Source organism: Actinomycetospora sp. TBRC 11914, from assembly GCF_012933465.1.
Taxonomy (GTDB): Bacteria; Actinomycetota; Actinomycetes; order Mycobacteriales; family Pseudonocardiaceae; genus Actinomycetospora.
On sequence record NZ_JABBND010000007.1, the window covers coordinates 56,987 to 114,657 of the forward strand.

Sequence of the window (57,671 nt, forward strand, 5' to 3'; positions counted from 1 at the left end):
CCCGGCTGCTGCTCTGCGCGGGCAAGCTCTACTACGAGCTCGTGGCCGCGCGAGAGAAGGCCGGGAAGACCGACGACATCGCGATCGTGCGGCTCGAGCAGCTCTACCCGATCTCGCCCGACGAGCTCTCGGCGATCGTCGGCCGCTACTCCACCGTCGACGACGTCGCCTGGGTCCAGGAGGAGCCGGCCAACCAGGGCGCCTGGCCGTTCCTCGGGCTGATGCTGCCCGAGAAGGTCCCGGCGCTGCGGGGCCTGCGCCGCATCTCCCGCCGCCGCATGGCCGCGCCCGCGGCCGGCGTCGCGAAGGTGCACGAGGTCGAGCAGAAGGCGATCATCGCCGAGGCGATCGAGTCGTGATCCGGGCGCAGGGGTAGGTCGGGTGTACTTCACCGACCGGGGCATCGAGGAGCTCGAGGACCGGCGCGGCGAGGAGGAGGTCTCCCTGGCCTGGCTCGCCGACCGGCTCCGGGCGTTCGTCGACGCCCACCCCGAGCACGCCGGCGCGGCCGACCGGTTCGCGACCTTCCTGGCCCGGGACGACAGCGACAGCATGTGAACACTTTCGGTCGCTGGGACGACCAAAAGCGTTCACATGGCCTCCGGCCTACCCGATCCCGGCCGAGGTGAGCCAGTCGCGGGCGACCTGCGCGGGGTCGGGCTTGTCCGGGCCGTCGAGGCGCCGGTTGAGGTCGGTCAGCGTCGCGGTGTCGAGCTTCTCCGAGACCGCGTCGAGCACGCCGGCGACCGCCGGGTTGGCGAGCTTCGACGCGTTGATCAGCGGCACCACCTGCTGGGCGGCGAAGTTCGACCGCGGGTCGTCGAGGATGACGAAGTCGTTGGTCGGGATCGAGGCGTCGGTGGTGAACAGGTCCGCGGCCTGCACCGTGCCGTCCCGCAGCGCCGCGACCGTGAGGGGGCCGGCGGCGTCGAGCGCCCGGAACTGCTTCGGGGTGCAGCCGTAGTTCCTCGCCAGGCCCGGGAGCCCGTACGGGCGGGTCTGGAACTCGGGCGGGCCGCCGAAGGTCAGCGTCGGGCAGAGCCGGGCGAGGTCGGCGATCGAGCGCAGGTCGTTCTGCGCCGCGTAGGCCCGGGTGACGACGACGGCGTCCTTGTCCTCGGCCGTGCTGGGCTGCAGGACCTCGAGCGTCGGCGGCAGCTTCCGGGCGACCTGGGCGTACACGTCGGCCGGGGCGGTCGCCGTCGCCTGGGGGTCGAGGTAGGTCAGCAGGTTGCCGGTGTAGTCCGGGACGAGGTCGATCGACGCGTCGCGCAGGCCCGGGAAGTAGGTCTCGCGGCTGCCGATGCCGAACTGGCGCTCCACCTTCACGCCCTTGATCGACAGCGCGGTCGCGTAGATCTCCGCGAGCAGCCGGTTCTCGCTGAAGTTCGCCGAGCCGACGCGGACGGTGTCCTCGGGGGTGGGCTGCGCGGGCGAGGTGGCGAGCGGATCGGTGTCCCGGCCGGTGCCGCAGGCGGTGAGCGCCAGCGCGAGGACGGCGGACAGGCCGGTGAGGAGGAGCGGCAGACGGCGGCGGGACGTCACCCCGGAAGTCTCTCCCGACTCCGCGCCCCGCGGCTCACGACGCGTCGGCGACCTCGGTGACGATGGGACCGCGCGCCAGGAGCTCGGCGAGCGCTGCCGACGGCATGGCGCGGGCGAACAGCCAGCCCTGGTAGGCGTCGACGCCGAGGTCGCGCAGCACCGCGAACTGGTCGGCGTCCTCCACTCCCTCGGCCACGCAGGTCTGGCCGATGGCGGCGGCGAGCTCGACCACCGCGCGGGCCACCGCCCGGTCCGACTCGCCGGTCGCGACGCCGCGCACGAAGCCGCGGTCGAGCTTGACGATCTGGGCAGGCAGGCCGGTCAGCCGGGACAGGGACGAGTAGCCGGTGCCGAAGTCGTCGACGGCGAACCGCACGCCCGCGGCGATCAGCTCGTTCATCTCGCGCAGCGTGGCGGGCGGCAGGTCGGCCAGGCAGGTCTCGACGAGCTCGAGCACGAGCCGGTCCCACGGCAGGCCCGCGTCGGTGACGGCCTCGTGCACCGTCGCGAGGAAGTCGGGGTCACCGGGCAGCAGGCCGGCGAGGTTCACCGCGACCGACGCGACCGGGTGGCCGCCGTGGGTGGGCCAGGTCGCCGCCTCGCGCACCGCGGTGCGGAGCACCCAGCGGTCCAGCTCCCCGAGCAGGTCCGCGGCCTCGGCGATCGGGAGGAACTTGTCCGGGAAGATCAGCCCGTGCTCGGGGTGCTGCCAGCGCACCAGCGCCTCGGCGGTCTGCACCCGCCCGTCCGGCGCGACGACGGGCTGGAAGTGCAGCACCAGCTCGTCGTTGACCATGGCCTGGCGCAGCTGGGACTCCATCCGCAGCGCCTCGTCGGCGCCCCGCATGATCGCCTCGTCGGCGAGCGCGACCCGGTTCGAGCCGCTCTTCGCCTCGAACAGCGCCGCGTCGGCGAACCGGACCAGGTCCGCCGTCGCCGGGTGGTCGGGCGCGTCGAGCGAGGTGGTGGCGAGCACCTGCTCCACCGGGTCACCGGTCAGGTCGATGTCCGGCTCGCCGGGCGTGGCCGGCAGGCCGAGCGCGGCGCCGACGGCCGCCCCGATCGTGGCCGAGACCCGCACCAGCTGGCCGTGGACCGGCACCGCGGTGCGCAGGATCCGCCCGACGACGGCGGTGAGCTCGTCGAGGCCGCCGTGCGCGTCGACGTCGGCGCACACCACCACGAACTCGTCGCCGGAGTGCCGGGTGGCGCTGCACCCGGCTGGCAGGCCCTCGCGGAGCTTCTCGGCCAGCACGACGAGCAGCTCGTCGCCCGCGTCGTGGCCCAGGGAGTCGTTGACCCGCTTGAAGTTGTCGAGGTCGCAGAACAGCACGGCGGTACGCCGCGCGCTGGGCCCGGCGAGCAGGTGCGACACCGCCCGGGAGAGCGCCCGGCGGTTCGGCAGGCCGGTCAGCTCGTCGTGCATCGCCTGGTGGCGCAGCGACGCCTCGACGCGGCGGTTCTCGGTGACGTCGGTGAAGACGACGAGGTGGGTGGCACGGCCGAGGTCGTCGGCCGACACCGACACGTGCAGCTCGCACCACACGGGCTCGGTCTCGGCGCCCCGCGCGCCCCGCTCGCGGCGCCGCAGGGCGCGGGCCGCGCAGGACCACGAGATCGACCCGGCCGAGCCCGCGGGCCGGGCCAGCAGCGGGGTCGCGCCGGTCGGGGCGACGCCGGGCGCGAGGGCCTCCCGCTCGGCGTGCAGGTCGAGCAGCTCGTCGGCCCGGCGCCCGCGCAGCGTGTCCTGGCCCTCGCCGAGCAGCCGGCACAGCGACTGGTTGGCCTGCACGAGCCGTTCGTGGTCGTCGAAGAGCGCGACCCCGACCGGTGCCACCGCGAGCAGGTCGGTGAACCGCTGGGTGGAGGCCCGCATCCGGGTCTCCATCGCGCGGCGCTCGGTGACGTCCTCGACGGCGCCGGCGACGATCACCCGCTCCCCCACCGTGGTGCGGGCGGCGCGCACGTGGAGCACGCGCGTGGGGTCGTGGGCGGGCCGCACCTCGAGGTCGAGCGGGGTGCCCTCCTCGAGCATCGCGCGCCAGCGGGCCCCGACGACCGGGCGGTCGACCGGGTGCACGGCCTCCCCGACGTGGGCCCGGCCCAGGGTGCCGAACGGCGGGAGCCCGAGCAGGGTCCGGGCCACCGAGTTGATGACCCAGGAATCCCGGGAGCGGTCGTTCTCGAAGGAGCCGATCCCGGCGAGGCGGCTGAGCTCCTCGAGCCGGCGCCGCTCGTCGGCGACCGCTGCGTCGGTCGACCCCGGCGCGGGCGTCTCCCCCTCGTCGCTCACGTCGACGACGAGGAGGGCCTCGTGGGCCGTCCCGGGGACCTGCCGCCACCGGATCAGCCGGACGGGGAGGGGGTTCTGCCCGTGGCGCAGCAGCTCCCCGTGCCCCGGGGCGGCCGGACGGGTGGCGACGACCGCGTCGACCGGCATCCCGACGAGGTCCTCGGTCGCCACCCCGACGAGGCGCGCGAGCTCGGGAGACACGGTCACGACGCGGCCCTGGGCGTCGTGGAGGACGACGGGTCCGTCCGGCATCGGCCCCGGGACGCCGACCGGGGTGTCGGCGGGGACCACCACGGTCCCGGCGGCCAGGGCCGCCCCGGCGTCCCGGCGCCGGCGGACCGTCGGCGAGGGCCGCTCCGGGGGCGTGACGACGACCTCCGCAGCGGGCCCGTCGGTCGCGGCGGGCGGCAGGGCCGGGAGTGTCCGCGCGGGACGCGGCCCCTCCTGCTCGGGCACCGCGGCCGGGGCCTCCGGCCGGGCGGGGCGGCACCGGGGCACGGTGGGCAGCGTCTCGGCGTCGTACCCCGGGTCGACGGCGGGCGCGGGCTCGTCGCGGTCCCGCTCCACGGGGAGGGCGAACGCGCCCGACGCCTCCGGGCGGGCCGGCGAGGGCAGGGCGGGGGGCTCGGCGACGACGCGGGCGCGGTCCGGCCCGGACGCGTCGGCGTCCGGCAACCGGACGACGGCGAGCCGTGGCGTCCGCCCCGCTCCGTTCACCTGTTCGCTCCTTCACCGGCGGTCTCCGGGACCAACCCCGATCGGGTCGTCTCAGCCGCACTGATCACCGCAACGAAGGAGACCTCGGTGAGGTCCGGGCACATCACCCCGTCGAGTGCCCTGTGGCGCCGACCGTCCTTTCTCGCGCGGTCGGATGGCATCAAGTCGAGGGTTCTGTCTCAACCCGGACGATGAACGGTCTGAGAACTCGCTGTGGACGCGACGAACGGCACACCCTCCAGGGCGTGTCGCTCACGCGCGACTGCGTTCACCCAGACGCGTTCCGGAACGGCACGGTCCGTACGAGAGGTGCCACGTCAGCGGTCCCCGACGAGCCGCGACCGGCACCCCCTCCCCGAACGGTTCACAGGTGATCACTCGATCGTTCGTGCCGTTCACCGATCCTCGTGGGCCGCCACCTCGGCGACGTGACGCCGGACGACGCCGTCCGACCCGGCCGCCTCGGCGACGGCGGCGGCCACCGCGGGGGCCACGCGGGGGTCGAGCGCGCTCGGCACGATGTGGTCGACACCGAGATCCTCGGAGGCGATCCGGAAGATCGCGTCGGCCGCGGCGAGCTTCATGTGCTCGGTGATCCGCCGCGCCGACGCGTCGAGCGCCCCGGCGAAGACGCCGGGGAACGCCAGCACGTTGTTGATCTGGTTCGGGTAGTCGCTGCGCCCGGTCGCCACCACCGCGGCGTGCTTGCGCGCGACGTCCGGGTCGATCTCCGGGTCCGGGTTCGACAGCGCGAACACGATGGCGTCGTCGGCCATCGTCTCGATGACCGACTCCGGCACCGTCGAGCCGGAGAGGCCCAGGAACACGTCGGCGTCGGCCAGGGCCGTCGTCAGGTCCCCGCGCAGGCCGCGCGGGTTCGTCTGCTCGGCCAGCGCGTACTTGGCGACGTTCATGTTCTCGCGCCCGGTGTGGATCACCCCGCGCGAGTCGAGCACGGTGACGTCCTCGACGCCGGCCTCCAGCAGGATCTTCGCGCAGGCCACGCCGGACGCACCGGCTCCGGACACGACGACCTTCAGCGGCGCCAGGTCCCGGTCGAGCGCGGCCGCGGCGCCACGCAGGGCGGCGAGCACGACGATCGCCGTGCCGTGCTGGTCGTCGTGCATCACCGGGCAGTCCAGCGCCTCGACGAGCCGGCGCTCGAGCTCGAAGCAGCGGGGCGCCGCGATGTCCTCGAGGTTCACCGCCCCGAACGACGGGCGCAGGTGGGTGAGGGTCTCGACGATCTCGTCGACGTCGGTGGTGTCGAGCACCAGCGGGATCGAGTCGAGCCCCGCGAACGCCTTGAACAGCGCCGACTTCCCCTCCATCACCGGCAGCGACGCGCGGGGGCCGATGTCGCCGAGCCCGAGGACGGCGGTGCCGTCGCTGACGACGGCCACCAGGCGGTGGGTCCAGGTGTAGCGGGCGGTCAGCGCGGGGTCGTCGGCGATCGCCCGGCTCACCTTCGCCACCCCGGGGGTGTAGGCGATCGAGAGGTCGCGACGGCCCGACAGCGCCACGGTGGGCGCGACGGAGAGCTTCCCCGACTCGTGCGAGGCGAAGATCTCGTCCTCGGTGAGGTCGCGGCCGTCCATGTGGGGCGGGCTGGTGTCGGCGTGCGTGCTGCTCACGCGGTCCTCCTGGCTGGTGGGTCGCGGTGGGTGGGGGGACGGGGTACCTCGCCGGCGGCCGCGCGGACGCGGGGCGGGTGGACGCCCGTCGGGGACGGAGGGGGCTCGGGCGGGGCGGGATCGGGGTGGCGATCCCGGGGTGCCCGGCGCGGTCCGGACGGGCAGGTGGGCCCGGACCGGTCGATCCTGACGGCTCACCGCGCCGCTGTCTGCGACACGGAGGCGTCGGACTGGTCACGTCGGTGACGACCCCGGCCATTAGGGTGCGTCGGCGTGGAGGCCGAGGAACTGGCGGTACCCGGTGCGTGGGTGTTCACCCCGCCGGTGTTCCCCGACGCGCGCGGGGCGTTCGCCGCGCCCTTCCAGGCGGAGGTGTTCGCCGGAACCGTCGGGCACCCGCTGCATGTGGCGCAGGCCAACACGAGCGTATCCCGTCGCGGAGTGGTGCGCGGCGTCCACTACGCCGACGTCCCGCCCGGCCAGGCGAAGTACGTGCAGTGCTCGGCCGGCGCCCTCCTCGACGTCGTCGTCGACCTCCGGGTGGGCTCCCCCACCTTCGGGAAGTGGGACGCCGTACGGCTCGACGCCGAGGGCCTGCGCGCGGTCTACCTCTCCGAGGGGCTGGGCCACGCGTTCCTGGCGCTCGCCGACGGCACCGTCGCCACCTATCTCTGCTCGACGGCCTACAACCCGGGCGCCGAGCACGGGGTGGACCCCCTCGACCCCGAGCTCGCCCTCCCGTGGACCGAGCACGTGCCGGCCGACGAGCTCGTGCTCTCGGCGAAGGACACGGACGCCCCGTCGCTGGCGCAGGCCCGCGACGCGGGGGCGCTTCCCGACGCCGAGGCCTGCCGGGCCCGCGTGGCGGCGCTGACGGTCGGGGGTTCCTGAGTCCCGGCGTCCCGGCGGGGCGGCGACGGACCTGCGCTGACACCTGACGTCAGGATGGAGGCGTCCTGACGCGGGGCCGGGCTCCCTCGGGGCGGCGCCGAGGTCAGCCGGACGGCCAGGACGCGGCGAGCGCGGTCAGGACGGCCGCCGCCCGGTCCGGCGTGAGGCCGCTCGTGACGGGCACGGTGAGGACCGTCCGGCCGCCCGCGAGGGTCCGGCTGACACCGGTCGGGGGCGTCGGTGGGGTCGGGGTGCCGGTGACCGCGACGAGGACCGGCCCGCGCGGACCGCGGACCGTGCAGGTCGTCCGCCCCGTGCCCGGGCCGGCGGTGCTCACGGCGGTCAGCTGACCGGCCGCGAGCCCGGACGCCTCCGCGACCGCCGGGACGAGGGCGGCGCACCGGGTCGCTGCTGTGGTGGTGGGCGTCGTGGTGCTCGACGGCGGGTGCGTGGTGGAGGACGACGTGGTGGAGGACGCGGTCGTGCCCGACGGGGGCGGCGTCGCGGCGGACGCCGGGTGCGGCGGCCGGGGCGGCGGGGAGACGGCGCTCGAGGACGGAGTGCTCGCCGGCGCCGGGGCGACGGCGCCGGGCTTCGGAGCGCTCGCGGCGGGCGGCGCGGTCGACGAGCCGGCGGTCGACGAGCCGGCGGTCGACGAGCCGGTGGTCGACGAGGTGGTCGACGAGCCGGTGGTCGACGAGCCGGTGGTCAACGAGCCGGTGGTCGACGAGCCGGTGGTCGACGAGCTGGTGGTCGAGGACGGCAGGCCGGCGGGCGGGGCGAGCGCCGCGTGCGGAGCACCGACCGCGGTACCGGTCGTCGGGGTGGTCGAGGCGCTCAACGGGGTCGGCGCGGGGACCGGGCGCGGGGCGCCCGGCGCCGCGACGAGCGGCGGCGCCGCCGGCACCGGAGCGGGAGCCGCGACGGCGGCCGGGGCACCCGCCGTCGTCGGGACCCGAGGCGACGGCAGGGCCGCCAGCGTCACCGCGTCGTCACTGCTCGGGACCCCGCCCGACGCACCGCCCGAGCCCGGGCCCGGGGAGTCGGGCACCGGCAGCGCGCCCGAGGCGTAGGCGTCGGCCCAGCGGAGCACCGTCGCGACGTAGCCCTCGGAGTGGTTGTAGCGGAACACCGCGTCGTGGCGGGCGGCCGCCTGCGCGAGGTCGCCGCCGCCGGAGCAGAGGTGGCGGGCCGTGGCGAGGCCGGCGTCGTAGACGTTGTCGGGGTCCGCGCGGCCGTCCCCGTTGCCGTCGGCGCCGTAGACCCGCCAGCTCGACGGGATGAACTGGGTGGGGCCGACGGCGCGATCCCAGGTGGCGTCGTGGTCGAGGGCGCCGCCGTCGGTGTCGCGGATCGCCGCGTTGCCGCCGGTGCCGGTGAGCTGCGGGCCGAGGATCGGCCGGCGGGTGGTGCCGTCGGCGTCCACGGCCCCGCCGGAGGCGTGCCCGGACTCGACCTTGCCGATCCCGGCGACGAGCGGCCAGGTGAGCCGGCAGCCGGGGGCGTCGCGGTCCGTCGTCGTCGCCGCCGCGCGGTAGGCCGCGAGCACGGTCTCCGGGATGCCGAGACCCGAGCCCGTCGCGGTCCCCGGGAGCGGGGCGTCCTGGAGGCCGGCGTCGGGAAGGCCCGGGAGGGGCGCGACGCCCGCGTCCGGCAGCCGCCCGGTGGCTCCCGTGGGGCTCGTGTCGGGCGGCGGGAGGGCGGTCGCGGCGGTCACGGGCGCCGGGGGCCCGGCGGCGCCCAGGCCGGCCAGTAGCACCAGCACGCCGAGCGCGCACACGACGAGCGGCACCCGGCGACGGCGGGGCGGCCGGGGCGCGACGCGGTGGGCGGCCGGCCGCGGCGCACCCGGCCGGGCGGCCGTCGGCCCCGTCCACGCCGACCCGCGTGGCGGCTGGCGGTCCTCGTCGGGCACGGCGTCGTCTCCCCCACCTACGTCGCCCGGACGCATCCCCCGCGGCCCGGTTCCCGGGGATCGTCGTGCGCCGGGGCCGGGGCGCTACCCGGCGTCACCCGACCGGGGACCTCCGTGGCGAAGTCGTGACCTCGCCGTCGCCGGGGCGTGGCTCAGCGACGCGGGAGGCGGCCGGGGCGGGGCCACAGCCGGTGGGTGACGACGGCGAGGGCGACGGCCGGGCCGAGGGTGCGCGAGTCGGTGGAGGCGGTGGGGGCGTCGCCGACGGCGAACCAGTGAGCGGCAGCGTCGTCGGCAGCGTCGTCGTCGTCGGGGAAGCGCAGCGCGAGCCGCTTCACCGAGAGCTGGTCGGGCCGCGCCGGCCAGCGCACGAGGGCCACCGCCCCGTCGCGCGGGCGCAGGCCCGGCACGGCGAGCACGACGTCGCCGTCGTGCAGCGTCGGGACCATGGAGCCGCCCCGCACGACGACCCGCCGCGGTACCCGGCCCAGCCCGTGCGGAAACCCGGCCCGCCGCCGTCCGAGGCGCATCGCACGACCCTCCCACCTGCACGAACGGTCACCCAGGTCCGGCTGCCCGGCGGGCCGCACCGGAGTAGGTTGGGCCGCGGTCGGAACGATCACCGTGATCCCCCGAGGGGGAGTTGGGAGGCGACATGGGACTGCTCACGAGCATCCTCCGTCCGCGCCTGGAGGCCACCGCGCACTGCGACCTCCCCTGTGGCGTGTACGACCCGGCCCAGGCCCGGATCGAGGCCGAGTCGGTCAAGGCGATCCAGGAGAAGTACCAGGGCTCCGACGACCCGGAGTTCAAGGAGCGCGCCATCCAGATCAAGGAGGAGCGCTCCGACCTCGTCAAGCACCACCTGTGGGTGCTGTGGACGGACTACTTCAAGCCGCCGCACTTCGAGAAGTACCCGCAGCTCCACGAGCTGTTCAACAAGGCCACCAAGGCCGCGGGCGCCACCGGCACCAAGGGGTCGACCGACCCGAAGACCGGTGACGAGCTGCTGGGCTACATCGGCGAGATCTCGGACATCTTCTGGGAGACCAAGAAGGGCTGACGCCCGACGCACCCTCCGGCGCGCCCGTCCCGGTCCCGGGGCGGGCGCGTCGTGGTGTCGGGGCCCTTCCGGGAGGCGAGGAGCCATGGCGAGCGAGAGTCCGCTCGGGCGCATCTACCTGCTGCGCCACGGGGAGACGGAGTGGTCGCGCTCCGGGCAGCACACCGGTCGCACCGACATCCCGCTGACCGAGCACGGCGAGGAGCAGGCCCGGGTGGCGGGCGACCTGCTGCGCATCCTGCGGGGCGCCGACGCACCGCCACCGGTCGTGTGGTGCAGCCCCCGGCGCCGGGCGCGCGACACCGCCGCGCTCGCCGGGCTCACCCCGGACGCGGTCCGCGAGGACCTCGCCGAGTGGGACTACGGCGACTACGAGGGCCGCACGACGCCCGACATCCGCACCGAGGAGCCGGGCTGGACGATCTGGACGCACCCGGTGCCCCACGGCGAGTCCGGCGACGAGATCGCGAAGCGGATCGACGAGGTCATCGCCGACGCCGACCGCGAACTGGCCCGCCACGACGTGGTGCTCATCGGCCACGGGCACGCGAGCCGCGTCCTCGTCGCCCGGTACCTGGGCCTCCCGCCCGCGGCGGGCGTGGGGTTCGCCTTCGACCCGGCCTCGGTGACCGTGCTCGGCCACGAGCGCGGCGCCCACCGCATCGACCTGCTCAACGCGCCCGGCGGGCTCGTGGAGCCGCCGCCCCCGCCGGCGGACCGCTAGGTGGCCTCCGGCCTCGTGAGCAGAAAGTGTCGGTATAGCGACAGTTAGTGCTCACGGGGCCGGAGGCCACCTAGCTCTCGGCCCAGTCCCGCCCCGCCCGCGTCAGGATGCCGGCGAGCACGGCCACGCAGACCACGGCGATCGGCACCCCCCACTCGGGACGCCCGCTCGTGACGCCCGCGTAGAAGGCGACGCCGAGACCCAGCAGCTGCACGACGACGACGGGTCCGCGCGCCCCCCGGGCGCCGCGCGCCAGCGCGAGGCCCGCGGCGGCGACACCCAGCCCGAGCAGCACGACGAACGCCCACACCTGCGGCGTCCCCTCCAGCACCAGCAGGACGACGCCGCCGACCACCAGCGCCAGGCCCTCCAGCGCCGTCACGAGCGCGGCCACCACCAGGGGGCGCGGGGGCGCGTCGGTCCCCGGAGCGGGTGGAGTACCGGACACGCTCCCCAGGGTAGGTGGGACCGTGTCGCGGGACAGCTGCCCCACGCCCGGCCCAGCGGCCGACGGCCCGGGGCTACGGTGAGTGCCGTGCGCGCCCTGCTCGTGGCCAATCCGTCGGCCACCACCACCACGGCAGCAGGCCGCGACGTCATCGCCCACGCCCTCGCCAGCGAGGTGAAGCTCGAGGTGGTGGCCACCCGGTACCGGGGCCACGCCGCCGAGCTGGCCGCGCGGGCCGCGTCCGAGGGCGTGGACCTCGTCGTCGTCCTCGGCGGCGACGGCACCGTCAACGAGGCGCTCAACGGCCTGCTCGTCGACGGCCCGTCGGAGCGGGTGCCCGCGCTGGGCGTGGTGCCCGGGGGCTCCGCCAACGTGTTCGCCCGCGCCCTCGGTGCCCCGCGCGACCCGCTGGAGGCCACCCACCAGCTCCTCGAGGCCCTCGCCGCCGGCCGCAGCCGCACCGTCGGCCTCGGGCGTGCCGACGAGCGCTGGTTCAGCTTCAACGCCGGCCTCGGGTGGGACGCCGACGTCATCGCGGCCATGGAGCACGCCCGGGACCGGGGCCGCGAGGCGACGCCGACCCGCTACGTCGCGACCTCCATCCGCCGGTGGACCACCGCGCGGGCCCGGCCGCCGTCGCTGCGCGTGGAGATCCCCGGCCGCGAGCCGGTCGAGGACGTCAAGCTCGCGCTGGTCTCCAACACCGACCCGTGGACCTACCTCGGCGGGCGCGCCGTCCGCACGAACCCCGGGTGCTCCTTCGCGAGCGGTCTGGGCCTGTTCGCGCTCCGCCGGCTGGGGCTGCCCACCATCGGGCGCATCGTCTCGCAAATCCTCTCCGAGGACGGGTTCTCCGAGCTCGGGTCGGTCCTGCGCGACGACGACGTGCCCGCGCTGCGGGTCGTGTCCGAGGAGCCGGTCAACCTGCAGGTCGACGGCGACCACCTGGGGCGCCGCAGCGACGTCGAGTTCCTCGCGGTGCCGGAGGCCCTGCGCGTCGTCGTCTGAGCCGCTCGGCGTCGACGGGTCGACGTCCAGTGCTCGTGACCGGCGTCACTCCCGGGCGGTGGACGAGCCGCCGGATGTCACCCGCGGGCCGACGAACGGGCCTGCAGTCCGGCCATCGGGGGACCCGACGGGCCACTTCACGGGCGCACAGCGTGGCTTCGGGCATCGTAGCGACCGCTCATCGTCGTCCGGCGGCCGGGTCGACGCCTCGTCGTGCGGCGTTTTCCGCTCGTCGCAGTGACCGCGCCGTCACGGTGCGCCGATATCCACTCACCGACCGCCCATGCCCGTCGAGCCGTCTGGGACTCGATCCAGACGCGATCCTCCTGCAGATTCTTGGTCATCCCCCGCGAGAGCCGGGCAGGAATGCACCACGCAGAACTGCTCGGCCGGGTCCCCGGGAACCGGAGAGATTCTCTCCGGAGACCGGAGGGCAGGGAGGCGGACACGCCGGTGTCCGGTCCTCCCGACAGAACGACACAGCACGAGAACGGCACGACGGGTGATTCCGCCCCGAAGGAATCGCCGATGACCACCCCAACCGGTGCGCACCCCGAGGCGCACCCAGCGAGGAGACCAGCACGATGGACTGGCGGAACGACGCTGCTTGCCGCGACGAGGACCCGGAACTGTTCTTCCCGGTCGGCACCAGCGGCCCGGCGCTCTCGCAGATCGCGCAGGCCAAGGCCGTGTGCCGCCGCTGCCCGGCGATGTCCGAGTGCCTGACGTGGGCCCTCGAGTCCGGTCAGGACGCGGGCGTCTGGGGCGGCGCGAGCGAGGACGAGCGCCGCGCCATGAAGCGCTACGGCGTCCGGGTCGACGCGCAGGCCTGACCCCGGCCGCGCGACCGTCGCGGCGGCGGACGCTCGCTCCCCACGCGTTCCCCCTCCGGTCGCGCACGCACCACCGACGAACGGCGAAGGGCCCCCTCGGTCGATCGAGGGGGCCCTTCGTGCGTCCGGGGTCAGTGGTGCGACAGCGGCAGCGTCAGCTCGGCGCGGGTGCCGCCCTCGGCGGCGGGACGCAGGCTCAGCGTGCCGCCCAGCTCGGAGTCGACCAGGGTCCGCACGATCTGCAGACCGAGCCCGTTCGCCCGCTCGAGGGAGAACGTGTCGGGCAGGCCGCGGCCGTCGTCGACGATCTCGACGGAGAGCCGGCTCGCGGTGCGGGTCGCGACGATCCGCACGGTCCCGCTCGCGCCCTCGCCGAAGCCGTGCTCCAGGGCGTTGGAGACGAGCTCGGTGACGACCATGACCAGCGGTGTCGCCATCACCGCCGGCAGCACCCCGGCGCGCCCCTCCCGCCGCATCTCGACGCCGGAGCCCGGCCGCACGACGTCGTTGAGCATCGGCACGACCCCGGCGAGCACGTCGTCGATGTCCACCCGCTCGTCCACCGACGCGGCGAGCGCCTCGTGCACCAGCGCGATCGACGCCACGCGGCGCATCGACTCGGTCAGCGCCGAGCGGGCCTCGTCGTGACGGGTCCGCCGGGCCTGCAGCCGCAGCAGCGCCGCCACCGTCTGGAGGTTGTTCTTCACCCGGTGGTGGATCTCGCGGATGGTGGCGTCCTTGCTCATCAGGGCGCGGTCCCGACGGCGGACCTCGGTCACGTCCCGCACGAGCACCAGGGCGCCGCTGGGCACCCCGCGAGGCCGCAGCGGCAGCGCCCGGACGACCGCGGTGGCACCGCGGCTCTCCACCTCGGCCCGCGGCGAGGGCGTGCCGGCGAGGGCGTCGCGCAGCAGCGTGACCACCTCGGCGCCCTCGAACGGGTCCGCCGAGACCTTGCGGGCGACCGACGGCAGGTCGGCGCCCACCAGCTCGTCGCTCCACCCGAGCCGGTGGAAGGCCGAGGCGGCGTTCGGGCTGGCGTAGAGCACCGTGCCGGCCGCGCTGACCCGGACGAGCCCGTCCCCCACCCGCGGCGTCGAGCGGCCCTCGTCGGCGGTCTCGGCGGTCGGGAAGGTGCCGTCGGCGATCATCTGGCACAGATCACCCGCGACGGCGAGGTAGGAGATCTCGAGGGTGGACGGCACGCGGGGCGCGGCGAGGTTGGTGTCGCGCCCGAGCACGGCGATCACGCGGCCCTCGTAGCCGACCGGCACCACCTCCCGGCGGATGGAGCGCCCGCGGTGCCAGCGCGGCTGCTCCTCGCGCCGCATGGTGGTGTCGCCGAGGGCCCGCAGCAGCTGCGGGTGCTGGGCCGCGGTGGCGGTGCCGCCGACCATGTCGTCGGGGTGGGCCGTGGGCGCCGTCGTCGGGCGCGAGTGGGCGACGCAGAGGAAGGTCGGGCTCTCGGGAGCGGCCGGGGCCGTCGTGCCGTTCGAGCCGCCCGCATCCGGCGGCGGTGTGGTGACCGGCACCCAGAGCAGGAAGTCGGCGAACGAGAGGTCGGACAGGAGCTGCCACTCCGACGCGACCCGCTGCAGGTGCGCGACCTCGTCGCCGGAGAGCGCGGTGTGCCTCGCGAGCAGGAAGCTCAGCGTCGACATGGGCGGGGTCTACTCCTCGCCCTCGGGTGCTCGCTCGACGACGGCGATGAGGTCGCCGCCCTGCACGACGTCGCCCTCCTTGACCGCCACCGAGACCACCGTGCCCCCGTGCTCGGTGAGCACGGGGATCTCCATCTTCATCGACTCGAGGAGCACGACGGTGTCGCCGTCGCCCACCCGGGTGCCCTCGCGGGCGACGACCTCGAGGACGTTCGCGACCATCTCCGCGCGGATCTCGTCAGCCACGACGGCCATCAAACCATCGACCGGGGCGGATACACCCTCGTGGGAGGATGAGGTCATGTCGAAGCGCGCACGTCAGAAGCGGGACCGCAAGAAGAAGAGCTCGAACCACGGCAAGCGGCCGAACAGCTGAGGCGGGTGGCCGTGGACGCACGAGAGGCCCGGAGACGTCGTCTTCGGGCCTCTCGCGTCAGCGCTTCCAGGTCTCGACGCGGGTCTGGTTGACCTCGACGACGGTGCCCGACGGCGTCCGCTCGACGCTGACCTGTGCCTGCTCCAGCACCGTCGCGCGGATCCGCTCGCGGAGCTTCTGGTGCAGCTCGTCCGGGGCGCGGTCGCCACCGCACGTCCGGGCCAGCAGCGTCTTCACCTTCTCCTCGAGGCCGTAGCGCGCCAGGCACGGCCCGCACTCCTCGAGGTGGCGGCGCAGCTGGGCGTCGCGCTCCTCGCCGCACTCGTGGTCGAGCAGGAGCCAGACCTCGGCGAGGACCTCGTCGCAGTCCGTCTCGTGGGGCTCTCCGCAGCTCACGACTGCACCCCCTGGTCTGTCTGGTCACGGATGAAGCCGCGGTCGCGCGCGGTGTCGGTCAGGGCGTCCCGCAGCTGCCGGCGGCCGCGGTGCAGCCGCGACATCACCGTCCCGATCGGCGTGCCCATGATCTCGGCGATCTCCTTGTAGGCGAACCCCTCGACGTCGGCGAGGTAGACCGCCATCCGGAAGTCGTCGGGCAGGGCCTGCAGGGCGTCGCGGATGTCGTTGTCGGGCAGCCGGTCGAGCGCCTCGACCTCCGCCGACGGCAGGCCCGACGAGCTGTGCTCGGCCGACTGCGAGAGCTGGTAGTCGGTGAACTCGTCGGTCGGGCTCTGCTGCGGCTGTCGCTGCCGCTTGCGGTACGTGTTGATGTACGAGTTGGTCAGGATGCGGTACAGCCAGGCCTTGAGGTTCGTGCCCGGCCGGAAGGACGTGAACGACGAGTACGCCTTCAGCACCGTCTCCTGGACCAGGTCCTCGGCGTCCTGCGGGTTGCGGGTCATCCGCATCGCGGCCGCGTAGAGCTGGTCGACCATCGGCATGACGTCGCGCTCGAAGCGCTCCGCCCGCTCGGCGACGGTCTCGGTCTCGAGGTCGGCGGGGCTCGATCCGCCCTGCTGGACGGCCTCGGTGGGCTCCGCACCGTCCTGCTGGGCGGGCACCGTGACGCCGTCCGTGGTCACGTCGCGGTCCGCGCGCACGGCTTCGGCCACCGGACTCCCTTCGCGCCGCGCGTCGGACGCGGCGTCGGAACGCCGGGAGATTACCCCTGCGGGCGTGCGCGCACCCTCATCCTGTGAGCGGTCCGGGTCCATGTCCGGGAGCAGGATCACGACCCCGTCGGCCACGTGCCGGGTGTCGGCCCCGGTCCGCGTGCCGCGCTCCATCGTCATCGCTGGCATCGTCACCTTCCCTCGGCCGCGGTGCCAGGACCGCGGCTCCTGCAGGGATGTGAACGTCCCGGCCGCCGCACGGATTCCCCGCTAGCCTCCGCCGGCGTGGCGCGACGCACCGGCAGCGGGACCCCCGCCCTGACGGCCCTGGAACGTGCCGGTGTGGCCCACCGCACCCACCCGTACGAGGCACCGTCGGGCCCCGACGGGCACCGCTCCTACGGCACCGACGCCGCCGCCGCGCTGGGGCTCGACCCGCACCGCGTGTTCAAGACCCTGGTCGCCGAGGTCGACGGCGCCCCCGTGCTCGCGATGGTGCCGGTGGCCGGCACGCTCGACCTCAAGGCCCTCGCGGCGGCCCGCGGCGCCAAGAAGGCGGTCATGGCCGACCCGGCGGCCGCCGAGCGGCTCACCGGCTACGTGACGGGCGGGATCAGCCCGCTGGGGACGAAGCGGCGCCTGCCGGTGGTCGTCGACGCGTCGGCGCTCGGGCACGCGACGATCTTCTGCAGCGCGGGCAGGCGCGGGCTGCAGATCGAGCTGGCGCCCGCCGACCTGGTGGCCGCGGCGTCGGCGACGACGGCGGCCGTCGCCGGCCCCTGACGGGCGCTCAGTAGGAGCGGTCCAGGCCCAGGACGGACTGGGCGAGGTGGTTGAGCACCATCGCCTGGGGCAGCGGCGCGAGGCGCTGCAGCCGGGCCTCGCGGAAGTACCGCTCCACGTGGAACTCCTGGGCGTAGCCGAAGCCGCCGTGGGTCTGCACCGCGGTGTCGGCGGCGAAGAAGCCGGCCTCGGCCGCGAGGAACTTCGCGGTGTTGGCCGCCTCGCCGGCCGGCAGGCCCCGGTCGAGGCACCAGGCCGCCTGGCGGATCACGAGCTCGGCGGCGTTCAGCCGGGCGTGCGCCTCGGCGAGCGGGTGGGCCACGGCCTGGTTGGCCCCGATCGCGCGGCCGAACACCCGCCGCTGCTTCGCGTAGTCGACGGCGCGGCGCAGGGCCGCCCGGCCGATGCCGAGGGCCTCGGCGGCGATGAGCACCCGTTCGGCGTTGAGCCCGTCGAGGAGCTGGCGGAAGCCCCGGCCCTCCTCGCCGACGAGGTCCGCGGCGTCGACCTCGAGCCCGTCGTAGGTGACCTCGCAGGACGCCACGGCGTTGCGGCCCATCTTGGGGATGGGGGTGATCGTGACGGCGGGGTCGCGGAGGTCGGCCAGCAGCAGGCTCAGCCCGTCGGTGCGCGTGGCGCACTCCTCGGCGGGGGTGGTGCGCACCAGCAGCAGCACCCGTTCGGACTCCAGCGCCTTCGACGTCCACACCTTGCGGCCCCGCACGCGGTACACGTCGCCGTCGCGCACGGCCCGCGTGGTGATCGCGGTGGTGTCGAGGCCGGCGTCGGGCTCGGTGACCCCGAACGCCACGTGGAGGTCGCCCGTGGCGATGCGGGGCAGGGTGCGCCGCTTCAGGTCCTCGCTGCCGTACAGCACGACCGGGTGCATCCCGAAGATCGACATGTGCACGGCGCTGGCGCCGTTCATCCCGGCACCGGACGCGGCGACCTCCTCGAGCACGATCGACGCGGCGTCGATGCCCTGGCCGCCCCCGCCGTACTCCTCGGGGATCGCGATCCCGACCCAGCCGCCCGCGGCCATCGCGTCGTAGAACGCCCACGGGAAGGCGTGCGTGCGGTCGCACTCGGCCCAGTAGTCGTCGTCGAAGCGCCGGCAGAGGTCGCGCACCGCCTCGCGGATCGCCCGGTCGTCCTGGGACTCGCTGAAGTCCATGGGCGCCATCAGACACCCGGGGAGCTCGGCGCGCGGTGCGGCCGACGACCACCAGGACGTCATCGCTCCCGGAGCCGCCCAGGGAGGACCACCACGTCCCGGTGATCCGATCGGGCCGGGCCGGTCAACCGGCGAGGAGCTTCTCCAGCCACGGCGCCACGGCGTCGCGGATCGGGCCCTGCGCGCGCAGCGAGTGGTCGCCGCGCACCGTCACCACCTCGCGGTGCGCCGCCGGGGAAGGGACGCCGAACCGGTCGCGGTCCCCCGACACCGCCAGCACCGGGATGCCGGCCGCGTCCACCCCGTCGATCTCGGGCGTGCGGTCCCCCCGGGTGCCGTCCTTCCTGGGCGGCGCGAGCAGCGGGAACGCCAGCGCCAGCACGCCGACCGGCGCCGGGTCGGCCACCACCGCGCCGCGGCAGGCCACCCGCGCCCCCGACGACCGCCCGCCGTGCACCTGCGGCACCCCCGGGAAGCGGCGCGTCAGGTCGGCCAGCACCGCCGCCCACGCCTCGTCGAGCTGCGCCGCCGGCGCCGGTCCACGCCGGCCGGCCACCCGGTAGGGCTGGAGCACCCGCGCGACGGCGACCGTGGGCCCGGCGGCCGCGGCGGCGGCCCGGAGGTCCGGCGCCTCGATCCCGCCGCCGGCGCCGTGGCCGAGCACCAGCAGGCCGGCGGCCCCCTCTGGAGCCTCCAGCGTCACCCGGGCCGGACCGTGCGGCGTCGGGATCTCCAGCTCACTCACGACGGGTTGACGGCCTCGAGGTCGAGCCCCTGCTGCTCGGGCTGCTCGTGCGCCTCCTCGACGAGCTCGGCCCCGTGGTTGCGCACGTTGTTGACCTTCGACGACACCTGGCGCATCTCGATCGCGGCGAGCACCTCGTCGGCCGGGACGAGCAGGCCCGAGGGGTCGTCGTGGTCCGGGTCGAGCCACTCGGCCCAGCGCTCCCGCGGCAGCACCAGCGGCATCCGGTCGTGGATCTCGGTGAGCGGGCCCGCGGCGGCGACCGTGACCACCGTGGTCGACACCAGCGGCGCCGTGCCCTTCTCCGCGGACCGGGGCCGCCACGTCTCCCACAGCCCGGCGAGCGCGAGCGGATGCCCGGCGAGACCCGAGGACTGCGAGTACGTCATGAAGTACGGGATCTTGTGCGACCCGTCGCGCAGCCACTCGTACCAGCCGTCGGCGGGCAGCAGGCAGCGCCGCGACGCCGCCGCGCGCCGGAACGCGGGCTTCTCGGTGAGCGACTCGGCGCGGGCGTTGATCAGCCGGTTGCCGACCGACTCGTCCTTCGCCCACGACGGCACCAGCCCCCAGCGCATCGCCCGCAGCGACCGCTCGGTGGTCGACGGGTCGGGCGTGCCCTCCTCGTCGCGCGGATGCCGGTCGACGACGCCGGGGATCGTCAAGGTGGGCGCGACGTTGTACTCGGGCGTGTCGAGATGGGGCGTGTCGACCCCGCCGTCGGTGGCGTCGCGCGCGTCGAACTCCTCGGCCAGGTCGGCCGGGTCCTTGGCCAGGGCGTAACGACCGCACATACCCCCGATCCTGCCACCGAGGTCCGACGACGACGCGGGAGAATGACCCGGTGAGCACCTGGAGCGCGCCCCTCGCGGAGGGCCCCGTCCGCGGCACCGTCGCGGTCCCCGGCTCGAAGTCGATCACCAACCGGGCCCTGCTGCTGGCCGCGCTCGCGGCCGACGGCGCCACCCGCACGGTGGCGGGCGCCGCTCGCTCGCGCGACACCGCGCTCATGGCCGACGGCCTGGCCGTCCTCGGGGCGCACACCGCGGTGACCCCGGGCCGCGACGGCACCCTCGACGTCGCCGTCACCGCCCCCGCCCACCTGCGCGGCGGCCGCGTGGACTGCGGGCTGGCGGGCACCGTCATGCGCTTCCTGCCGCCCGCCGCGGCGCTGGCCGACGGGCCGGTCGAGTTCGACGGCGACCCGCACGCCCGGACCCGCCCGATGGGCGGCGTCCTCGAGGGCCTGCGGGCGCTCGGGGTCACCGTCGAGCCCGCCGACGCCGACCGCCTCCCGTTCACCGTGCTGGGCCGCGGCGCCGTCGAGGGCGGGCCGGTGAGCGTGGACGCGTCGGCGTCCTCGCAGTTCGTCTCCGGGCTGCTGCTCTCCGGCGCCCGCTACCGGCGGGGGCTCGCGGTCACCCACCGCGGCCCCGGGGCGGTGCCGTCGCTGCCGCACGTCGAGATGACGGTGACGATGCTGCGCGCGGCGGGGGTGACCGTGACCTCGCAGGTGGAGGCCGACGCGGCCGTCCCCTCGCACTGGGCGGTGTCGGCCGGGCCGATCACCCCGGCCGCCCACCACGTCGTCGAGCCCGACCTCTCCGGCGCCGCGGTCTACCTCGCCGCCGCCCTCGTGACCGGCGGTGAGGTCACCGTCGCGGGCTGGCCGGAGTCGACGCCCGGCCTGCCCGACCTGCAGCCCCTCGGGGCGGTCCGCGGCGTCCTCGAGGCCTTCGGCGGCACGGTCACCGTCGACGGCGCGGGCCTGACGGTGCGCGGCGACGGCCGGTTGTCCGGCGTCGACGTCGACCTCGCCGAGATCGGGGAGCTCACGCCCACCGTCACCGCGCTGGCGGTGATCGCCGCCCGCGACGGGGCACGCTCGCGGCTGCGGGGGGTGGCGCACATCCGCGGCCACGAGACCGACCGGCTGGCGGCGCTGGCGACGGAGGCCGCGGCGCTCGGCGCGCGGGTGGCCGAGACCGACGACGGGCTCGTCGTCGAGCCCTCGTCGACGCTGGCGCCCACGCGCCCGTGGGGGGCCTACGCCGACCACCGGATGGCCACCGCCGGGGCCCTCGTCGGCCTCGTCGTGCCCGGGGTCCAGGTCGACGACGTCACCGCCACCACCAAGACGCTCCCCGACTTCGCCACCGACTGGCCCGCGCTCGTGCACGGGGTGGGGATCCCGGCGTGACCCGCGGCGGCGCGGCGGGGCGCTACGACGAGAGCGACGTCCGGGTCCGGCCCGGGAAGGGCAGCCGGCCCCGCTCGAAGCGCCGTCCCGAGCACGCCGACGCCCGCACGGCGATGGTGGTCGGTGTCGACCGCGGCCGCTGGACCTGCGCCCCCGACGACGAGCCAGGCGTCCGCGTCGTCGCCATGCGCGCCCGGGAGCTGGGGCGCACGCCCGTCGTCGTCGGCGACCACGTCGACCTCGTCGGGGACACCTCCGGCGCGGACGACACGCTGGCCCGGATCGTCCGCGTCGCCGACCGCTCGAGCGTGCTCCGCCGCACCGCCGACGACACCGACCCCTACGAGCGGGTCGTCGTCGCGAACGCCGACCAGCTGGTGGTCGTCACCGCCCTCGCCGACCCGCCGCCGCGGACCGGGTTCGTCGACCGCTGCCTCGTCGCGGCCTACGCCGGGGGGCTCGAGCCGGTGCTGTGCCTGACGAAGGCCGACCTGGCCGACCCGGACCCGTTCGCCGCCGACTACGCCGAGCTCGACCTGCCGATCGTCGTCACGCGGTCCGACCAGGACCCGGACCCGCTGCGGGAGCTCCTCACCGGGCAGGTGTCGGCGTTCATCGGGCACAGCGGCGTCGGGAAGTCGACGCTGGTCAACGCGCTGGTGCCCGACGCCGAGCGGGCGGTCGGCGAGGTGTCCGGCGTCGGCAAGGGGCGGCACACGTCGACGTCGGCGGTGGCCCTGGCGCTGCCGGGGTCGGGGTGGGTGGTCGACACCCCGGGCGTGCGGTCGTTCGGGCTCGCCCACATCTCCCCCGACGACGTCGTGGCCGCGTTCGGCGACCTGGCGGCGGCGGTCGAGGACTGCCCGCGGGGCTGCTCGCACCTGGGCCCGCCCGCCGACCCGGAGTGCGCGCTGGACCCGATGGTCGAGGCCGGGACGCTGTCGGCCGGCCGGCTGGCGGCGCTGCGGCGGGTGCTGACCGCGCTGCGCACGCCCGCGTGGGAGGTCTGAGCCCTCAGGACAGCGGGCAGCGTCACGGGTCCGGCGTTCCGTCGTCGGTGAGCACGACGTCGGCCCGGGGCGCGGTGCGGGCGATCACGGCGGCGTTGGCGGCGTCGGAGCCGTCGGCGCGCGCGATCGCCTCCTCGGGCGTGCGGCCGACCTGCTCGTGGCGGGCGATCAGGCGGGCCCGGCGGACGTCCTCCGGCGGCTGCAGGAACCAGGCCTCGTCGAGCAGGGCGCGGACGCGGTCCCACGGCGGGTCCTCGCACAGCAGGTAGTTGCCCTCGGTGACGAGCAGGGTCACGTCGGGACCGATCTCCAGCGCGCCGCCGATCGACTCCTCGACGCTGCGGCGGTACTCGGGCGCCCAGATCATCGTCCCGGCGCCGGACCGGAACCGCTCGAGGAAGGCGACGTAGCCGGCCGAGTCGAAGGTGTCCGGGGCGCCCTTGCGCTCGAGCCGGCCGAGGCGCTCGAGCGTGGAGTTGGCCAGGTGCCAGCCGTCCATCCCGACGACCGCGACCCGGGCCGGGTCGGTGCGCTCCCCGATCGCCGCGGCGAGCGTGGACTTCCCGGCGCCGGGGCCGCCGACGATCCCGAGGATCCGGCGGCCGGGGCCGGCGGCCAGCTCGTGGACGCGGTCGAGCACGATGCCTCCGGCGGTCGGGGTGGTGGGTCCGGCTGGACCTCGCCGAGTGGACCACGAGGGTCACCGTGGCAGCCGTGGGAGTCCACTCGACGGCGGCGGCCCGCCAGGTGCCCGCCGAGTGGACCCTCAGCGTCTCCGCGGAAGCCATGGGAGTCCACTCGCCGCCCGGCAGGCTCCACCGAGCTCCCGCGCGGGTACGCCCCGGTGTGCTCCTCCCCGTGCCCGACCCCGGTCCCGACGCTGCCGTCGCCTTCGTGCGCGAGCACCTCGGCGACCTGGCCTGCGACACCCCCGCCGCCTCGCCGTCGTTCCGCGGCGGGCAGACCGCCGCCGACGAGGCCCTCGCCGCCCTCGACGTGACGGACTACGCCCGCCGTCGCAACGAGGTCTGGCCACCCGAGCGCCGCGGGGCCTCGCGGATGTCGCCCTGGATCCGCCACGGGCTGCTGTCGCTGCCCGCGCTGTGGGAGCACGTCGCCGACGCCCCGCCGCGCGACCGCACCAAGTACCGCGACGAGCTCACCTGGCAGGAGTACGCCCGCCACGTCTACGCGCGGGTGGGCCGGCGGCTCGGCGACGACCTCCGCGCGCACCCCCCGCGACCGCCGTCGACCTGGGATGACCCGTGGCCCCGCGACATGGCCTGCATGGACGCCACGGTCTCGGAGCTGCACGAGGACGGCTGGCTGGTCAACCAGACCCGGATGTGGCTCGCGAGCCAGTGGACGGTGCGCGCCGGCGCCCGGTGGCGCGACGGCGAGGACGCGTTCTTCACCCACCTGCTCGACGGCTCCCGGGCGGCGAACCGGCTCGGGTGGCAGTGGACGGTCGGGTCGGGGACGGGCAAGGCGTACGGGTTCTCGCGGCACCAGGTCGAGAAGCGGGCGCCGAAGCTGTGCGCCGGGTGCGTGCTCAACGCCGCCTGCCCGGTGCAGGACTGGCCGCCCGAACAGCGGACCGAGCGCATCGAGCCGCCGGCCGCCCTGAGGGGTGACGACGACGTCGAGGCGACCGCCGGGCCGTCGTCGGGACCTCCTCCCGGCGAGGTCGACGGGGTGTGGCTCACCGCCGAGTCGCTCGGCGACGACGACCCGGCGCTGGCCGCCCACCCGGACGCCCCGGCGGTGTTCGTGTTCGACGAGCCACTGCTGCGCCGGCTGCGGCTCTCCGGCAAGCGGCTGGTCTTCCTCACCGAGACCCTGGCCGACCTGGCGACCCGGCGTCCGGTGCAGCTGCACCGCGGGCGGGTCGCCGAGGAGCTGGGTGACCGGCGGCTGGCGGTCACGTTCGCGCCGGTCCCCGGGTTCCGGCGGCTCGCGACCCGGCTGGAGCCCGCCGAGGTGCACCCGTGGCCGTGGCTCTTCCGACCCCGCGGCGGGCGGCTGCAGAGCTGGACGGCCTGGCGCAAGAGGTGGGCTTCGCCCACGTGAGCACTAACTGTCGCTATACCGACATTTAGTGCTCACGGGGCCGGAGGCCACCTACAGGAGCTCCAGCACGAACGGCAGCTCCTGCAGCCCGTACCAGGCCAGGTCGTGGTCCTCGGCGTCCCCGACCGCGAGCTCGGCGTCCTCGTCGCCCAGGTCGGCCGCGTCGATCACGGCGGCGGCCCGTCGCACGGCCTCGACGGCCTCCTCGACGTCGAGGTGCACCGAGGCGAGCCGGCGCATCGGGATCGGGCCGCCCACCCGCACGACGGCGGCGTCGAGGTCCGGGCGCAGCGTCACGTCGTCGACGTCGGCGGCCACGACCGCCCGCCGCGCCGGCGCCTCCGGGTCCCCGGCGAGCTCGGCGCCCAGCAGCCGCAGCGAGGCCCGCGCGGCCTCGGTCATCGCGACGTACTCCAGCTCCTCGTCGTCGCCGGCGGTGTAGGCCTCGCGCAGCGCGGGGGTCAGCGCGAACGCGGTACCCGAGAGCGGCTGGACCTGCTCGTCGGCGAGGAGCTTGCGCAGCCCGGCCACCGTCGTCGGTACGTAGACCCTCACCAGTCGTCCCTGTCCTTCCGCGCCCACCAGGCCTCCGTCGTCCGCAGCGCCGTGCGGAGGACGTCGCCCTGCTTGCGGGCGTCCATGACGTTCCAGCCCATCGCCGCGCGGTCCTCCGGTCCCGGAGCATGTGTGGTGACGCGTACCCCCGCGGACCGCAGCCGGGCGATCTCCCGGGCGCTGCGGCCCCCGACGATCCCACGGAAGAGCCCGTCGGCCGCCGCCCCCGCCCCCGTCAGCCGGACCCCGCCGCGGCGGGCCAGCGGGACCAGGACCAGGGCCTCGTCGACCGGCGGCATGTCCGGGCCCAGCAGCAGGTCGGCCGAGGTCGCCGAGCACACCCCGCCGTCGACGTAGCGGCGCCCGTCGATCCGGACCGGCGCGAACCAGCCCGGGACCGCGCACGACGCGCTGGCGGCATCCGCCGGCGACGCCGGCGGCGCGCCGGGCCGGCCGAAGGGCACGCGGGCGCCGGTGTCGTAGTCGGTGGCGACGATGCGCAGCTCCGGCGCCGACGGCGGGCCCGGCCACGACTCCGGCGCGAACGACGACACCAGCTTCACCACCCCGGTGGTGTCGGCCCGCCCCACCGGCAGCAGCGCCGAGGCGAACGCCAGCGGCGGGAACCGCCGGGGCGCGCGGGCGATCCGCCCGAGCAGCCGGATCGAGCCCGGGCCGAACCGCGGTACCGGGGGCGTCCCACCCCGCGCCCCGCGGGGCCGGGGACGGCTCGGCGGCCCGGAGGGCCCTTCGCGGCGCTCGCGCGGGCGCTGCAGGTGGTCGACGAGGTCGTCGACGGCGACCCCGCTCGCCAGGGCGGACGCGATGATCGACCCGGCGGAGGTCCCGACGACGACGTCGGCGTCGCGCGCGTCGAGCCCGGTCGCCTGCTGCCAGGTCGAGAGGGCCGCGATCGCCCAGGCGTAGCCGAGCGACCCGCCCGTGCCGATCACGACGGCGCGCCGGGAGGGGGTACGTGCCGAGGTCATCGCGGCACCGTCGCCACCAGTTCCGCGAGCGCCTCGGACACCAGGTCGCCGAACTCGTCGACGTCGGGCATCCCGTCGCGGTCGGCGTTGAAGCCGTAGAACACGCCGCCGTCGTAGGACGTCAGGCCGACCGCCAGCGACTGGCCCTTCGCCAGCGGGACGACCGGGTACATCTCGAGCATCCGCGCGCCGCCCGCGTAGAGCGGGTGCTGCGGACCCGGCACGTTGGACACCACGACGTTGAAGAGCCGCCGGGAGAGCCCGCTCGCCGCGCGGGCGCCCAGCGCGTGCAGCGTCGGGGGCGCGAACCCGCCGACCTGCACCAGCGCGTTCGCGCCGACCGACTGCCCGGACTGCTTGTGCTCGCGCATCGCGTGCGCGACGTGGTGCATGCGCAGCACCGGGTTGGGCTCGCCGACCGGCAGGTCGACCAGGTACGAGGCGATCCGGTTGCCGAGCAGCCCCGCCCCGTTGATGGCGCCGGTGGCCTCGGCCTCGCCGCGCACCGACAGCGGGACCATCGCGCGCATCGTCGTCGACGGGGTGACCGACGCGCCCCGCGAGAGCAGCCAGTTGCGCAGCGCGCCCGAGATGACGGTGAGGACGACGTCGTTGATCGTGCCGCCGTGCGCGCGGCGCACCGCCCGGTAGTCCTCGAGGTCGGTGCGGGCGTGGGCGAAACGGCGTTGCGTGGAGATCGGGACGTTCAGCGGGCTGGTCGGGGCGGGCCGCACGGCGGTGCGCACCGCGGAGAGCAGCCCGCCGGCGACCCCGGCGACCTGGGTGATGGTGTCCGTGGCGTCGCGGACCGCGGCGCGGGCGACCTCGACGGCGTTGCCGGGACGGCCGACGGCCTCGCCCATGGCGTCGAGGACCAGCCGCCACGGCGGTGGTTCCGGCCGCGCCGTCCAGTCGTCGAGGGGCTCGTCGCGGCCCTCCGGGGTGTCGTCGAGGACCACCTGGCTGATGTCGATCGAGGCGACGCCGTCGACCATCGCCTGGTGGGTCTTGGTGACGATCGCGACCCGCCCGCCCGAGAGCCCGTCGACCAGGTACATCTCCCACAGCGGGCGGGTGTGGTCGAGGGGCCGGGACATCAGCCGCGCGACGAGCTCGTTGAGCGCCCGGTCGGTCCCCGGGCCGGGCAGCGCCGAGCGGCGGACGTGGTAGGTGACGTCGAACTCGGTGTCGTCGACCCACACCGGACGCGCCATCCCGGCCGGCACCTGGCGGATCTTCTGGCGGTAGCGCGGGACCAGGCCGATGCGCCCGCTGATGAGCTCGACGAGCCGCTCGTAGTCGAAGCCGGACCGGGGCTTGCGGAAGACGGCGACACTGCCGAGGTGCATGGGCGTCGTCGGTTGGTCCATGTAGAGGAAGGAGGCGTCCAGGGCCGAGAGGCGGTCCGGCATGACCCCGATCCTCGCACGCCACCACGGAGGGGCTCGTCTGCGAGAGTGGTCGTCGATGTCACGCGCAGAGTCGGCCGACGAGGCCTCCGAGGCGTCCCCCAAGGACCGCTTCGTCACCGTCTACGGGCGCAAGCCGGTCCTCGAGGCGCTCTCGGACCCGGCGCTGCAGGTCGACAAGGTGGTGCTCGCCGAGGGCGCCGACCCGCGCGCCGTCCGGCCTCTCCTCGACGCCGCCCGCGACCGCGGGATCCCCGTCCGCCGGGCTTCGGCCCAACGGGTGAAGGTGCTCGCGGGCAACGGCCGGCAGGACCAGGGCGTGGTGGCCGACGTCGTCGCGCCGGGGATGCGGACGGTGGAGCGGTTCACGGCGTCGCTGGGTCCCGACTCCCCGGCCCGGGTGCTGGTCCTCGACGGGCTGACGAACCCGGCGAACGTCGGGATGATCCTGCGCTCGGCGACGGCGGCCGGCCTCTCCGGGGTGCTCCTGCCCCGGCGCGGCGCCCCGTCGATCGACCCGCTCGTGGTGAAGGCCTCGGCCGGGGTGGCGTTCCACGCGCCGGTGCTGCGGGCGGGGACGGCGGCGGCCGGGCTCGCGGCGCTGGCCGAGGCCGGCTTCGTGCTGCTGGGCCTCGACGGGGACGGGCGGTCGTCGCTGTTCACCGTGGAGCTGCCCGAGCGGGTGGCGATCGTGGTCGGGGGCGAGACCGACGGGCTGACCGAGGACGTCCGCGGCGAGCTGCACGACACCGTCGCCGTGCCGATGGCGGCCGGGGTGGAGTCGTTGAACGCGGCGTGCGCGGCGACGTTGGCCTGCTTCGAGCTCGCCCGCCGGTGACGTCAGCGGTGTCGCATCGCAGACACCGGACGTCCGGAAGCCACACCGTCACCGGCCGTAGGGGTTGTCAGGAAAGCCACGTTCCTGACACTGGGTGTCCGGAGATCGGCGTTGACGCCCCGCCGCCGGCGCCGGGTCCGCACGACCTGCGCCGAACCGGCCCCGCCCGGCGTCGTGCTCGCCTAGATTCGGTCGCGGTCGCGGTTCCTCCCGCCGCGCCGGCAGCGAGGTCCTGACGGCGGGAGGTGCGGCATGAGCGTGGCGGCGAACGAGGTCGTCCCGGAACCCGTGGGAGGCGGGCCCGGGGCGTCGGCGGGCGCCGCGCCCGCGCGGCTGCGGCCGCGGGCAGCCTCGCCCGGCGCGGCGCCGACCCGGGCCCGGCGGATGGACATCCGTCCGCTCCCCCGGCTCCGGCCCCTCGCCGAGGTGCTGGCGGAGCTGGGCACGATCCCCGACGAGGTGCCGCCGGAGCGCGCGGACCCCGACCCGGCGGCCGGCGGTCCGGCATGGGACGCGGCCCTGGAGGCGGCGTGCGGCCAGGTCGGGCCGCTGGCCGTCGCGCTGCTCACCGCGGTGGCCGAGGTCGTGGACGGGCGCCGGCCGCTCGGGCACCTCGCCCGGCTGTGTCCGCCGGCGCTGGTCGAGCGGGTGCGGGCCGGTCTCGGGCGGGTCCGGCCCGGGTTCCCGCGGGGTGCGCGGGTGCGGGGCCTGCGGTTGTGCCCCGTGGTGGGGTCGCCGGGGCCGGACGGTGTCCCCGGCCTGGCCGTCGAGGTGGCCGCGGCGCTGGCGGGCGAGGGCCGGGCGCGGGCGGCGGTGGCCCGCTTCGAGCTCGACGCGTCGCGCACCTGGCGGGCCACCGAGCTCGCCGTGCTGTGAGCAGCGACGCCGTGATCATCGCGGCGCGGAGGCCGCCGGCAGCGAGGGGCACACCAGGCAGCGTCAGCAGCGATGGGCGCGGCCTGATGTGCTCCTGACCACTGCGCGCGGAGGCCGCCCAGCAGCGAGGGGCACACCAGGCAGCGTCAGCAGCCCGTAGCGCAGCCTGACGTGCCGCTCGGCGTCCCCGTCAGCCGCGCGCGGGCGCCCCGTGGCACTGCTTGTACTTACGCCCGGAGCCGCAGGGGCAGGGGGCGTTGCGCGACGGGGTCTCGACGCGCCGGGCCTGGTTCGGGTTGGCCGCCGCCCGGCGCCCGTTCCCGCCGGGGCCGCGGCCCGCGGCGGCGTGCCCGTCCTCGTCCGGCCCGGAGTAGTTGAGCTGCTGGGGACGCTGCCCGCCGAGGCCGGCGCCGCGGAAGGCGTTCGGCGCCTGCCCGCCGCCGAGCTGCGACATCGCGGGCCCGGCCGAGGTCGGCGCGTCCTGCGGCGACGCCTGGTTCGGCGGCGGCGGCGCGTGCCGGCCGCGGCGCCCCGTCGGGATGCCGCGCCCACGCCCGCCGTCGGGACCCGCACCGTTGCCGGGCACGCCCGGCTGCTGGGGCCGGGGCGGGGCGGGGGGCATCGACGCGGCCGGGATGGCGGCCGTGGGCTCGAAGCCGGGGCGACGGGAATCCGGCGGCACCATCGCCGGGCGGCCCGGTCCCTGCGGCGGCACCGGACCGGCCGGACCGGCCGGCCGCGGCGGGGCACCGACCGGAGCGGCGCCGGCCGTCGAGAGCGTGCGCGGGTCGGGGTCGCCGGGACGGATCGCCGGCTGGGTGGCCGTCTCGGTGGTCGGGTTGGCGCCGGGGACGGCGTCGACCGGGGCGATCTCCTCGACCTGGATCGTCAGGTTGAACAGGAACCCGACGGACTCCTCGCGGATGCCCTCCATCATCGCGGAGAACATCTCGAAGCCCTCGCGCTTGTACTCGATCTTCGGGTCGCGCTGGGCCATCGCCCGCAGCCCGATGCCCTGCTTGAGGTAGTCCATCTCGTACAGGTGCTCGCGCCACTTGCGGTCGAGCACGGAGAGGATCACCTGGCGCTCGAGCTCGCGCATCCCGCCCTGCGGCACGAGGGCGTCGATCTCCTCCTCGCGGCGCTTGTAGGCCGCGAGCGCGTCCTCGGTGAGGACGTCGACGAGCAGGTCGCGGTCGACGTCGTCGTGCTCCTCGACGACGTCGCGCCACGACACCGAGACCGGGAAGAGCTGGCCGAGCCCCTCCCAGAGCTTCTCGAGGTCCCAGTCCTCGCTGTAGCCCTCGGCGGTGGCGCCGTCGACGTACGCCGTGACGACGTCGACGATCATGTTCTCCATCTGCTCGGACAGGTTCTCCCCGTCGAGCACGCGGCGGCGCTCGTCGTAGATCACCGTCCGCTGCTGGTTCATGACCTCGTCGTACTCGAGGATGTCCTTGCGGATCTCGAAGTTCTGCTGCTCGACCTGGGTCTGCGCGCTGCGGATCGCCCGGGACACCATCTTCGCCTCGATGGGCATGTCCTCGGGCAGGTTGAAGCGGGTCATGATCGTCTCGACCATCGCCCCGTTGAACCGCCGCATGAGCTCGTCGCCCAGCGAGAGGTAGAAGCGCGACTCGCCGGGGTCGCCCTGACGGCCGGAGCGCCCGCGGAGCTGGTTGTCGATGCGTCGCGACTCGTGGCGCTCGGTGCCCAGGACGTAGAGGCCGCCGGCCTTCTTGACCTCGTCGCCCTCCCGGGCGACCTCGTCCTTGACGCGGGCGAGGGTGTCGTCCCAGGCCGCCTCGTACTCCTCGCGGGTCTCGACCGGGTCGAGGCCCTTCTCGCGCAGGCGCAGGTCGGCCAGGAAGTCGGGGTTGCCCCCGAGCACGATGTCGGTACCGCGACCGGCCATGTTCGTCGCGACCGTGACGGCCCGACGACGGCCGGCCTGGGCGATGATCCCGGCCTCCTGCTCGTGGAACTTCGCGTTCAGCACCGAGTGCTCCACGCCGCGCTGGGTGAGCAGCCGGGCCAGGTACTCCGAGCGCTCCACGCTGGTGGTGCCGATCAGCACCGGCTGGCCGCGCTCGTAGTGCTCGGCGACGTCGTCGGCCACCGCCTCGAACTTCGCCGCCTCGGTCTTGTAGACGAGGTCGGGCTGGTCGACGCGCTGCGGCGGCTTGTTGGTCGGGATGGTGACGACGCCGAGCTTGTAGGTCTTGGAGAGCTCCGCGGCCTCGGTCTGGGCCGTACCGGTCATCCCGGCGAGCTTCTCGTAGAGCCGGAAGTAGTTCTGGAGCGTGATCGTCGCGAGGGTCTGGTTCTCCTGCTTGATCTCGACGGCTTCCTTGGCCTCGATCGCCTGGTGCAGGCCCTCGTTGTAGCGCCGGCCCGCGAGCACGCGGCCGGTGAACTCGTCGACGATCAGGACCTCGCCGTCGCGGACGATGTAGTCCTTGTCCTTGAGGAAGAGCTCCTTGACCTTGATCGCGTTGTTCAGGTAGCCGACCAGCGGGGTGTTGGCCGCCTCGTAGAGGTTCTCGATCCCGAGCTGGTCCTCGATGAACGAGACGCCGTCCTCGGTGACGCCGACGGTCTTCTTCCGCTCGTCGACCTCGTAGTGGACGTCCTTGGTCATCTTCGGCGCGAGGCGGGCGAACTCGGTGTACCAGCGGGCGCTCTGCTCGGCGGGCCCGGAGATGATCAACGGGGTGCGGGCCTCGTCGATGAGGATCGAGTCGACCTCGTCGACGATCGCGAAGACGTGCCCGCGCTGCACGCACTCGGCCTTCGACCACGCCATGTTGTCGCGCAGGTAGTCGAAGCCGAACTCGTTGTTCGTGCCGTACGTGATGTCGGCGGCGTAGGCCGCGCGGCGCTCGTCCGGGGGCATCTCGGCGTAGATCGCGCCGACGGTCAGGCCGAGGAAGCGGTGGACCCGGCCCATCCACTCGGAGTCGCGGCGCGCCAGGTAGTCGTTCGTGGTGACGACGTGGACGCCCTCGCCGGTGATGGCGTTGAGGTAGGCGGGCAGCGTCGAGACGAGGGTCTTGCCCTCACCGGTGCGCATCTCGGCCACGTTGCCCAGGTGCAGCGCGGCGCCGCCCATGAGCTGGACCCGGTAGTGGTACTGCCCCAGGGTGCGGCGCGCGCCCTCGCGGACGACCGCGAACGCCTCGCCGAGCAGGTCGTCGAGGGACTCGCCGTCGGCGTAGCGGTCGCGGAACTCCTGGGTCTTGCCGCGCAGCTCGGCGTCGGAGAGAGCCTCGACCTCCTCGGCGAACGTGTCGACGTAGTCCGCGATCGCCCCGAGACGCTTGACCGTCCTCGCCTCGCCCGCCCGCAGCAGTCGGTTCAGCACCACGATGGGTGACCTCGCTCGTCCTCGTCGCTGGCTCTTGTCGTCCCCGGCACGGCGCTGGCACGCGCGCGCCGACTCCCCATGGTAAGCGCGCCGGACACGGCGACGGCCCGGGGCGGGACCCGCCCCGGGCCGCGCGCCGGCTCAGACCAGCGAGATGACGCCGTAGTCGTAGCCGCGACGGCGGTAGACCACGCTCGGGCGTCCCGAGGACTTGTCGGAGAACAGGAAGAAGTCGTGGCCGACGAGCTCCATGTGCGAGAGCGCGTCGTCGACCGTCATGGGCACGCCCTCGTGCTCCTTCACGCGGGCGATGCGGCCGGGGCCGTCACCGTCGACGTCGCGGCCGAAGCGGTCGTCGAGCGCCTCGCGGGCGGCGGGGACGGCGCCGTCGGGCAGGAACCCGTGACCGGCGTCCTGGTCCTCGGCGGGGTCCTCCCGCAACGCGGTCGGCAGGGCCTCGTCGAGCTCGGCACCCGAGGAGGGCAGGACCTCGGCGGGGCCTCCCACGCCGACGGCCACACGGCGGCGCCCGGCCTTGTGCAGGCGGCGGTCGTGGGCGCGGCGCAGCCGTTCCTCGAGCCGCTGGACGGCGAGGTCGAGCGCCGAGTAGAAGTCGCCGGCACAGCCGACGGCCCGCACCACGGGCCCCCGTCCGCGTCCGGTGATCTCGATGCTCTGGCAGGTCTTCGACCGGCGCGGGTTGTTCTCGTGGGAGAGTTCGACGGACAGCCTGATGATCTTGTGGTCGTAACGCCCGAGTCGGGCGAGCTTGTCGGTCGTGTGGTCGCGGAAGTGCTCCGGGACCTCGACGTTGCGGCCGCAGATGACGATCTCCACATCAACTCCCGAGGGAAGAAGGAGCGACGCCACGATCGGCCCTGCGCATGGCCTCGGGTCCTCGGGGGCGAAGACCCGGGCCGGGTGGGAGGGGGTGGATGCGCCTCCCGGAGAGCCGTGGCGTCGCGGTACGACGTTCGCGCCTCCTCTCGGTCTGCCTGACCGGTGAGGTGCGCCACGGTACTGACTCCCAGGGGTGTCCGGAAGGTGTCGAGTGGGCGGCCGCCGGGTCGAGGGAATCCCACGCCCGGACCAACGCGAGGCGTGCGGGGTGGGACGCGTGGGGTGCCTGCCACGCGGGTGAGTGGGAGGGGTGTCCGGCCGGCCCCGGACGCCGCGCGTGGCGGCGCCCCGCCGGGCACGCGCAGCCGTCGGGCACCGACCGCGGTGATCGTCAGGACGAGGTCCACGGGCAGCCCCGCTGCCGCCAGCGCGGCGGCGCAGGCGGCCGCCGTCGCGCCCGTGGTCAGGACGTCGTCGAGGAGCACGACGGGACCGTGCGGCCCCGGCGACACGGACGCCGCGCCCGGCCGGACGCGCAGGTGGGCCGCGAGGTTGGCCGCCCGGGCGGCGGCGTCGAGGCCGACGGAGTCCCGGGCGCGGCGGGAGAGGGCGAGGGCGGGCACGACCTCCCCGTGCCCGTCGCGGGCGAGCCGGTGGGCGAGGCGCAGCATGTGGTCGCCGCCGCGGGCCCGGGCCGCGGCCGGCCGCGAGGGCGCGGGCACGAGCAGCGCGCCGCTCCCGACGAGCCCGGTGAGCGCGGCCCCCAGCGCGGCGGCCAGCGGGACCGCGAGGTCGCGCCGCCCGCGCTCCTTGTAGGCGATGACGGCGTGCCGGGCGGCGCCGGTGTAGGGCGCGAGCGCCATCGCCGGCGGCAGGTCGGGCCGCTCGGGGGCGGGCAGGGGCCGTCGCAGCGCGTCGCGGCACGCGGGGCAGAGCCCGGCACCCGGCGGGACGACGGCCCCGCAGCCGCCGCAGGGCGCGGGGAGGACCAGGTCGACGAGGGCCCGGAGGAGTCGCGTGAGCACGTCGCCAGGTTGGCGCGGCCGGGCCCCGTGGAGCACGCGGCCGGGTTCCGGCCTGGGGATGACCGGGGGGCGCGGTGCCGGTGTGGACGACCGGCTGCTCCGGATGCCCGGGGCGACGCTGACGCGCGGGTGGTCGCTATCCCGCGTACGCGGGCACCGACGAGTTCGACCCGCCCGGCACCGAGCGCCACACGTCTCCCCCGTCGGACCCGTCGGCGGGCAGCGACCACAGCCCGCCCTGGTCGACGACGAGTGTCGGGCGGTTCGCGGCGGCGGCGACCGCGGTGACCGGCGGGGTGAGGTTGGTCGTGGGCCCGTCGTCGAGGTCCAGCCCGTCGGCCGAGGCGATCTGCACCGGGTGGCCCGCCGCGGACCCCACCGCGACCAGCCGGTCGGTCTGCGACCAGCTCACGTCGGCGACGCCCGCGAGCGCCTCCCCGGCCGGCCCGGGGCGCAGCACGCGCACCGCGCCGAGCTGCGCGCCGCCGCCGGCGTCGCGGACCACCGTCGCGAGCACGACCCGGCCCCCCGCGACCAGCGCGACCTTGGTGCCGTCCGGGGAGAGCCGCAGGGCGGTGACCGGGCCGAGGCCCGACAGGGGGGTGGTGTCGAGCCCGACCGGGGTGAGCACCGGCGAGTCCGGGGACGACCCGTTGCGCACGGCCCGCACCGGCCGGCCGTCCACGACGGTCCAGACCTCGGCGGCGTCCGGGGTCCACGAGGGCCGCGTCATCGTCGTCCCGGTGATCGGCGTCGGCGACACCGCCGCCCCGACCCGCCCCACGGACAACCGCATCGTCGTGCCCTCCAGCCCGACGACGGCGACGTCGCGCCCGTCCGGTGAGTAGCTCGCGCTGCGGGCGTCGGTGACGCCGGTGACGAGGTCGGGCGCGGCGGGCCGGCCGGGATCGGATCCGCTCGTCGGGTCCTGCGGGACGGCGCGCACCCGCCCCCCGGTGACGACGAGGGCCGTCGCCGTCGCGGTGTCCGCGGTGGGGCGGACGCTGGGCAGGTCCTCGCGCTCGCGGACGGCGGGCGGGAGGCCGGCCAGGACGTCCTCGACCCCGAGCTGCGGGCGCCCGTCGAGCAGCGGGGCCCCGTCGACGGTCAGCTGGACCCGGTCGACGCCCACCCCGGCGAGGGTGAGCACGACCTGCTGCGCGATCTCGGTGCGCCGCGCCTCGTCGAGGGCGCCCACCGGGCCGACGTGGGTGAGGTCGACCGTGGCGACGCCGTCCGAGGTCATGCCGACCGCCGAGCGCAGCAGCGTCCCGGGCGGCAGCGCGGAGAGCGCGGCGCCGCGCAGGCCGTCGGAGGGGCCGGAGAAGAGCTCGTCGAGGACCCGCGCGGGCACGGACCGCACGGGGCTGGTCGCGAGGTAGCGGGTCTCCCCCACCGGCGCCCCGCCGACCGCCGCCAGGTACCAGACCCGCACCGGCCGGGTGTTCGCGCGCAGGTCCGAGCGCCGCACGATCGTGCCGGCCGGCAGCGAGGAGATGCGCCAGACGCCGTTGTCCTCGGTGAGCCCGACGGTGACGTCGACGGTGCCCGGGTCGGCGACGAACGCCCCGTCCGGGCGCAGGACCCCGAGCTTGTCGGCGCGGACCCGCACCGAGGCGGTCCCGGCCTGCCCGCTGCCCGGGGAGAACACGGTGTCGACCCGGTCGTCGACCACGGTCGGCGACGACCCGTCGTCCCACGACCCGGCCGCAGCCGGTGCGAGGAACGCCCGCGCGGCGCTGTGGCGCTCGGCGGTGGCGCCCGAGGCGTTGATCCAGCCGCGGACGATCTCGAGCGGCTGTGCGCCCCGGTTCGGGCCGGGCGGCGCGCTGGGCTCGGCCGGGTCGCCGACCCGGCGCAGCACGGTCACGTCGGACGACCCGGGCACCGTCGCACACCCGGCGAGCAGCAGGGCCACGAGGCCGAGCACGGCGGCCAGGAGGCGCCGCTTCACCGGGCCTCCCCGCGCCCCGACACCGCCCCCGGCCGGCCGGGCCCGGTGGCTCCGTCCCCGCCGTCGCCGTCGATGCCCCCGTCGTCGAGGCCGTCGTCGTCGAGACCGTCGTCGCCGAACCCGTCGTCCCCGGTACGCGTCGCGGGGATCTCGCCGGTCGGCGGCGGCAGCGCGGTGCCCGTGGTGACCGCGGCCTCGTGGATGCCGGGCTCGGCGTCGGCGGGCGCGCCCGTGACCGGGATGAGCGGCAGCGGACTGGTGCGCAGCAGGTCGCCCGCCGTGCGCGGCAGCGTCAGCCGGAACACCGCGCCGTGGTCCGTCTCGCCCCACGCCTGCAGCCAGCCGCCCTGCAGCCGGGCGTCCTCGAGGCTGATCGCGAGGCCGAGCCCCGTCCCGCCGCTGCGGCGCTGGCGGGACGGGTCGGCCCGCCAGAACCGGTTGAACACCAGGCCGGCCTCGCCGGGCTTGAGCCCGACGCCGTGGTCGCGCACCACCACCGCCACCGCGTGGTCGTCGGCGGCGACGCGGACCTCGATCGGCCGGGACTCGCCGTGGTCGATCGCGTTGGCCAGCAGGTTGCGGAGGATCCGTTCGACGCGGCGGGGGTCGACCTCGGCCTCGGCGGGCTCGGTGAGGTCGAGCAGCAGCGGGGTGGCGGTGTCGTCGACGAGGTGGCGGACGGTCTCGGCCGAGCGCCGCACGATGTCGCGCAGGTCGACGCGTTCGACGGCGAGCTCGGCGACGCCGGCGTCGAGCCGGCTGATCTCCAGCAGGTCGCCGAGCAGCGACTCGAAGCGGTCGAGCTCGTCGACGAGCAACTGGGCCGAGCGCCGCGCGACCGCGTCGAGATCCTCCGCCTGGTCGTGGAGCACCTCGGCCGCCATGCGCACCGTCGTCAGCGGGGTCCGCAGCTCGTGGCTCACGTCGGAGGTGAAGCGCCGCTGCAGCGCGCCGAACTCCTCGAGCTGGTGGATCTGCTGCTGGATGCTCGCGGCCATCTCGTTGTAGGACTCGGCGAGCCGGGCGACCTCGTCGTCGCCGTAGACCGGCATGCGCTCGTCGAGGTGCCCGTCGGCGAACCGCTCGGCGACGTCGGCGGCCTGGCGGACCGGGCGCACCACCTGCCGGGTGACGATGCTGGAGATGCCGGCGAGCAGCCCGAGCAGCGCGAGTCCCGCGAGGGCGAGCGTGGACTGGATGAGCGCGAGGGTCCGCTGCTCCGCCGAGAGCGGGAAGACCAGATAGAGCTGCAGGTTCCGGCCGGCCGTGCGCACCGGCTGCCCGACGATGAGCGCCGGCACCCCCGCGCCGCCGCCGGAGGGCACCGTCACGTACTTGGTCGCCAGGAACCCCTTGAGCACCGGGTCGCGCAGCTGCGGGGGCACGACGTCGGCCGGTCCCGACGACCGGTCCTCCTCCCCCGGCATGGTGGTGCCGGTGGTGCTGGTGGTGCCCACCGGCTCGGTCCCGGCGACGAGGACCGCCTCGAACGCGCCGGCGTCGCGGGAGTCGGCGCCGGAGCCCAACGACGTGAGCCGGTCGAGGGCGTCGTCGAGCGTGCTCTGGGTGCCGTCGCGGTCGGGGTCGACGCGGGCGAGGTCCCGCTCGAGGTTCTGCCGGCTGATGTCGGCCTGGACGAGCGCCGCCTGCTGCTTGCCCTGGAGCAGGCGGTCGGCGATCTGGGTCTGCAGCACGAGCCCGAGCACCAGCACGACGACGCTGGACATGGCGACCGTGGACAGCACGACGCGCAGCTGCATCGAGCGCCGCCACAGCACCCGCACCGCGCCGACCCGCTCGGCGAGGGCGAGCTCGACGCGGCGCCGCAGTCCGGCGATCCGGTCAGCCACTCCTGCCCACCGGGTGGATCAGGGGGGCCCGGCCTTGTAGCCGACGCCGCGGACGGTGAGCACCACCTCGGGGTGCTCCGGGTCCTTCTCGACCTTCGAGCGCAGCCGCTGGACGTGCACGTTCACCAGCCGGGTGTCCGCCGCGTGCCGGTAGCCCCAGACCTGCTCGAGCAGCACCTCGCGGGTGAAGACCTGCCGGGGCTTGCGGGCGAGCGCCACGAGCAGGTCGAACTCCAGGGGCGTCAGCGGGATCGGCGACCCGCCGCGCCGGACCTGGTGGGCGGGCACGTCGATCGTCACGTCGCCGATCTGCATCTGCTCGCTGGGCTCGGCCGGGAACTGCCGCAGCCGCGCCCGGATGCGGGCGACGAGCTCCTTGGGCTTGAACGGCTTGACGATGTAGTCGTCCGCGCCGGACTCCAGGCCCAGCACGATGTCCACCGTGTCGGTCTTCGCGGTGAGCATCACGACCGGGACGCCCGACTCCGCGCGGATCGCCCGGCAGACGTCGATCCCGTTCATGCCCGGGAGCATCAGGTCGAGCAGCACGAGGTCCGGGGCGGACTCCCGCACGGTGGGCAGTGCCTCTGCCCCGTCGGACACGACGGTCGTGTCGAAACCCTCGCCCTGCAGGACGATCGTCAGCATCTCGGCGAGCGAGGAGTCGTCGTCCACGACGAGGATTCGCGAGCTCATGTCTCAATGGTGTCACTTCTCACCGACGATCCGGGAGCGAACTCCGCGGTCAGCACGGCATCCATCACTGAGTCAGCCGTACGGGTGAGTGCTTTGTCCCCCGAATGCCGATTTTCGGCCACCCACCAGCGGCACCACCAGTGCCGCTGCGCGAGTTCGTCGTACACCTGCGCGCATCGTTGCTGGAGCGACGCATCGGCCTCGAAGCCGTCCGGGTCGCGGTCGGGGGTGGCGCGGGCCCGCTCGCGGACCCGCTCGGCGGCGAGGTCGGGCGGGACCCGGACGAGGACCTGGGCGTCCGGGGCGGGCACCCCGAAGCGCCCGACCTCGGTCTCGTGGACCCACGCGGCGAACTCCCCGACGCCCTGGCGCAGGCGGGCCGAGCCGTAGGCGGCGTTGGAGGCGACGTAGCGGTCGACGAGGACGAGGTCGTGCGTGGCGCGGAGGTCGGCGAGCTCGCCGGCGGCGTCGCGCCGGTCGAGGGCGAACAGCAGGGCCATCGCGTGCACCGATGCGGCGGTGTCGCCGTGCTGCCCGTGCAGCGCCTCGCCGGCGAGAGCGGCGTGGACGTCGTCGTCGTAGCGGGGGAACGCGAGGGTGGCGACCGAGGCCCCCCGCGCGCGGGCGGCCCGGCCGAGCGCGTCGACGAGCGTCGCCTTGCCCGCCCCGTCGAGTCCCTCGACCGCCACCATGACACCCACGGGGAACCACGCTAGCCAGCGACGGGGTGTGACCGGGGTGGGAGGTGGGGGTGGGCGGGCCGGCGCGATGATCAGGAGCACAGGGGGCAGACCGGGCGGCCGCGAAACCTGCTCCACGTGCCCCTCGCCGCCGGCCGGGAACGAGCGAAGGGCCCCTCCGCTCGGATAGATCGAGCGAAGGGGCCCTTCGGTCAGCTCAGCCCGTGGCGGCGCCCACCGGAACGCTTACCGCGGCCACTCAGTAGCGGTAGTGCTCCGGCTTGTACGGGCCCTCGACGTCGACGCCGATGTACTCGGCCTGCTCCTTGGTGAGCTTGGTCAGCTCGGCACCCAGGGCCTCGACGTGCACCCGGGCGACCTTCTCGTCGAGGTGCTTCGGCAGGCGGTACACGCCGATCGGGTACTCACCGGGCTTGGTGAAGATCTCGATCTGCGCGATCGTCTGGTTCGCGAACGAGTTCGACATGACGAAGCTCGGGTGGCCGGTGGCGTTCCCGAGGTTCAGCAGCCGGCCCTCGCTCAGGATGATGATCGAGTGGCCGTCGTTGAACTTCCACTCGTCGACCTGCGGCTTGATGTTGATCCGCTGGGCGTCGCCCGACTTCTCGAGCCGCTCCATCTGGATCTCGTTGTCGAAGTGGCCGATGTTGCCCAGGATCGCCTGGTGCTTCATCCGCTTCATGTGGTCGAGGGTGACGATGTCCTTGTTGCCGGTCGTCGTGATGACGATGTCGGCCTGCTCGATCACGTTGTCGAGCGTCTGGACGTCGTAGCCCTCCATGAGCGCCTGGAGCGCGCAGATCGGGTCCGACTCGGTGACGGTGACGCGGGCGCCCTGGCCGGCCAGCGACTCGGCCGAGCCCTTGCCGACGTCGCCGTAGCCGCAGATCACGGCGCGCTTGCCGGAGATCAGCACGTCGACCGCGCGGTTGATGCCGTCGACGAGCGAGTGGCGGCAGCCGTACTTGTTGTCGAACTTCGACTTGGTGACCGAGTCGTTGACGTTGATCGCCGGGAACAGGAGCTTGTCCTGGTCGAAGAACTCGTACAGGCGGTGGACGCCGGTGGTGGTCTCCTCGGTGACGCCCTTGATGCCGGACGCGACCTTGGTCCAGTGCTGCGGGTCCTCGGCGAGCGAGCGGCGCAGCGTCTCGAGGACGACGCCGTACTCGGCCGGGTCGTCGGCCTCGGTCGACGGCACCACGCCGGCCTTCTCGAACTCGACGCCCTTGTGGACGAGCATCGTGGCGTCGCCGCCGTCGTCGAGGATCATGTTCGGGCCGCGGGTGTCGGCGTCGCGCCACGCGAGCATCTGCTCGGCGCACCACCAGTACTCCTCCAGCGTCTCGCCCTTCCAGGCGAAGCAGGAGATGCCCTGGGGGTTGTCCGGGGTGCCGTTCGGGCCGACGACGACGGCCGCGGCCGCGTGGTCCTGCGTGGAGAAGATGTTGCAGGAGGCCCAGCGGACCTCCGCGCCGAGCGCCGTGAGGGTCTCGATGAGGACCGCGGTCTGGACGGTCATGTGCAGCGAGCCGGAGATGCGCGCGCCGTGCAGCGGCTTCGCCTCGGAGTACTCCCGGCGCAGCGCCATCAGGCCCGGCATCTCGTGCTCGGCCAGCCGGATCTCGCGGCGGCCGAAGTCGGCCTCGCCGAGGTCCGCGACGGCGTAGTCGATCCCGTTCTTCTCGGCGTACTTCTCGTGCGTCGTCCCTACTGCTGCCATGACTCCTCGTCCGTGTCGTGTCGGTCGGTCGATGGTCGAGGGGTCCGTACCCCCGATGGCCGGGAACGAGACACGCCCGCCACCGGGCCCGGGGACACGGTCGACCACCATCCGGAGGCGCCCTTGATGGTGCGGAGCCATGCCGAGCGTGGCGGACACGACCGGTCCGTTGCAGCGCCACTCGACAGCTCCGTCGCACACGTGTGCGAGCTGTTTGCCGTGCTCCCATGCCATCACGGCCCGTCGGGACGGTCAAGACGGGACGCCGGGCGCCACCTGAGCCCGGGCGCGGTCCCCGCTGGTCGCCGCCGGGGACGGTCGGCCCGCTATGAGCGGGACCACGCACTCTGTATGACCCGGGCCACAAGAGCCGTAGGCTCGTCCGGCCCGCCCCGTGACGTGCCCAGGAGGCCCCCGCCGTGCTCGGACAGATGCAGACCACGCCACTGGCCCTGCCCCACGTGTTCCACCGCGCCGAGCAGCTCTTCGGGCACAAGACACTGACCGGGGTCGGCGTCGGGGGTGCCGTCACGACGACGACCTACGCGGACTGGGCGACGCGGGTGCGGCGGACCGCCGCCGCCCTGGACAAGCTCGAGATCCCGCACGACGCCCGCGTCGGGACGTTCTGCTGGAACACCCCCACCCACCTCGAGCTCTACTTCGCGGTCCCCTGCAGCGGCCGGGTGCTGCACACGCTGAACATCCGGCTGTTCGCCGAGCAGCTCGTCTACATCGTCAACCACGCCGACGACGACGTCGTCTTCGTCGACCGGTCCCTCTTCGGCCAGCTCTGGCCGCTCGCGGACCAGATGCCGCACGTGCGGAAGTTCGTCGTGATCGACGACGGGTCCGACACCGCGGTGCCCGAGGACGAGCGCATCGTCGACCACGCCGAGCTGCTCGCCTCGGTCGAGCCCCATGCCGGCCGCTTCGTCGTCGACGACGAGAACCGGGCCGCCGCCATGTGCTACACGTCCGGCACCACCGGCAACCCCAAGGGCGTCGTCTACTCCCACCGCTCGACGGTGCTGCACTCCATCTCGGTGCTCATCGCCGACGTCGCCGGGCTGGTGGAGCGCGACGTCGTGCTCCCGATCGTCCCGATGTTCCACGCGAACGCCTGGGGGACGCCGTACGCCGCGGTCTTCGCGGGCGCCTCGCTGGTGATGCCGGGCCCGAACATGGTCCCGAAGGCGATCGCCGGGATGCTGCGCGACCACGACGTCACCCTCACCGCCGGCGTCCCGACGATCTGGATGGGCGTGCTGCCCGAGATCACCCGCGAGGACGTGCCGCACCTGCGCCTGCTGCTCTGCGGCGGGTCCGCGGTGCCGCGCTCGCTCTCCGAGTCCTACCGGGAGAAGATCGGCCTGCCGATCACGCAGGCCTGGGGCATGACCGAGACCAGCCCGATCGCGACGACGGGCATGCTCCGCTCGATCCACGACGGCCTCTCCGACGACGAGCTCGCCGACGTCCGCGCGACGGCGGGCAGCCCGGCGCCGCTGGTCGACCTGCGCCTCGCCGACCCCGACACCGGCGAGATCCAGCCGTGGGACGGGGTGTCCTCGGGTGAGCTCCAGGCCTCGGGGCCGTGGATCGCGGACTCGTACTACCTCAACGAGGACGGCGGCAAGCAGTTCACCGCCGACGGCTGGCTGCGCACCGGTGACGTCGCGGTGATCGACCGCTACGGCTACGTCAGGCTCGTCGACCGGACCAAGGACCTCGTGAAGTCCGGCGGCGAGTGGATCTCCTCGGTCGACCTGGAGAACGAGATCATGGCGATGCCCGAGGTCGCCGAGGCCGCCGTCATCGCGATCCCCGACGAGAAGTGGTCGGAGCGCCCGCTCGCCTGTGTCGTGGTGCGGGACGGCAGCTCGCTGACCGCCGAGCAGGTGCGGGAGTACCTGCTCACGCGGGTGGCCAAGTGGCAGGTCCCCGACGACGTCGAGTTCATCGACGAGGTGCCCAAGACCTCGACCGGGAAGTTCTCGAAGAAGACGCTGCGCGAGAAGTTCGTCGGGTAGGTACCTGCGGCCCCGTGAGCAGCGGGCGACACCCCCTGCTCACGGGCCGCGGGGCGCACCTACACGGACGTCGTCACGCTCGTCTCCTCGCCGCGCTCGCGCTTGCCGAGCACGGAGTTGCGCCGCGAGTAGACGAAGAAGACCACGACGCCGACCGCCATCCACACGATGAAGCGGACCCACGTGCCGGCGCTGAGGTTGAGCATCAGCCACAGGCACGAGATCACGGCGAGCGTCGCGACGACGGGCAGCGCCTTCACGGTGAAGCTGCGCTGCAGGTGGGGCTGCCTCACCCGCAGCACCCACGTGCCGACCGCGACGAGCACGAACGCGAACAGCGTGCCGATGTTGACCATCTCCTCGATGGTCGTGGTCGGGACGAAGCCCGCGATGACGGCGCAGACCACACCGATGATGATCGTGATGGTGCTCGGCGTGTCGTAGCGGCCGGTCCGGGCGAGGCCCCGCGGGAGCAGCCCGTCGCGGCTCATCGCGTAGAACACGCGGCTCTGCCCGAGCATGAGCACGAGGACCACCGTGGTCAGGCCGGCGAGCGCGCCGACCGCGATGATCGTCGACGCCCAGTCCGCCCCGACGAGCGTGAACGCGTCGGCGAGCGTCTTGTTCTGCCCGTCGGGGGTGCTCTTGAGCTGCGTGTAGTTGACCATCCCGACGAGGACCAGCGACGTCGCCACGTAGAGCACGGTGACCACGGCCAGCGAGCCGAGGATGCCGCGGGGCAGGTCCTTCTGCGGGTTCCGGGTCTCCTCGGCGGTCGTCGAGACCGCGTCGAACCCGATGAACGCGAAGAACACCAGCGAGGCGCCCGCGAGCAGGCCGAACCCGCCGTAGGTGCTCCCTTCGCTGCCGACCAGCAGCGAGAGCAGCGAGGACTCCAGGCCGCTCGAGCCCTCCGCCGGCGGCTGCGACGGCGGGATGAACGGGCTGTAGTTGGCGGCCTTGATGAACGTCGCGCCGGCGATGATCACGAAGAGCACCACGAGCAGCTTGATCGCGGTGATGATCGTGGACACCCGGCTGGAGAGCTTGATGCCCAGCACCAGCACGACGGTCAGCGCCGCGATGACGAGGACCGCGCCCCAGTCGACCTCCACCGAACCCACGTCGAAGGACGTCGAGTCGCCCAGGCCCAGCACTCCGAAGATCTTGCCGAGGTAGCTCGACCAGCTCTTCGCGACGGTGGCCGCGCCGAGCGCGTACTCCAGGATCAGGTCCCACCCGATGATCCAGGCGATGAACTCGCCGAAGGTCGCGTAGGAGAACGTGTACGCGCTGCCGGCCACCGGCACCGTCGAGGCGAACTCCGCGTAGCAGAGGCCGGCGAACCCGCAGGCGATCGCCGCGATGACGAACGAGATCGCGATCGACGGCCCGGCGACGTCGCCCGCCGTGCGCGCGGTGATGGTGAAGATGCCCGCGCCGATCAGGACCGCGACGCCGAAGATCGTCAGGTCGAGCGCGCCGAGCTCACGGCGCAGCTTGCTGTCCGGCTCGTCGGTGTCGGCGATCGACTGCTCGACCGACTTGGTCCGGAAGAGACTCCCCGTTCCCGAAGGACTCGTGGGACCCGCCATGTCCGCCCCCTTTCGTACGGTCACTCGTCAGATGTCCACCTGTGCGGTGACCGGGACCATACTCAGGGTGACGCCTCGTCGCTGCCCTCCTCGCGGCGCGTCGTCGGCCGGGGGATGTCGGCCGACGAATTCGGCCGGGGACGTCGGCCGGGGACGTCGGCCGGGGGTCAGGGCGTCGGGTCGAGCGCGGGGTCGATCCCGTCGTCGGAGCCGGTGCGGTCGAGGTCGGGCTCGAGGTAGACCAGCCGTGCCTGCGGGACGGCGTCGCGCAGCCGGGCCTCGGCCGCGTCGATCGCGGCCGCGACCTCCTCGGTCGGCAGGCTCCCCGGCACCGCGATCTTCGCGGCGACGAGCAGCTCCTCCGGCCCGAGGTACTGGGTGCGCAGGTGGATGACCCGCTCGACGGGGCCGCCGACGAGCGCCGAGGTGATGGTGGTGCGCAGCGGCGGCGGCGCGCCCTCCCCGATGAGCAGGCTCTTCGTCTCCACGATGAGGATCACCGCGATGACGCCGAGCAAGGTCCCGATCGCGATGGTGCCGACGGCGTCCCAGACCGGGTCGCCGGTGGCCACGGTCAGCCCGACACCGGCGAGGGCGAACACGAGGCCGACCAGCGCCCCGGTGTCCTCGAGCAGCACCACCGGCAGCTCGGGGTTCACCGACTGGCGGATGAAGCCCCACCACGTGGCGTCGCCCTTGAGCTCGCGGGACTCGTGCACCGCGGTGCGGAAGCTGTAGCCCTCGAGCGCGAGCGCCACGACGAGGATCACGATCGCGACGAGGGGACTCTCCAGCTCCTCGTGGGCGGAGAGCTTGTGCACGCCCTCGTAGATCGCGAAGACCGACCCCAGGCTGAACAGCAGCAGCGCGACCACGAACGAGTAGAAGAACCGGTCGCGCCCGTAGCCGAAGGGGTGCTCGGGGGTCGCCGCCCGCGAGGCCCGCCGGCGCCCGAAGAGCAGCAGGCCCTGGTTGGCCGTGTCGGCGACCGAGTGGACGCCCTCGGCGAGCATCGACGACGAGCCCGTGATCGCGAAGCCGGCGAACTTCGCCAGCGCGATGCCCGCGTTCGCCGACAGGGCGGCGATGATCGCCCTCGAGCCTCCGGATGCGGACACCGCGACCTCCCAGCCGACGAAACGGGACGGACCGGACGTCTGGTGGCCCGGCCCGCGGCAATCTAGCCGTCCGCGTCGTCGGCGTCGTGGCCCCCGGTCCACCCGTCGCCGGCGGCGAACACCAGCGCGTGCCCGGGCGTGGCCTCGACCGTCACCACACCGTCGGCCGCGGGCACCCACACCGCCCGCCCCTGCGCCAGCGCCTTCGACCGGCCGGAGGCGTCGCGCAGCTCCGCGTCGCCGCGCACGACGACCACGATCCGGGGGCCGTCGATGCCCAGCTCCACCGGGCCGTCGTCGGGGCCCACGTCGAGGCGCACGAGCCGGAAGTGGTCGCTCGGGGCGGTGAACACCGACCGGGGCCCCTCGCGCCGCGGCGCGATGACCGGCGGCGGGCCGCACCGGAAGTCGAGGATCCGCAGCAGCTCCGGGACGTCGACGTGCTTGGGGGTGAGCCCGGCGCGCAGCACGTTGTCGGAGTTCGCCATCAGCTCGATGCCGCACCCGGACAGGTAGGCGTGCGGCGAGCCGGCGGGCTGGAAGAGGCACTCCCCCTCGGCGAGCACGACCCGGTTCAGCAGCAGCGCGGCGAGCACGCCGGCGTCGCCGGGGTAGCGCTCCCCGAGGTCGAGCAGGGTCCGGACCTCGCGCTCGAACTCCCCGCCCGGTGCCCCGGGCGAGCCGGGGGTCTTGGCGAGCCGGACGCAGCCGTCGAGCAGCGCCGGGACCAGCTCGTCGACGATGCGCTGGGGCAGGGTGATCCACGTGGTGAACAGCGCCCGGAGGCCGTCCGGGCCTGGCTGGGCGGCGAGCAGCTCGGTGTGGTGGGCGAGCTGGTCGACCTCGAGGGCGCGCAGCAGCCGGACCGTGACGACGGCGTCCCGGAAGCCGGCGAGGGCGTGGAACTCCTCCAGCGCGCAGAGGATCTCCGGCTTCGGCAGCGGGTCGCGGTAGTTGCGGTCGGGGGCGTCCTGCGGCACGCCCGAGGCCTCCTCCCGGGCGAAGCCGGCGGCGGCCTGCTCCGCGGAGGGGTGGGTCTGCAGGCTCAGCGGCTCGTCGGCGGCGAGGACCTTGAGCAGGAACGGCAGGCGCCCCTGCCAGCGCCCGGCCCGGGCGGGGCCGAACGTCCCCTCGGGGTCGGCGGCGAGGGCGTCGAGGAGCGTGCGGTCGGCGGCGTGCTCGACGAGCCGCGACGGGGCGTCTGCGTGGGCCCCCAGCCAGAGCTCGGCCTGGGGGTGGGGCGACGGGACGGGCTCACCGAGCAGCGCCGCGATGTGGGTGCGCGAGCCCCACGCGTAGGGGCGCACCGTCCCCTCGAGCAGTTCCACGTCTCCCCCTCCCACTGCTGGTGTGGCAGTGCTGGTGTGGCGGTACCGCGGTGGCGGCCGGGCCCGCGGCGTGCGGTGCGCCCGGCGGGTCGGCGACCGGCCCGGGTCACCCGGCGCCGACGCCGGGCCGGGCGCTGCCCGCCGGGTCGGCTCCGGCGGTGCCGGTCGCGAGGCCCAGGTAGAGGGCCGCGAGGTCGAGGCGCAGGCCCAGCACGGCGGCCCGGACGGCGTCGTGGCCGGGGGTGTCGCCCGCGGAGTCGACGTCGTCGAGCTCGAGCGTGTCCCCGACCGGCCACCGGCGCAGGGCCTCCTCGGCGAGCCGGCGGGTGCCCAGGTCCTCCCGGACGGAGACGACGACGAGGCGCGGCGGCGGTGCGTCGCCGCCGGGGTCGTCGAAGGGGTCGGCGAAGATCGAGTCCTCGGCCGCGCCGGACTCCAGCCGGGCCGAGAGCGCGGGCACCGCCACGGCGCCGGCGACCGAGCCCGCGTGGGCGACCACACCGGCATGGGCGGCGAGGACGACGGCGCCGTAGCCGGCGAGGGCGGTGGCGACCGGCTCGGTGCCCCACAGCAGCGGGGTGTGCTCGGCGAACCGCAGCGCGAGGGCCTTGGCCGGCGCGACGAACGCCTCGTGGCGGGGGCCGCTGCGCTCGGCCTCGTCGTCGAGCCGGTCGGCGAGGCCCTCGCCGTCGACGTCGAGCAGGCCCAGCGCCCGCGTCGTCGCGAACGTGGCCGCGAGGTCCGTCGCGGCCGACAGTCCCTCGACGCCGGGGATGCGGGGCACCACCTGCATCGCGCGCCCGCCCGCGGCCGCCGCGGCGGGGCCCTCGGCGGGACCCGTGAGCACGACGTGGGCGTTGCGCCGGACCGCGCGGTCGACCGCCTCGGCCACCTGGGCGTCGGCCGGGTCCCGCTCCGAGCCGCGGTGGGAGACCACGACGACGTCCAGCGGGCCCAGCCACGGCGGGGCCACCTCGCTGACGACGACGGGGCACGGGCACGTCGGCGCGAGCAGCGCCGCGACCATCCGCGCGGCCGCGTACTCGGTGCCCGGCCGCGCGAGCAGCACCAGCGCCCGGGGCCGCAGCCCGTCGAGGGGACCGCCCGAGCCGACGCCGACCTCGGCCGCCGCGGCCCACGTCGCCCGCACCTGGGCGCCCGCGGTCGCCGCCGCGCGCAGCAGCCCCGACCGGTCGGTGTCGAGCAGCCGGCCGGTGTCCTCGAGCAGTGCCTCGTCGAGCACGGCGCTCACCCGTCCGCGGTCGCCGCGGCGTCGTGCTCCGGCCCGCCGGTGGCCTCGGAGAGCAGGAGGACGGGGATCCCGTCGGTGACCGGGAAGCGCCGGCCGCAGCTCTGGCAGGTCAGCGCGGCGGCCGCCGGGTCGTCCGGGGTGCCGGGGCGCAGCTCGCCGTGGTCGGGCGCCGGGCAGGCGAGGATCTCCAGCAGCACCGGGTCGAGGCCCAGGGGGCCGGCGCCGGTCACCCCCGCACCACCGCGAGCACCTCGTCGCGCAGGGCGGCGACGGCGTCGGCGTCGGAGGCCTCGACGTTCAGGCGCAGCAGCGGCTCGGTGTTCGAGGGGCGCAGGTTGAACCAGTCGCCGTTGGCGAAGGTCACGGTCAGCCCGTCGAGGGTGTCGGTGGTGACGTCCTCGCGGTCGCCGTAGGTCTGCTCGACCTCGGCGATCTTCGCCTGCGGGTCGTCCACGGTGGAGTTCACCTCGCCGGACGCGGCGTAGCGCGAGTACTGCGCCATGAGCTCGGAGAGCGGCTTGTCCTGCTCCCCGAGGGCGGCCAGCACGTGCAGGGCGGCCAGCATCCCGGAGTCGGCGCGGAAGAAGTCGCGGAAGTAGTAGTGCGCGGAGTGCTCGCCGCCGAAGATCGCGCCGGTCTGGGCCATCGTCGCCTTGATGAACGAGTGGCCCACGCGCGAGCGCACCGGGGTGCCGCCGGCCTCGGAGATGATCTCGGGGACCGCGCGGGAGGTGATGAGGTTGTGGATCACCGTCCCGCGCGGCTCCTTGGCCAGCTCCCGGGTGGCGACGAGGGCCGTGATCGCGCTCGGGCTGACCGCCTGGCCCTTCTCGTCCACGAGGAACACCCGGTCGGCGTCGCCGTCGAAGGCGAGCCCGGCGTCGACGCGGTTCAGGGTGGAGACCTCGCGCTGCAGGTCGACCAGGTTGTCCGGGTCGAGCGGGTTGGCCTCGTGGTTCGGGAAGCTGCCGTCCAGCTCGAAGTAGAGCGGGTAGACCTCGATGGGCAGCGGGTCCAGGACGGCGGGGACGGTGTGGCCGGCCATGCCGTTGGCGGCGTCGACCACCACCGACATCGGCCGCACGCCCGAGAGGTCGACGAGCCCGCGCAGGTACTCGGCGTAGTCGGCGAGGACGTCGCGCTCGGTGATCGTGCCGGGCTGCGCGGCCGGCTCGGCGCCGGCGGCCGCACCCGGCCCCTGGTCGAGCAGCGCGGCGATCTCGTCGAGCCCGGTGTCCTGCCCCACGGGGCTCGCGCCCGCCCGGCACAGCTTGATGCCGTTGTAGCGCGCGGGGTTGTGGCTCGCGGTGAACATCGCGCCGGGCGCGTCGAGCGCCCCGGACGCGTAGTACAGCTCGTCGGTGCTGGCCAGGCCGATCTTCACGACGTCGACGCCCTGGCTCGTCACGCCCTCGGCGAACGCGTCCGAGAGCTCCGGCGACGACTCCCGCATGTCGTGCCCCACGACGACGCCGTTGGCCGGCACCCCGCCCTGCTCACCGATCAGCAGCTGGGCGAACGCGGCGCCCACGTCGCGCACGAAGGCGGCGTCGAGCTGCTCGCCGACGAGGCCGCGGATGTCGTAGGCCTTGATCGTCTCGCTGACCACGCGGGCACGCGCGGCGTCCGCGGTCTCGGTGCTGCTCACGTCGCCCAGCGTATCGGCCGGGACCGACGACGCGCGGGTCGGCGGGCACCCATTGGGGTGGGCGGTCGGGCGCCGTGACGGCGCGCCGGTCAGGAGCCCGAGGGGTCGGGCAGCACCCGCAGGTGGGCGCGCCGCCCGGTGCCCGCGACCGCCCCGAACGGGCCGGTGTGGCCCACCGCCTCGCTCGGCGGCTCGGCCCGCCCGGCCTCGCGGACCGCCTCGGCGAGCGCGGTGAGGTCGTCGGCCGAGGGCTCGGACGGGAAGTCGCCCTCGTAGCGCACGACCTCCCATCCGCGGGGGGCGGTGAGGCGCAGGGCGTGGTGCTCGCAGAGGTCGTACGAGTGCGGCTCCGCACTGGTCGCCAACGGACCCACGACGGCCGTCGAATCGGAGTAGACGTACGTCAGCGTGGCGACGGCCGCCCGGCCGCACCCGGTCCGTGAGCACTTCCGCACTCCTCGCACGACGCAGGACGATAGTCGCCCCGGGGCGGCGGGCCGGGCAGGCGCGCTCGGCGCGTCGGGGGTCGGTCGTCACCGGCCGGTCACCTCGTCGTCGCCCGGGGGGTGGGCTCGGTCGGCCGTGCCCGGGGTCGGCCGCGTGGGCGCCCGGGCTGGTCCAGGTGCTCGTGATCGTGGGAGGGGGCCGTTCTCCTTGATCAGCAGCACACTGCGCGCGCCGGGCGGTCATTCGGGCTACCCCACGTACCCCTCGCGGCGGACTAACGGGGCCGGCGGTGATCAGGGAGTCGGTGCACGCCCCGTGGAGATCCGCTCGACGTGCAGCGACTCCCTCGCGCGCCGGGTGACAACGACGACGGGCGAACGGCGCCGTCCTGGCGTCGGACGCCGGGAATGTGCCGTTGCTGCCACGGGACGGGCCGCACCCACCCGCCCACGGCGTAGGCTCGACCGCCGTGGCGAGAGGTGGGACGCGGACCGGCCCTCGGGAACCCGACCGGTCGGAGCGCAGCCCGGCGCGGCCCACGGTGCCCGGCCGTCCCCGGCGCCGCCGCGACCGGCGCGGCCGCGGCATGCGCGCCCCGCTCTACCCCGCCGGCTCCCCCGCGGCGCGCACGCGGGCCGAGCGGTTCGACGCCGTGGTGCTCGAGGCCCTCGAGCCGATCGAGGACCGCTGGGGCGCCGAGCTCGAGGACCTCGACGTCGCGGTGGACGACGTGCCCGACGTCGGGGAGACCGCCCCGGACGACGACGGCGTGGTCGGTGACGGCGACATCCCGCTGGCGCGCCTCGTCCCGGCCGGCGTCGACCGCCGCGGCGCCCCGACCCGCGCCCGCATCGTGCTCTACCGCCGCCCCCTCGAGGCGCGCGCGCTCGACGGCGAGGACCTCGCCGACCTCCTCCACGACGTGCTCGTCGAGCAGGTGGCCGAGTACCTCGGCGTCGAGCCGGACACCGTCGACGGCGAGGAGTAGGGCTCTAGAAGCCGTGGTGCACGGCCTCGACGTTGTGCCCGTCGGGGTCGCGGAGGAAGACCGCGTAGTAGCCCGGGTGGTACTCCGGCCACTCCCGCGGGGCGTGCAGCACCTCCATCCCCTCCTCGACGGCGGCCGCGTGCACCGCGTCGACCGCCGCGCGGTCGGGCGCCGAGAACGCGACGTGCAGCTCCGTGCCCAGGGCCCCGCCCGGGGTGAGCCAGAACTGCGGGACGCCGGCGGGACCGGCGAGCCCGACGACGGCGCTCCCCTCGTGGGGGATGCGCAGCGCCTCCTGCAACCCCAGGGGCGCGAACAGGCGCAGGTAGGCCGCGACGGAGGCGTCGACGTCGGCGACCGGGAACCCGAAGTGGTCGATCACACCGCCGGACGCTAGACCCGGGGTCCGACAACGCGACAGGAATCAGTCGAGGCGGGTCCGCGACGGCAGCGCCGACACCGCCGTGAAGAGCACCAGGGCGAGCTGGACGAGCAGGAGCAGGTCCCGGAACGTCGCGTCGCGGCTGATCACGACCGGGCCGCCGCCGGACGGGACGCCGACCGCGACGAGGTGCCCCCACGCCGACTCCAGCGGCACGACCTCACCCTTGACCGACGCGGTCCACCCCGACTCGTTCTCCGCCGCCAGGACGACGAGCCGCCGGTTGGCCCCCGGCGAGACCTGCACGCCCACCGACGGCGGCGTGCCGGGCAGTGGGGTGATGCCGGTCGGGCGCTGCGGCGCGGCCTTGGCGTCGGTGGCGTCGTCGGACACCGGCGGCTCGAGCAGCACGGCACCCGCGGCGGGCAGGCCGATCGCGAGCACCGGGCGCCCGTCGCTGGTGTCCGGCGCCGCGGTGAGCAGGGAGCCCGAGGCCTGGCGGGCGTTGTCCGCCACCGTCCGGTCGGGCAGGACGACGGCGGCGGTGCCCGCGGTGGCCAGCTCGGCCGCGCCCGCCTGCACCTTCGCGGGGTCGCCGGAGAGCAGCGCGGTGACGTCGCGGGTCAGGCGGGCGGGCGCAGCGCCGACCGGGGCGAGGTCGTCGTCGCCGTAGCGGGGCAGGTCGGGCCCCGCCCGGCGGGTGCGGTCGGTGTCGAGCGCGAAGCCCGGGCCGTCGGGGAGCCGGGTGAGCCCGACGTCGACGACGTTGGCCCCGGCCGCGGCGAGCCGCCCGGCGAAGGCCGGGTCGAGCGCGGGGGCGGACCGCGCGGCCAGGGAGCCGCCCGACCCGAGGATCACCGCCGCCGCCGCGAGCGCCACCGCCAGCGACGCGGCCACCGGCACCGCGGCACCCCGCACGCGGCGCCCCCCGGTGCCCGCGGCCACCTGCCGGGTCCGCAGCCGCGACCCCAGCGCCGTCGAGAGCCGGGAAGCCGCCGAGGCCGTCCCGCCGCCGACGCGCGCGAGCACGCCGTCGGGCCCGAGGTCGATCTCGGAGTCGCCCCGCCGCCGCGGCGCGGGCCGGTGCCGCGGTCCGGCGCGGCCGGTCACCAGCGTTCCCAGGGGCGTCACGCGGGCCTCGGCGACGAGTGCGAGAAGGGTCCACAGGGTTCCGCAGGCCGCGAACGCGAGCGCCGGTCCGGTCCAGCCCGGGCGGGCGTCGCCGCCGGACAGGGGCGGCAGCGTCACCGATCCGACGACGCCGGCCGCGACGACGCCGAGCACGGTGACCGCGAGACCCGGCACCAGGCTGCGCCGGGGGGCCAGGAGCGCCCCGCCGACGGCGGCCACGAACACCAGCAGGCCGATCACCGGCAGGGATCCGGGACCGCCCGGGTCGAGCGAGAGCACGTCGAGCACCCCGGCGAACTGCTCGCGCACCGGCGACCCGGTGCCGTGCACGAGGACCTGCGGGGCGCGCAGCAGTGTCGAGGGCCAGGGCAGGAGCAGCAGCACCGGCAGCACGACGACGACGCCGAGGGCGATCGCCCGCCGGCGCGCGGCCCCGACCGGGGCCGGCACGAGCACGAACCCGACGACCACGACGACGAGCACCAGCACGTGGACCAGCGGCGCGAACGCCGAGACCACGGCGAGCAGCAGCACCGTCCCCGCCGCCGCGCTCCACCACGACCCCCGGCGGCCCTCGACGCGGCTGCCGCGCAGGACCGCCGTCACGCCGGCGAGGACCATCGGGAGCAGGACCACGGCGACGACGCCGTCGAGGCGGCCCTGCGCGACGGCCGCCCCGGCGATGCCCAGCAGCGCGTAGACCGCCGCGGCGCACGCGCGCAGCATGCGGCCGACCCGGATGCCGCGCGTCGCGACGTAGGCCGACAGACCCGCGGCGGGCAGCGCGAGGAGGAAGACCAGCGACACCGCGGCCGCGGGGCCGTCCGACCCGGCGAAGGGCCACAGGATCCCGCCGAGGACCCCGACGACGGCGAGGGCGGCCGAGGCGGGCGCGGCGGTGCCGCCCGCGATCGGGTGCCACTCCGCGAGGTAGGAGCTCCACAGGGCGCCCAGCCCGGGCAGGGTCCGGGTGCGCCCGCCGGCGAGGTCGAGCCCGAGGCGGGAGCGGTTGACCACCAGCGACACGGCCGTGAGGGCCAGCACGAGGAGTACCGGCGGGGCCAGCAGGAGCTCGCGCAGCGCCCGCCCGACGGTGACCGGGACGACGACGAGCTGCTCGTCGTCGGCGGCCGAGCGCTCGGCCGCGTACCCGGCCCCGGCCCCCGTCCGGGGCCCGGGGATGCCGACGAACGCGGTGTCCGCGTCCGGGGAGCCGATGAGCTCGGTCGGGCCCGCGGGACCGTCGGCGGGTCCGCCCGCGGCGAGGGTGACGCCGACCGACTCGCCGGGGCGGCGGAGCCCGGCCTTGCGCCGGGTGCTGCGCTTCGGCGCCGTCGCGCCCGCGGGCAGCGCGCCCTGCCCGACGAGCAGCGCGCCCTCCTCCGGCCCGTCGTCGAGGGCGACCGACGAGGCCGGCCGGGCCCGGGCGGGGCGGTCGGCCCACTCCGGGAGCCGCCCGAGGACGAGCTCGTCGCGGACCCGGGAGCGCACCACGCGGGTCAGCCCGCCCTGCACGGCGTTGCGCAGCCGGGTGGTGCGGCTGGTCAGCAGGCCGCGCATCCCCCGCGGGACGGCGGCGCCCGCGGCGTGCAGCCGGCGTCGGCGGGCCTCCCGCAGGTCGGACAGGTCGGCCAGCACGTGGCCCATCGCGCCCAGCTCGGCCGTGGCCGCGGCGGGCCGGCGCAGCAGCAGGAAGCCCAGCGCACGCAGCACCGCGAGCACCGGGAGGCGGACCAGCCCGAGCACGAACGCCGGCTCCGGGCAGTTCGCGAGCACCGTCCACCAGCCGTTGCGGCGGTCGACGGCGCGCCGCCCGCCCTCACAGCCGGCCGCGTCGAGGGCCCGGGCGCCGGTGGTGACCGCCCGGGCGTGGTGGAGCCGGGCGGAAGGGACGCAGAGCACCAGCCCGCCGGAGCGGTTGATCCGCCAGCCGAGGTCGATGTCCTCCCGCAGGAGGCCGAACGCCGAGTCGTACCCGCCGAGCGCGTCCCACTCCCGGCGGCGGACCAGCGCCCCGGCCGACCCGACCGCGAGGACCTCCGAGTTGGTGGCGAACTGCCCGAGGTCGAGCTCGTCGGAGCCGATGCCGGTCTGCCGGTGCCCGGACGCGTCGGTGGACAGGCCGGCCTCGACGACGAGCCGCGGGTCGTCCCGGTCGAGCTGCAGCGGGCCGAGCATCGCCGCCGCCGGCGACGCCTCGGCGACCGAGAGCAGGACATCGAGGCAGGAGGGCTCGGGGGCCGCGTCGTCGTGCAGGACCCACAGCCAGTCCCCCGAGCTGCGCTCGCCCGAGCGGCCCCACCGCCGGTCGGCGTCCGCGACGGCCGCGGCGACCGCGGTGCCGAACGGGGTGTCGCGCGGGAGGTCCAGGACGACGTCGACGCTGTTGGTCGAGCGCAACAGGTCGGCCGTGGAGTCGGTCGACCCGGTGTCGACGGCCACGACGCGGCGCGGTGCCACGGTGAGCCGCCCGAGCGCCCCGAGGGTCTCCGGCAGCCACGTCTCGCCGTCGTGACAGACGAGCACGGCCAGTACGGGCGCCGTCGGTGCCACGAGTCCGCCCCTCCCCGTCGCGCCGTCCTCGGTGTCCCGGCGGGGACCGCCGGGCGACGACGAGACTAGAAGGGCGGTCCCGGACGGCCGTCAGGGGAGTGGCCGCCCGGCGGAACGGCAGTCGGCCAGGACGCCGACGGCGGCCGCGCGCCTAGACGACGCGACGCTTGAGACGGCGGCGCTCCCGCTCCGAGAGCCCACCCCAGATGCCGAAGCGTTCGTCGTGCCCCAGCGCGTACTCCAGGCACTCGGCCCGGACCTCGCAGCTGTTGCAGATCTGCTTCGCCTCCCGGGTCGATCCGCCCTTCTCCGGGAAGAACGCCTCCGGGTCGGTCTGCGCGCACAGGGCGCGCTCCTGCCACTCCTGTTCCTCCTCGCCCGCGAGGGCCATCAGCTCCCCGAGGACGTCTCGCGACCCACCTGGGCCCATGGAACCCACCGCACCGACTGATCCGACCGAGCCCAGCACCACCGACCCGCTCTCCGCACCGTTCACACGGCCTCCCTCACCGCTAGCACTCCCCAGCTGGCGGAGCGCCGGCCCCGCACCGGCGTGTACCTCGACGTGAATTACAGCGGTGTCGTTCCATGTGGGTCAAGCCGAGCCACACGTGCGGCCGCATGTCGCGACGGACGGTCGTCACGTGCGGTGAGCGTGAGGGGCCACCCGATCGACACAGCGTCGCGGAGAGGTTAGCGCGGGCCTGGAACACTGGTGCCGTGGCCAGCGTCTTCTCCGCCCGCCGACCGGCACGCGGCATCAGCCCGGTCTTCCTCGCCCTCGTCCTCGTCACGGTCGGCGGCGGCGCGCTCACGCTCGTCGGGACCCGGATCGCCGTCACGGCGGGGATCGTCGTGCTCGTCCTCGCGGGGTGGGCGGTCTCCCTCTGCCTGCACGAGTTCTCCCACGCGGTCGTCGCGGACCGCTGCGGCGACCACACCGTGCGCGGGCAGGGCTACCTGACCCTCGACATCCGTCGGTACGCCAACGTGGGGCTCACCTTCGTGCTCCCGCTGCTGTTCCTGCTCATCGGCGGCATCCCGCTGCCCGGCGGAGCGGTGTGGATCCGGCGGGGCCTGCTGCGCTCCCGTGCGGCCGCGAGCGCGGTCGCGGCGGCCGGGCCGCTGATGAACCTGCTCCTGGCGTTCCTGATCTCGCTGCTGGTGCCGCTGGTGCCGCCGCTGCTCGGCGCCGGGCTCTCCTTCCTCGCGCTGATCCAGGTCCTCGCGTTCATCCTCAACATCCTGCCGATCCCCGGCCTCGACGGCTGGGGCGTGATCGACCCGTACCTGCCCGACCACACCCGGGTCGCGGTGTCCCGCTTCGCGCCCTACGCGCCGCTCGTGCTCTTCGCGGTGCTGATCTTCCTGCGCCCGGTGGCGAGCGCCCTGTTCGGGCTCGCCTCGCTCGTGTACGGCGCCGTCGGCGGCGACAGCACGCTCGCGGGCCTCGGCCAGGAGCTGTTCTTCTTCTGGCAGCGCTGAGGCGCCCCGGAGCGGCGGGGTGTCGGGGGGCAGGGGCACGATCAGCGGTGTGAAGGTGACGGTTCTGGTCGGGGGCGTCGGCGGCGCACGGTTCCTGCAGGGAGTGCTCGCCGCACTCCCCGCAGACGCGGACGTGCGGGCGGTCGTCAACGTCGGCGACGACATCTGGCTCCACGGGCTGCGCGTGTGCCCGGACCTCGACACGTGCATGTACACGCTCGGCGGCGGCATCGACACCGCCAAGGGCTGGGGTCGCGACGACGAGACGTGGTCGGTGAAGGCCGAGCTCGAGGCCTACGGCGCCGACCCGACGTGGTTCGGGCTGGGCGACCGCGACGTCGCCACCCACCTCGTGCGCACCCGGATGCTGCGGGCCGGCTACCCGCTCTCGCAGGTCACCGAGGCCCTGTGCCGGCGGTGGGCGCCCGGCGTCGCGCTGATCCCCGCGAGCGACGACCGCATCGAGACCCACGTCGTGATCGACGACCCGGAGACCGGCGAGCGGCGCGCCGTGCACTTCCAGGAGTGGTGGGTGCGCCACCACGCCGAGCCGGTCGCGCACGGCTTCGCGTCCGTGGGGCGCGACCAGGCGAGCGCCTGCCCGGCGGCCCTCGCCGCGATCGCCGACGCCGACGCCGTGCTGCTCGCGCCCTCCAACCCCGTGGTGAGCATCGGCACCATCGTCG

The 57,671-nt window shown here is 75.2% G+C and carries 52 protein-coding genes (2 of these 52 running past the window's edge); 18 read left to right on the forward strand and 34 right to left on the reverse strand.

Annotated features, from left to right (window positions below):
• On the forward strand, positions 1-359 hold the 3' end of the coding sequence (locus HH311_RS13190; protein WP_169184128.1) for a multifunctional oxoglutarate decarboxylase/oxoglutarate dehydrogenase thiamine pyrophosphate-binding subunit/dihydrolipoyllysine-residue succinyltransferase subunit. It extends 3,514 nt beyond the left edge of the window; only the last 359 of its 3,873 coding nucleotides appear in the window; the start codon falls outside the window, past its left edge; its stop codon occupies positions 357-359.
• A 22-nt stretch (positions 360-381) separates the two neighbouring features.
• Entirely contained in the window at positions 382-558 is a 177-nt protein-coding gene (locus HH311_RS13195) for a DUF6104 family protein (RefSeq protein ID WP_169184129.1), read from the forward strand.
• Positions 559-606: 48 nt separating this feature from the next.
• Here the strand turns inward: HH311_RS13195 and HH311_RS13200 are convergent, their stop codons facing one another.
• From HH311_RS13200 to HH311_RS13210, 3 genes are all read right to left on the reverse strand, one after another.
• Positions 607-1,545, reverse strand: coding sequence for an ABC transporter substrate-binding protein (locus tag HH311_RS13200; protein WP_312030117.1), 939 nt, complete (start codon positions 1,543-1,545; stop codon positions 607-609).
• Between the two features lie 34 nt (positions 1,546-1,579).
• Positions 1,580-4,555 (reverse strand): EAL domain-containing protein, encoded by a 2,976-nt coding sequence (locus tag HH311_RS13205; RefSeq protein ID WP_169184130.1) that lies wholly within the window; start codon positions 4,553-4,555, stop codon positions 1,580-1,582.
• Positions 4,556-4,950: 395 nt separating this feature from the next.
• Positions 4,951-6,153 carry an NADP-dependent malic enzyme gene (locus HH311_RS13210; RefSeq protein WP_169184258.1) on the reverse strand — a complete coding sequence of 401 codons (1,203 nt, stop codon included), beginning with the start codon at positions 6,151-6,153 and terminating at the stop codon, positions 4,951-4,953.
• A gap of 309 nt (positions 6,154-6,462) precedes the next feature.
• Between HH311_RS13210 and HH311_RS13215 the strand changes: the two genes are divergently transcribed.
• Positions 6,463-7,080 carry a dTDP-4-dehydrorhamnose 3,5-epimerase family protein gene (locus HH311_RS13215; protein ID WP_169184131.1) on the forward strand — a complete coding sequence of 206 codons (618 nt, stop codon included), beginning with the start codon at positions 6,463-6,465 and terminating at the stop codon, positions 7,078-7,080.
• Positions 7,081-7,183: 103 nt separating this feature from the next.
• On the opposite strand, the gene HH311_RS30985 is transcribed toward HH311_RS13215, so the two are convergent.
• Entirely contained in the window at positions 7,184-8,995 is a 1,812-nt protein-coding gene (locus HH311_RS30985; protein ID WP_211190197.1) for a lytic transglycosylase domain-containing protein, read from the reverse strand.
• A gap of 152 nt (positions 8,996-9,147) precedes the next feature.
• Positions 9,148-9,525: a S26 family signal peptidase gene (locus HH311_RS13225; protein WP_248292546.1), complete on the reverse strand. Its 378-nt coding sequence runs from the start codon at positions 9,523-9,525 to the stop codon at positions 9,148-9,150.
• A 131-nt stretch (positions 9,526-9,656) separates the two neighbouring features.
• Between HH311_RS13225 and sodN the strand changes: the two genes are divergently transcribed.
• Entirely contained in the window at positions 9,657-10,058 is a 402-nt protein-coding gene (gene sodN / locus HH311_RS13230; protein WP_211190213.1) for a superoxide dismutase, Ni, read from the forward strand.
• A gap of 85 nt (positions 10,059-10,143) precedes the next feature.
• Positions 10,144-10,782: a histidine phosphatase family protein gene (locus HH311_RS13235; RefSeq protein ID WP_169184133.1), complete on the forward strand. Its 639-nt coding sequence runs from the start codon at positions 10,144-10,146 to the stop codon at positions 10,780-10,782.
• A gap of 70 nt (positions 10,783-10,852) precedes the next feature.
• Here the strand turns inward: HH311_RS13235 and HH311_RS13240 are convergent, their stop codons facing one another.
• Positions 10,853-11,230, reverse strand: coding sequence for a hypothetical protein (locus tag HH311_RS13240; protein WP_169184134.1), 378 nt, complete (start codon positions 11,228-11,230; stop codon positions 10,853-10,855).
• 87 nt (positions 11,231-11,317) lie between these two features.
• On the opposite strand from HH311_RS13240, the gene HH311_RS13245 reads away from it, so the two are divergent.
• Together HH311_RS13245 and HH311_RS13250 are read left to right on the forward strand one after the other, a co-directional pair.
• Positions 11,318-12,238: a diacylglycerol kinase family protein gene (locus tag HH311_RS13245; RefSeq protein WP_169184135.1), complete on the forward strand. Its 921-nt coding sequence runs from the start codon at positions 11,318-11,320 to the stop codon at positions 12,236-12,238.
• Positions 12,239-12,822: 584 nt separating this feature from the next.
• Complete coding sequence (locus HH311_RS13250; protein ID WP_169184136.1) at positions 12,823-13,071, forward strand: WhiB family transcriptional regulator; 249 nt, start codon at positions 12,823-12,825, stop codon at positions 13,069-13,071.
• Between the two features lie 131 nt (positions 13,072-13,202).
• Here HH311_RS13250 and HH311_RS13255 read toward each other — a convergent pair whose 3' ends face one another.
• Together HH311_RS13255 and HH311_RS13260 are read right to left on the reverse strand one after the other, a co-directional pair.
• Positions 13,203-14,732, reverse strand: coding sequence for a sensor histidine kinase (locus HH311_RS13255; protein ID WP_169184137.1), 1,530 nt, complete (start codon positions 14,730-14,732; stop codon positions 13,203-13,205).
• 9 nt (positions 14,733-14,741) lie between these two features.
• Entirely contained in the window at positions 14,742-14,978 is a 237-nt protein-coding gene (locus HH311_RS13260; RefSeq protein WP_169184138.1) for a biotin/lipoyl-binding carrier protein, read from the reverse strand.
• 55 nt (positions 14,979-15,033) lie between these two features.
• Between HH311_RS13260 and HH311_RS33715 the strand changes: the two genes are divergently transcribed.
• Positions 15,034-15,108, forward strand: a complete 75-nt coding sequence (locus HH311_RS33715; protein WP_372460785.1) for a 50S ribosomal protein bL37 — start codon at positions 15,034-15,036, stop codon at positions 15,106-15,108.
• Positions 15,109-15,165: 57 nt separating this feature from the next.
• Here HH311_RS33715 and rsrA read toward each other — a convergent pair whose 3' ends face one another.
• Together rsrA and HH311_RS13270 are read right to left on the reverse strand one after the other, a co-directional pair.
• On the reverse strand, positions 15,166-15,504 hold the full coding sequence (gene rsrA, locus HH311_RS13265; protein ID WP_169184139.1) for a mycothiol system anti-sigma-R factor: 339 nt from the start codon (positions 15,502-15,504) through the stop codon (positions 15,166-15,168).
• A complete protein-coding gene (locus HH311_RS13270; RefSeq protein WP_312030118.1) occupies positions 15,501-16,220 on the reverse strand; it encodes a sigma-70 family RNA polymerase sigma factor in 720 nt (239 codons plus the stop codon). Before HH311_RS13270 ends, rsrA begins: the two co-directional genes overlap by 4 nt.
• Positions 16,221-16,505: 285 nt before the next feature.
• On the opposite strand from HH311_RS13270, the gene ybaK reads away from it, so the two are divergent.
• Positions 16,506-17,003: a Cys-tRNA(Pro) deacylase gene (gene ybaK / locus HH311_RS13275; protein WP_169184140.1), complete on the forward strand. Its 498-nt coding sequence runs from the start codon at positions 16,506-16,508 to the stop codon at positions 17,001-17,003.
• A gap of 7 nt (positions 17,004-17,010) precedes the next feature.
• Here ybaK and HH311_RS13280 read toward each other — a convergent pair whose 3' ends face one another.
• From HH311_RS13280 to HH311_RS13290, 3 genes are all read right to left on the reverse strand, one after another.
• Positions 17,011-18,177, reverse strand: coding sequence for an acyl-CoA dehydrogenase family protein (locus HH311_RS13280; RefSeq protein WP_169184141.1), 1,167 nt, complete (start codon positions 18,175-18,177; stop codon positions 17,011-17,013).
• A gap of 124 nt (positions 18,178-18,301) precedes the next feature.
• A complete protein-coding gene (locus HH311_RS13285) occupies positions 18,302-18,922 on the reverse strand; it encodes an alpha/beta family hydrolase (RefSeq protein ID WP_169184142.1) in 621 nt (206 codons plus the stop codon).
• The gene (locus HH311_RS13290; protein ID WP_169184143.1) at positions 18,919-19,716 is read right to left on the reverse strand and encodes an SOS response-associated peptidase; all 798 of its coding nucleotides are present in this window, start codon (positions 19,714-19,716) and stop codon (positions 18,919-18,921) included. Before HH311_RS13290 ends, HH311_RS13285 begins: the two co-directional genes overlap by 4 nt.
• Positions 19,717-19,766: 50 nt before the next feature.
• On the opposite strand from HH311_RS13290, the gene aroA reads away from it, so the two are divergent.
• Entirely contained in the window at positions 19,767-21,122 is a 1,356-nt protein-coding gene (gene aroA, locus HH311_RS13295) for a 3-phosphoshikimate 1-carboxyvinyltransferase (protein ID WP_169184144.1), read from the forward strand.
• Positions 21,119-22,132, forward strand: coding sequence for a ribosome small subunit-dependent GTPase A (gene rsgA, locus HH311_RS13300; RefSeq protein ID WP_169184145.1), 1,014 nt, complete (start codon positions 21,119-21,121; stop codon positions 22,130-22,132). Before aroA ends, rsgA begins: the two co-directional genes overlap by 4 nt.
• Before the next feature lie 22 nt (positions 22,133-22,154).
• Here the strand turns inward: rsgA and HH311_RS13305 are convergent, their stop codons facing one another.
• Positions 22,155-22,772 carry a nucleoside/nucleotide kinase family protein gene (locus HH311_RS13305; RefSeq protein WP_312030119.1) on the reverse strand — a complete coding sequence of 206 codons (618 nt, stop codon included), beginning with the start codon at positions 22,770-22,772 and terminating at the stop codon, positions 22,155-22,157.
• Between the two features lie 218 nt (positions 22,773-22,990).
• Here HH311_RS13305 and HH311_RS13310 point away from each other — a divergent pair, with 218 nt between their 5' ends.
• Positions 22,991-24,202, forward strand: a complete 1,212-nt coding sequence (locus HH311_RS13310; protein WP_312030120.1) for an FAD-binding domain-containing protein — start codon at positions 22,991-22,993, stop codon at positions 24,200-24,202.
• A 51-nt stretch (positions 24,203-24,253) separates the two neighbouring features.
• Here the strand turns inward: HH311_RS13310 and HH311_RS13315 are convergent, their stop codons facing one another.
• Genes HH311_RS13315 through HH311_RS13325 form a run of 3 tightly spaced genes read right to left on the reverse strand, consistent with a single transcriptional unit; the run spans position 24,254 to position 27,158 of the window.
• Positions 24,254-24,757: a DUF6912 family protein gene (locus HH311_RS13315; RefSeq protein WP_169184147.1), complete on the reverse strand. Its 504-nt coding sequence runs from the start codon at positions 24,755-24,757 to the stop codon at positions 24,254-24,256.
• Positions 24,754-25,746, reverse strand: a complete 993-nt coding sequence (locus HH311_RS13320) for a patatin-like phospholipase family protein (protein WP_169184148.1) — start codon at positions 25,744-25,746, stop codon at positions 24,754-24,756. The genes HH311_RS13315 and HH311_RS13320 overlap by 4 nt, the downstream gene beginning before the upstream one ends.
• Positions 25,743-27,158: a wax ester/triacylglycerol synthase family O-acyltransferase gene (locus tag HH311_RS13325; RefSeq protein WP_169184149.1), complete on the reverse strand. Its 1,416-nt coding sequence runs from the start codon at positions 27,156-27,158 to the stop codon at positions 25,743-25,745. The genes HH311_RS13320 and HH311_RS13325 overlap by 4 nt, the downstream gene beginning before the upstream one ends.
• A 55-nt stretch (positions 27,159-27,213) precedes the next feature.
• Between HH311_RS13325 and HH311_RS13330 the strand changes: the two genes are divergently transcribed.
• Both HH311_RS13330 and HH311_RS13335 read left to right on the forward strand, forming a co-directional pair.
• Complete coding sequence (locus HH311_RS13330; RefSeq protein WP_169184150.1) at positions 27,214-27,993, forward strand: RNA methyltransferase; 780 nt, start codon at positions 27,214-27,216, stop codon at positions 27,991-27,993.
• A gap of 252 nt (positions 27,994-28,245) precedes the next feature.
• Complete coding sequence (locus HH311_RS13335; RefSeq protein ID WP_169184151.1) at positions 28,246-28,869, forward strand: Rv3235 family protein; 624 nt, start codon at positions 28,246-28,248, stop codon at positions 28,867-28,869.
• A gap of 190 nt (positions 28,870-29,059) precedes the next feature.
• On the opposite strand, the gene secA is transcribed toward HH311_RS13335, so the two are convergent.
• The 7 genes from secA to ahcY form a co-directional block, all read right to left on the reverse strand.
• Positions 29,060-32,236, reverse strand: coding sequence for a preprotein translocase subunit SecA (secA, locus tag HH311_RS13340; RefSeq protein ID WP_169184152.1), 3,177 nt, complete (start codon positions 32,234-32,236; stop codon positions 29,060-29,062).
• Between the two features lie 141 nt (positions 32,237-32,377).
• Positions 32,378-33,073: a ribosome hibernation-promoting factor, HPF/YfiA family gene (gene hpf / locus HH311_RS13345; protein WP_169184153.1), complete on the reverse strand. Its 696-nt coding sequence runs from the start codon at positions 33,071-33,073 to the stop codon at positions 32,378-32,380.
• 1,164 nt (positions 33,074-34,237) lie between these two features.
• Complete coding sequence (locus tag HH311_RS13350; protein WP_169184154.1) at positions 34,238-36,055, reverse strand: LpqB family beta-propeller domain-containing protein; 1,818 nt, start codon at positions 36,053-36,055, stop codon at positions 34,238-34,240.
• Positions 36,052-37,905, reverse strand: a complete 1,854-nt coding sequence (gene mtrB / locus HH311_RS13355) for an MtrAB system histidine kinase MtrB (RefSeq protein WP_312030121.1) — start codon at positions 37,903-37,905, stop codon at positions 36,052-36,054. The genes HH311_RS13350 and mtrB overlap by 4 nt, the downstream gene beginning before the upstream one ends.
• A gap of 18 nt (positions 37,906-37,923) precedes the next feature.
• The gene (gene mtrA, locus HH311_RS13360; protein ID WP_169184155.1) at positions 37,924-38,601 is read right to left on the reverse strand and encodes an MtrAB system response regulator MtrA; all 678 of its coding nucleotides are present in this window, start codon (positions 38,599-38,601) and stop codon (positions 37,924-37,926) included.
• Positions 38,598-39,302 (reverse strand): dTMP kinase, encoded by a 705-nt coding sequence (locus HH311_RS13365; protein ID WP_169184156.1) that lies wholly within the window; start codon positions 39,300-39,302, stop codon positions 38,598-38,600. The genes mtrA and HH311_RS13365 overlap by 4 nt, the downstream gene beginning before the upstream one ends.
• 238 nt (positions 39,303-39,540) lie before the next feature.
• Complete coding sequence (gene ahcY / locus HH311_RS13370) at positions 39,541-41,025, reverse strand: adenosylhomocysteinase (RefSeq protein WP_169184157.1); 1,485 nt, start codon at positions 41,023-41,025, stop codon at positions 39,541-39,543.
• Between the two features lie 419 nt (positions 41,026-41,444).
• Between ahcY and HH311_RS13375 the strand changes: the two genes are divergently transcribed.
• Positions 41,445-43,058 (forward strand): long-chain fatty acid--CoA ligase, encoded by a 1,614-nt coding sequence (locus HH311_RS13375; RefSeq protein WP_312030122.1) that lies wholly within the window; start codon positions 41,445-41,447, stop codon positions 43,056-43,058.
• A gap of 59 nt (positions 43,059-43,117) precedes the next feature.
• On the opposite strand, the gene HH311_RS13380 is transcribed toward HH311_RS13375, so the two are convergent.
• The 7 genes from HH311_RS13380 to HH311_RS13410 form a co-directional block, all read right to left on the reverse strand.
• Complete coding sequence (locus HH311_RS13380; protein ID WP_169184158.1) at positions 43,118-44,653, reverse strand: amino acid permease; 1,536 nt, start codon at positions 44,651-44,653, stop codon at positions 43,118-43,120.
• A 167-nt stretch (positions 44,654-44,820) separates the two neighbouring features.
• Complete coding sequence (locus tag HH311_RS13385) at positions 44,821-45,771, reverse strand: cation diffusion facilitator family transporter (protein ID WP_169184159.1); 951 nt, start codon at positions 45,769-45,771, stop codon at positions 44,821-44,823.
• A gap of 62 nt (positions 45,772-45,833) precedes the next feature.
• Positions 45,834-47,099 (reverse strand): mannose-6-phosphate isomerase, class I, encoded by a 1,266-nt coding sequence (gene manA, locus HH311_RS13390; RefSeq protein ID WP_169184160.1) that lies wholly within the window; start codon positions 47,097-47,099, stop codon positions 45,834-45,836.
• 106 nt (positions 47,100-47,205) lie between these two features.
• Positions 47,206-48,351: a hypothetical protein gene (locus HH311_RS13395; protein ID WP_312030123.1), complete on the reverse strand. Its 1,146-nt coding sequence runs from the start codon at positions 48,349-48,351 to the stop codon at positions 47,206-47,208.
• On the reverse strand, positions 48,348-48,581 hold the full coding sequence (locus HH311_RS13400; RefSeq protein WP_312030124.1) for a Trm112 family protein: 234 nt from the start codon (positions 48,579-48,581) through the stop codon (positions 48,348-48,350). Before HH311_RS13400 ends, HH311_RS13395 begins: the two co-directional genes overlap by 4 nt.
• Entirely contained in the window at positions 48,578-49,999 is a 1,422-nt protein-coding gene (locus HH311_RS13405; RefSeq protein WP_396027440.1) for a phosphomannomutase/phosphoglucomutase, read from the reverse strand. The genes HH311_RS13400 and HH311_RS13405 overlap by 4 nt, the downstream gene beginning before the upstream one ends.
• Positions 50,000-50,088: 89 nt before the next feature.
• On the reverse strand, positions 50,089-50,454 hold the full coding sequence (locus HH311_RS13410) for a DUF3499 domain-containing protein (protein WP_169184266.1): 366 nt from the start codon (positions 50,452-50,454) through the stop codon (positions 50,089-50,091).
• 578 nt (positions 50,455-51,032) lie between these two features.
• On the opposite strand from HH311_RS13410, the gene HH311_RS13415 reads away from it, so the two are divergent.
• Positions 51,033-51,434 carry a metallopeptidase family protein gene (locus HH311_RS13415; RefSeq protein WP_169184267.1) on the forward strand — a complete coding sequence of 134 codons (402 nt, stop codon included), beginning with the start codon at positions 51,033-51,035 and terminating at the stop codon, positions 51,432-51,434.
• A gap of 4 nt (positions 51,435-51,438) precedes the next feature.
• On the opposite strand, the gene HH311_RS13420 is transcribed toward HH311_RS13415, so the two are convergent.
• From HH311_RS13420 to HH311_RS13430, 3 genes are all read right to left on the reverse strand, one after another.
• Entirely contained in the window at positions 51,439-51,816 is a 378-nt protein-coding gene (locus HH311_RS13420) for a VOC family protein (RefSeq protein ID WP_169184161.1), read from the reverse strand.
• Positions 51,817-51,858: 42 nt separating this feature from the next.
• A complete protein-coding gene (locus tag HH311_RS13425; protein ID WP_169184162.1) occupies positions 51,859-55,500 on the reverse strand; it encodes a glycosyltransferase in 3,642 nt (1,213 codons plus the stop codon).
• Positions 55,501-55,651: 151 nt separating this feature from the next.
• Positions 55,652-55,891, reverse strand: a complete 240-nt coding sequence (locus HH311_RS13430) for a WhiB family transcriptional regulator (protein WP_169184268.1) — start codon at positions 55,889-55,891, stop codon at positions 55,652-55,654.
• A 329-nt stretch (positions 55,892-56,220) separates the two neighbouring features.
• Between HH311_RS13430 and HH311_RS13435 the strand changes: the two genes are divergently transcribed.
• On the forward strand, positions 56,221-56,985 hold the full coding sequence (locus HH311_RS13435; RefSeq protein ID WP_312030126.1) for a site-2 protease family protein: 765 nt from the start codon (positions 56,221-56,223) through the stop codon (positions 56,983-56,985).
• 49 nt (positions 56,986-57,034) lie between these two features.
• Positions 57,035-57,671: the 5' portion of a 2-phospho-L-lactate transferase gene (cofD, locus tag HH311_RS13440; RefSeq protein ID WP_169184163.1), read on the forward strand. It continues 326 nt past the right edge of the window; the window shows 637 of its 963 coding nt (coding positions 1-637); it begins with the start codon at positions 57,035-57,037; its stop codon lies beyond the right edge, outside the window.

Excerpts from the sequence above, each read along its gene's own strand:
- HH311_RS13320 (WP_169184148.1), bottom strand. The coding sequence starts at position 25,746 with ATGACCTCGGCACGTACCCCCTCCCGGCGCGCCGTCGTGATCGGCACG.
- HH311_RS13335 (WP_169184151.1), top strand. The coding sequence starts at position 28,246 with ATGAGCGTGGCGGCGAACGAGGTCGTCCCGGAACCCGTGGGAGGCGGG.
- HH311_RS13430 (WP_169184268.1), bottom strand. The coding sequence starts at position 55,891 with ATGGCCCTCGCGGGCGAGGAGGAACAGGAGTGGCAGGAGCGCGCCCTG.
- HH311_RS13210 (WP_169184258.1), bottom strand. The coding sequence starts at position 6,153 with ATGGACGGCCGCGACCTCACCGAGGACGAGATCTTCGCCTCGCACGAG.
- HH311_RS13415 (WP_169184267.1), top strand. The coding sequence starts at position 51,033 with ATGCGCGCCCCGCTCTACCCCGCCGGCTCCCCCGCGGCGCGCACGCGG.
- HH311_RS13325 (WP_169184149.1), bottom strand. The coding sequence starts at position 27,158 with ATGCCGGACCGCCTCTCGGCCCTGGACGCCTCCTTCCTCTACATGGAC.
- HH311_RS13235 (WP_169184133.1), top strand. The coding sequence starts at position 10,144 with ATGGCGAGCGAGAGTCCGCTCGGGCGCATCTACCTGCTGCGCCACGGG.
- HH311_RS13255 (WP_169184137.1), bottom strand. The coding sequence starts at position 14,732 with ATGTCGACGCTGAGCTTCCTGCTCGCGAGGCACACCGCGCTCTCCGGC.
- HH311_RS13380 (WP_169184158.1), bottom strand. The coding sequence starts at position 44,653 with ATGGCGGGTCCCACGAGTCCTTCGGGAACGGGGAGTCTCTTCCGGACC.
- HH311_RS13280 (WP_169184141.1), bottom strand. The coding sequence starts at position 18,177 with ATGGACTTCAGCGAGTCCCAGGACGACCGGGCGATCCGCGAGGCGGTG.
- HH311_RS13250 (WP_169184136.1), top strand. The coding sequence starts at position 12,823 with ATGGACTGGCGGAACGACGCTGCTTGCCGCGACGAGGACCCGGAACTG.
- ahcY (WP_169184157.1), bottom strand. The coding sequence starts at position 41,025 with ATGGCAGCAGTAGGGACGACGCACGAGAAGTACGCCGAGAAGAACGGG.
- mtrA (WP_169184155.1), bottom strand. The coding sequence starts at position 38,601 with ATGAGCTCGCGAATCCTCGTCGTGGACGACGACTCCTCGCTCGCCGAG.
- HH311_RS13225 (WP_248292546.1), bottom strand. The coding sequence starts at position 9,525 with ATGCGCCTCGGACGGCGGCGGGCCGGGTTTCCGCACGGGCTGGGCCGG.
- HH311_RS13290 (WP_169184143.1), bottom strand. The coding sequence starts at position 19,716 with ATGTGCGGTCGTTACGCCCTGGCCAAGGACCCGGCCGACCTGGCCGAG.
- HH311_RS13330 (WP_169184150.1), top strand. The coding sequence starts at position 27,214 with ATGTCACGCGCAGAGTCGGCCGACGAGGCCTCCGAGGCGTCCCCCAAG.